The sequence below is a fragment of the Pseudomonas sp. FW300-N1A1 genome (genome assembly GCF_058789115.1).
The window spans coordinates 1-56,105 of the sequence record NZ_JBYTBK010000008.1 but is presented as its reverse complement, the minus strand read 5'-3'; the positions used below and the strand labels follow the sequence as shown (position 1 = coordinate 56,105).

At 60.7% G+C, this 56,105-nt stretch carries 50 protein-coding genes and 4 tRNA genes (1 of these 54 running past the window's edge); 27 read left to right on the top strand and 27 right to left on the bottom strand.

Annotated elements, in window-relative coordinates; genetic code table 11:
• From clpB to AC3WQN_RS08275, 5 genes are all read left to right on the top strand, one after another.
• Positions 1-2,328: the 3' portion of an ATP-dependent chaperone ClpB gene (gene clpB, locus AC3WQN_RS08295; RefSeq protein WP_103402094.1), read on the top strand. 237 nt of this gene lie to the left of the window's left edge; the window shows 2,328 of its 2,565 coding nt (coding positions 238-2,565); its start codon lies off the left edge, out of view; its stop codon occupies positions 2,326-2,328.
• Positions 2,329-2,769: 441 nt separating this feature from the next.
• Positions 2,770-2,845 (top strand) — tRNA-Asn (locus AC3WQN_RS08290).
• Between the two features lie 9 nt (positions 2,846-2,854).
• Positions 2,855-2,931: transfer RNA gene (locus AC3WQN_RS08285), tRNA-Pro, on the top strand.
• 5 nt (positions 2,932-2,936) lie between these two features.
• Positions 2,937-3,012, top strand: a tRNA-Lys gene (locus AC3WQN_RS08280).
• A 96-nt stretch (positions 3,013-3,108) separates the two neighbouring features.
• Positions 3,109-3,185 (top strand) — tRNA-Pro (locus tag AC3WQN_RS08275).
• 175 nt (positions 3,186-3,360) lie between these two features.
• Here AC3WQN_RS08275 and AC3WQN_RS08270 read toward each other — a convergent pair.
• The 3 genes from AC3WQN_RS08270 to AC3WQN_RS08260 all read right to left on the bottom strand — a co-directional run bounded on the left by AC3WQN_RS08270 (position 3,361) and on the right by AC3WQN_RS08260 (position 6,003).
• Positions 3,361-4,659 (bottom strand): NAD(P)/FAD-dependent oxidoreductase, encoded by a 1,299-nt coding sequence (locus tag AC3WQN_RS08270; RefSeq protein ID WP_095080796.1) that lies wholly within the window; start codon positions 4,657-4,659, stop codon positions 3,361-3,363.
• A gap of 326 nt (positions 4,660-4,985) precedes the next feature.
• The gene (locus AC3WQN_RS08265; RefSeq protein ID WP_103401023.1) at positions 4,986-5,159 is read right to left on the bottom strand and encodes a DUF3094 domain-containing protein; all 174 of its coding nucleotides are present in this window, start codon (positions 5,157-5,159) and stop codon (positions 4,986-4,988) included.
• Positions 5,160-5,376: 217 nt separating this feature from the next.
• On the bottom strand, positions 5,377-6,003 hold the full coding sequence (locus tag AC3WQN_RS08260) for a DUF1780 domain-containing protein (RefSeq protein ID WP_095080799.1): 627 nt from the start codon (positions 6,001-6,003) through the stop codon (positions 5,377-5,379).
• A gap of 199 nt (positions 6,004-6,202) precedes the next feature.
• On the opposite strand from AC3WQN_RS08260, the gene AC3WQN_RS08255 reads away from it, so the two are divergent.
• From AC3WQN_RS08255 to AC3WQN_RS08245, 3 genes are all read left to right on the top strand, one after another.
• Complete coding sequence (locus tag AC3WQN_RS08255; RefSeq protein WP_103401022.1) at positions 6,203-7,546, top strand: aromatic acid/H+ symport family MFS transporter; 1,344 nt, start codon at positions 6,203-6,205, stop codon at positions 7,544-7,546.
• 84 nt (positions 7,547-7,630) lie between these two features.
• The gene (locus tag AC3WQN_RS08250; protein ID WP_103401021.1) at positions 7,631-8,839 is read left to right on the top strand and encodes a benzoate/H(+) symporter BenE family transporter; all 1,209 of its coding nucleotides are present in this window, start codon (positions 7,631-7,633) and stop codon (positions 8,837-8,839) included.
• 111 nt (positions 8,840-8,950) lie between these two features.
• Positions 8,951-10,219 carry an OprD family porin gene (locus tag AC3WQN_RS08245; RefSeq protein WP_103401020.1) on the top strand — a complete coding sequence of 423 codons (1,269 nt, stop codon included), beginning with the start codon at positions 8,951-8,953 and terminating at the stop codon, positions 10,217-10,219.
• A gap of 8 nt (positions 10,220-10,227) precedes the next feature.
• Here AC3WQN_RS08245 and AC3WQN_RS08240 read toward each other — a convergent pair whose 3' ends face one another.
• Entirely contained in the window at positions 10,228-10,470 is a 243-nt protein-coding gene (locus AC3WQN_RS08240) for a DUF2790 domain-containing protein (protein WP_103401019.1), read from the bottom strand.
• A gap of 121 nt (positions 10,471-10,591) precedes the next feature.
• Between AC3WQN_RS08240 and AC3WQN_RS08235 the strand changes: the two genes are divergently transcribed.
• From AC3WQN_RS08235 to AC3WQN_RS08225, 3 genes are all read left to right on the top strand, one after another.
• Complete coding sequence (locus AC3WQN_RS08235) at positions 10,592-11,524, top strand: LysR family transcriptional regulator (RefSeq protein WP_103401018.1); 933 nt, start codon at positions 10,592-10,594, stop codon at positions 11,522-11,524.
• 116 nt (positions 11,525-11,640) lie between these two features.
• Positions 11,641-12,327, top strand: a complete 687-nt coding sequence (locus AC3WQN_RS08230) for an energy-coupling factor ABC transporter permease (protein WP_095145499.1) — start codon at positions 11,641-11,643, stop codon at positions 12,325-12,327.
• A 63-nt stretch (positions 12,328-12,390) separates the two neighbouring features.
• On the top strand, positions 12,391-12,606 hold the full coding sequence (locus AC3WQN_RS08225; RefSeq protein ID WP_103401017.1) for a hypothetical protein: 216 nt from the start codon (positions 12,391-12,393) through the stop codon (positions 12,604-12,606).
• A gap of 9 nt (positions 12,607-12,615) precedes the next feature.
• Here AC3WQN_RS08225 and yacG read toward each other — a convergent pair whose 3' ends face one another.
• The 4 genes from yacG to AC3WQN_RS08205 are packed head-to-tail and all read right to left on the bottom strand — an operon-like array spanning position 12,616 to position 15,525.
• Positions 12,616-12,816 carry a DNA gyrase inhibitor YacG gene (yacG, locus tag AC3WQN_RS08220; RefSeq protein ID WP_095080809.1) on the bottom strand — a complete coding sequence of 67 codons (201 nt, stop codon included), beginning with the start codon at positions 12,814-12,816 and terminating at the stop codon, positions 12,616-12,618.
• Complete coding sequence (gene coaE, locus AC3WQN_RS08215; protein WP_103401016.1) at positions 12,813-13,436, bottom strand: dephospho-CoA kinase; 624 nt, start codon at positions 13,434-13,436, stop codon at positions 12,813-12,815. Before coaE ends, yacG begins: the two co-directional genes overlap by 4 nt.
• Entirely contained in the window at positions 13,433-14,305 is an 873-nt protein-coding gene (locus tag AC3WQN_RS08210; RefSeq protein WP_103401015.1) for a prepilin peptidase, read from the bottom strand. The genes coaE and AC3WQN_RS08210 overlap by 4 nt, the downstream gene beginning before the upstream one ends.
• 2 nt (positions 14,306-14,307) lie before the next feature.
• Positions 14,308-15,525: a type II secretion system F family protein gene (locus AC3WQN_RS08205; protein ID WP_103401014.1), complete on the bottom strand. Its 1,218-nt coding sequence runs from the start codon at positions 15,523-15,525 to the stop codon at positions 14,308-14,310.
• Positions 15,526-15,854: 329 nt separating this feature from the next.
• Between AC3WQN_RS08205 and AC3WQN_RS08200 the strand changes: the two genes are divergently transcribed.
• On the top strand, positions 15,855-16,271 hold the full coding sequence (locus tag AC3WQN_RS08200; protein ID WP_103401013.1) for a pilin: 417 nt from the start codon (positions 15,855-15,857) through the stop codon (positions 16,269-16,271).
• A gap of 309 nt (positions 16,272-16,580) precedes the next feature.
• Positions 16,581-16,937: a BON domain-containing protein gene (locus AC3WQN_RS08195; RefSeq protein ID WP_095080816.1), complete on the top strand. Its 357-nt coding sequence runs from the start codon at positions 16,581-16,583 to the stop codon at positions 16,935-16,937.
• 156 nt (positions 16,938-17,093) lie between these two features.
• Here AC3WQN_RS08195 and AC3WQN_RS08190 read toward each other — a convergent pair whose 3' ends face one another.
• The 15 genes from AC3WQN_RS08190 to dksA all read right to left on the bottom strand — a co-directional run bounded on the left by AC3WQN_RS08190 (position 17,094) and on the right by dksA (position 37,822).
• A complete protein-coding gene (locus AC3WQN_RS08190) occupies positions 17,094-20,054 on the bottom strand; it encodes a DUF748 domain-containing protein (protein ID WP_103401012.1) in 2,961 nt (986 codons plus the stop codon).
• Between the two features lie 93 nt (positions 20,055-20,147).
• Positions 20,148-21,164 carry a class I SAM-dependent rRNA methyltransferase gene (locus AC3WQN_RS08185; RefSeq protein WP_103401011.1) on the bottom strand — a complete coding sequence of 339 codons (1,017 nt, stop codon included), beginning with the start codon at positions 21,162-21,164 and terminating at the stop codon, positions 20,148-20,150.
• Between the two features lie 237 nt (positions 21,165-21,401).
• The gene (locus AC3WQN_RS08180; protein WP_103401010.1) at positions 21,402-22,274 is read right to left on the bottom strand and encodes an oxygenase MpaB family protein; all 873 of its coding nucleotides are present in this window, start codon (positions 22,272-22,274) and stop codon (positions 21,402-21,404) included.
• Positions 22,275-22,324: 50 nt separating this feature from the next.
• Complete coding sequence (gene acs / locus AC3WQN_RS08175) at positions 22,325-24,262, bottom strand: acetate--CoA ligase (RefSeq protein ID WP_103401009.1); 1,938 nt, start codon at positions 24,260-24,262, stop codon at positions 22,325-22,327.
• Positions 24,263-24,634: 372 nt separating this feature from the next.
• Positions 24,635-26,299: a glucose-6-phosphate isomerase gene (pgi, locus tag AC3WQN_RS08170; protein WP_095080831.1), complete on the bottom strand. Its 1,665-nt coding sequence runs from the start codon at positions 26,297-26,299 to the stop codon at positions 24,635-24,637.
• Positions 26,300-26,539: 240 nt separating this feature from the next.
• Positions 26,540-26,920 (bottom strand): aspartate 1-decarboxylase, encoded by a 381-nt coding sequence (gene panD / locus AC3WQN_RS08165; RefSeq protein WP_095145510.1) that lies wholly within the window; start codon positions 26,918-26,920, stop codon positions 26,540-26,542.
• A gap of 137 nt (positions 26,921-27,057) precedes the next feature.
• Positions 27,058-27,918 (bottom strand): pantoate--beta-alanine ligase, encoded by an 861-nt coding sequence (gene panC / locus AC3WQN_RS08160; RefSeq protein WP_103401008.1) that lies wholly within the window; start codon positions 27,916-27,918, stop codon positions 27,058-27,060.
• Positions 27,915-28,715, bottom strand: coding sequence for a 3-methyl-2-oxobutanoate hydroxymethyltransferase (panB, locus tag AC3WQN_RS08155; RefSeq protein WP_095080837.1), 801 nt, complete (start codon positions 28,713-28,715; stop codon positions 27,915-27,917). Before panB ends, panC begins: the two co-directional genes overlap by 4 nt.
• A gap of 275 nt (positions 28,716-28,990) precedes the next feature.
• Entirely contained in the window at positions 28,991-29,476 is a 486-nt protein-coding gene (gene folK, locus AC3WQN_RS08150) for a 2-amino-4-hydroxy-6-hydroxymethyldihydropteridine diphosphokinase (RefSeq protein ID WP_103401007.1), read from the bottom strand.
• A 4-nt stretch (positions 29,477-29,480) separates the two neighbouring features.
• The gene (locus tag AC3WQN_RS08145; RefSeq protein WP_095145514.1) at positions 29,481-30,884 is read right to left on the bottom strand and encodes a polynucleotide adenylyltransferase PcnB; all 1,404 of its coding nucleotides are present in this window, start codon (positions 30,882-30,884) and stop codon (positions 29,481-29,483) included.
• Between the two features lie 746 nt (positions 30,885-31,630).
• Positions 31,631-33,067, bottom strand: coding sequence for a sigma-54-dependent transcriptional regulator (locus AC3WQN_RS08140; RefSeq protein ID WP_103401006.1), 1,437 nt, complete (start codon positions 33,065-33,067; stop codon positions 31,631-31,633).
• Positions 33,068-33,089: 22 nt separating this feature from the next.
• Positions 33,090-36,044 (bottom strand): sensor histidine kinase, encoded by a 2,955-nt coding sequence (locus AC3WQN_RS08135; protein WP_178081919.1) that lies wholly within the window; start codon positions 36,042-36,044, stop codon positions 33,090-33,092.
• A complete protein-coding gene (locus tag AC3WQN_RS08130) occupies positions 36,028-36,204 on the bottom strand; it encodes a hypothetical protein (protein WP_003176118.1) in 177 nt (58 codons plus the stop codon). Before AC3WQN_RS08130 ends, AC3WQN_RS08135 begins: the two co-directional genes overlap by 17 nt.
• Positions 36,205-36,281: 77 nt before the next feature.
• Positions 36,282-37,175 carry a tRNA glutamyl-Q(34) synthetase GluQRS gene (gene gluQRS, locus AC3WQN_RS08125; protein ID WP_103401004.1) on the bottom strand — a complete coding sequence of 298 codons (894 nt, stop codon included), beginning with the start codon at positions 37,173-37,175 and terminating at the stop codon, positions 36,282-36,284.
• Positions 37,176-37,378: 203 nt separating this feature from the next.
• A complete protein-coding gene (dksA, locus tag AC3WQN_RS08120; RefSeq protein ID WP_095111029.1) occupies positions 37,379-37,822 on the bottom strand; it encodes an RNA polymerase-binding protein DksA in 444 nt (147 codons plus the stop codon).
• Between the two features lie 333 nt (positions 37,823-38,155).
• Here dksA and AC3WQN_RS08115 point away from each other — a divergent pair, with 333 nt between their 5' ends.
• Both AC3WQN_RS08115 and sfsA read left to right on the top strand, forming a co-directional pair.
• Positions 38,156-39,328 (top strand): pyridoxal phosphate-dependent aminotransferase, encoded by a 1,173-nt coding sequence (locus AC3WQN_RS08115; RefSeq protein ID WP_103401003.1) that lies wholly within the window; start codon positions 38,156-38,158, stop codon positions 39,326-39,328.
• Positions 39,328-40,041, top strand: coding sequence for a DNA/RNA nuclease SfsA (gene sfsA / locus AC3WQN_RS08110; protein WP_103401002.1), 714 nt, complete (start codon positions 39,328-39,330; stop codon positions 40,039-40,041). Before AC3WQN_RS08115 ends, sfsA begins: the two co-directional genes overlap by 1 nt.
• Here sfsA and AC3WQN_RS08105 read toward each other — a convergent pair.
• Positions 40,038-40,355 (bottom strand): Rieske (2Fe-2S) protein, encoded by a 318-nt coding sequence (locus AC3WQN_RS08105; RefSeq protein ID WP_103401001.1) that lies wholly within the window; start codon positions 40,353-40,355, stop codon positions 40,038-40,040. The genes sfsA and AC3WQN_RS08105 overlap by 4 nt on opposite strands.
• Before the next feature lie 187 nt (positions 40,356-40,542).
• Here AC3WQN_RS08105 and AC3WQN_RS08100 point away from each other — a divergent pair, with 187 nt between their 5' ends.
• From AC3WQN_RS08100 to AC3WQN_RS08090, 3 genes are read left to right on the top strand one after another with little or no spacing between them, the layout of a single operon-like run.
• Positions 40,543-41,430 (top strand): heme/hemin ABC transporter substrate-binding protein, encoded by an 888-nt coding sequence (locus AC3WQN_RS08100; RefSeq protein ID WP_103401000.1) that lies wholly within the window; start codon positions 40,543-40,545, stop codon positions 41,428-41,430.
• A complete protein-coding gene (locus tag AC3WQN_RS08095; RefSeq protein WP_103400999.1) occupies positions 41,427-42,464 on the top strand; it encodes a FecCD family ABC transporter permease in 1,038 nt (345 codons plus the stop codon). Before AC3WQN_RS08100 ends, AC3WQN_RS08095 begins: the two co-directional genes overlap by 4 nt.
• Positions 42,464-43,231: a heme ABC transporter ATP-binding protein gene (locus tag AC3WQN_RS08090; RefSeq protein WP_095080861.1), complete on the top strand. Its 768-nt coding sequence runs from the start codon at positions 42,464-42,466 to the stop codon at positions 43,229-43,231. The genes AC3WQN_RS08095 and AC3WQN_RS08090 overlap by 1 nt, the downstream gene beginning before the upstream one ends.
• Before the next feature lie 279 nt (positions 43,232-43,510).
• On the opposite strand, the gene AC3WQN_RS08085 is transcribed toward AC3WQN_RS08090, so the two are convergent.
• From AC3WQN_RS08085 to AC3WQN_RS08075, 3 genes are all read right to left on the bottom strand, one after another.
• Positions 43,511-43,783, bottom strand: a complete 273-nt coding sequence (locus AC3WQN_RS08085; RefSeq protein WP_064392505.1) for a TfoX/Sxy family protein — start codon at positions 43,781-43,783, stop codon at positions 43,511-43,513.
• A gap of 223 nt (positions 43,784-44,006) precedes the next feature.
• Complete coding sequence (locus AC3WQN_RS08080; RefSeq protein ID WP_095080862.1) at positions 44,007-44,351, bottom strand: pentapeptide repeat-containing protein; 345 nt, start codon at positions 44,349-44,351, stop codon at positions 44,007-44,009.
• A gap of 90 nt (positions 44,352-44,441) precedes the next feature.
• Entirely contained in the window at positions 44,442-45,998 is a 1,557-nt protein-coding gene (locus AC3WQN_RS08075) for a bifunctional aminoglycoside phosphotransferase/ATP-binding protein (RefSeq protein ID WP_103400998.1), read from the bottom strand.
• A gap of 117 nt (positions 45,999-46,115) precedes the next feature.
• Here AC3WQN_RS08075 and mrcB point away from each other — a divergent pair, with 117 nt between their 5' ends.
• The 9 genes from mrcB to msrQ all read left to right on the top strand — a co-directional run bounded on the left by mrcB (position 46,116) and on the right by msrQ (position 56,002).
• A complete protein-coding gene (gene mrcB, locus AC3WQN_RS08070) occupies positions 46,116-48,437 on the top strand; it encodes a penicillin-binding protein 1B (protein ID WP_103400997.1) in 2,322 nt (773 codons plus the stop codon).
• Positions 48,438-48,453: 16 nt separating this feature from the next.
• A complete protein-coding gene (locus tag AC3WQN_RS08065) occupies positions 48,454-49,200 on the top strand; it encodes a tetratricopeptide repeat protein (protein ID WP_103400996.1) in 747 nt (248 codons plus the stop codon).
• Positions 49,200-49,535 carry a YqcC family protein gene (locus tag AC3WQN_RS08060; protein WP_095145527.1) on the top strand — a complete coding sequence of 112 codons (336 nt, stop codon included), beginning with the start codon at positions 49,200-49,202 and terminating at the stop codon, positions 49,533-49,535. The genes AC3WQN_RS08065 and AC3WQN_RS08060 overlap by 1 nt, the downstream gene beginning before the upstream one ends.
• 483 nt (positions 49,536-50,018) lie before the next feature.
• Entirely contained in the window at positions 50,019-51,743 is a 1,725-nt protein-coding gene (locus AC3WQN_RS08055) for an acetolactate synthase 3 large subunit (protein WP_103401024.1), read from the top strand.
• Between the two features lie 2 nt (positions 51,744-51,745).
• Entirely contained in the window at positions 51,746-52,237 is a 492-nt protein-coding gene (gene ilvN, locus AC3WQN_RS08050; protein ID WP_003205610.1) for an acetolactate synthase small subunit, read from the top strand.
• Between the two features lie 48 nt (positions 52,238-52,285).
• Entirely contained in the window at positions 52,286-53,302 is a 1,017-nt protein-coding gene (gene ilvC / locus AC3WQN_RS08045) for a ketol-acid reductoisomerase (RefSeq protein ID WP_007948647.1), read from the top strand.
• A 145-nt stretch (positions 53,303-53,447) separates the two neighbouring features.
• Positions 53,448-54,305 (top strand): CDP-diacylglycerol--serine O-phosphatidyltransferase, encoded by an 858-nt coding sequence (gene pssA / locus AC3WQN_RS08040; protein WP_095080871.1) that lies wholly within the window; start codon positions 53,448-53,450, stop codon positions 54,303-54,305.
• 63 nt (positions 54,306-54,368) lie between these two features.
• The gene (gene msrP, locus AC3WQN_RS08035; RefSeq protein ID WP_103400995.1) at positions 54,369-55,382 is read left to right on the top strand and encodes a protein-methionine-sulfoxide reductase catalytic subunit MsrP; all 1,014 of its coding nucleotides are present in this window, start codon (positions 54,369-54,371) and stop codon (positions 55,380-55,382) included.
• On the top strand, positions 55,382-56,002 hold the full coding sequence (gene msrQ, locus AC3WQN_RS08030) for a protein-methionine-sulfoxide reductase heme-binding subunit MsrQ (RefSeq protein ID WP_103400994.1): 621 nt from the start codon (positions 55,382-55,384) through the stop codon (positions 56,000-56,002). The genes msrP and msrQ overlap by 1 nt, the downstream gene beginning before the upstream one ends.
• Positions 56,003-56,105: the final 103 nt, after the last annotated feature.

Here is a 56,105-nt window from a genome sequence, read left to right as displayed (position 1 = left end):
GACGTGAACATGTCGCAGGACCTGGCGCGCCTGCTCAACCAGGCCGATCGCCTGGCCCAGCAGAAGGGTGATCAGTTCATCTCCAGTGAACTGGTGCTGCTCGCGGCCATGGATGAGAACAGCAAGCTCGGCAAGTTGCTGCTTGGCCAGGGTGTCAGCAAGAAAGCCCTGGAGAATGCGATCAATAACCTGCGCGGCGGCGAGGCGGTGAATGACCCTAACGCCGAGGAATCGCGCCAGGCACTGGACAAATACACGGTCGACCTGACCAAGCGCGCCGAAGACGGCAAGCTCGATCCGGTGATTGGCCGTGACGACGAGATTCGCCGGACCATTCAGGTCCTGCAGCGCCGTACCAAGAACAACCCGGTGCTGATCGGTGAGCCTGGCGTGGGTAAAACCGCGATTGCCGAAGGCCTGGCCCAGCGCATCATTAATGGTGAGGTGCCGGACGGCCTCAAAGGCAAGCGTCTGCTCTCGCTGGATATGGGCGCGCTGATTGCCGGTGCCAAGTACCGTGGCGAGTTCGAGGAGCGGCTCAAAGGCTTGCTCAATGAACTGTCGAAGCAGGAAGGGCAGATCATTCTGTTCATCGACGAGCTGCACACCATGGTCGGCGCCGGCAAGGGCGAAGGCTCGATGGACGCCGGCAACATGCTCAAGCCGGCCCTGGCCCGGGGTGAGCTGCATTGCGTGGGTGCGACCACGCTCAACGAGTACCGCCAATATATAGAGAAGGACGCGGCCCTCGAGCGGCGCTTCCAGAAAGTACTGGTGGATGAGCCGAGCGAAGAAGACACCATTGCGATCCTGCGTGGCCTGAAAGAGCGCTACGAGGTTCACCACAAGGTGGCGATCACCGACGGTGCGATCATCGCGGCGGCCAAGTTGAGCCATCGCTACATTACCGATCGCCAGTTGCCGGACAAAGCCATCGACCTGATCGATGAAGCGGCCAGCCGTATTCGGATGGAGATCGACTCCAAGCCGGAAGTGCTGGATCGCCTGGAGCGTCGGCTGATTCAGCTCAAGGTCGAATCCCAGGCCTTGAAGAAAGAAGACGACGAGGCGGCGATCAAGCGCCTGGAGAAATTGCAGGAAGAGATTGTTCGACTGGAGCGTGAGTATTCCGACCTGGAAGAAATCTGGACCTCGGAAAAAGCCGAAGTGCAGGGCTCCGCGCAGATCCAGCAAAAAATCGAACAGTCCCGCCAGGAACTGGAAGCGGCTCGTCGCAAGGGCGATTTGAACCGCATGGCCGAGTTGCAGTACGGGGTGATCCCGGATCTGGAGCGCAGCCTGCAAATGGTCGACCAGCATGGCAAGAGCGAAAACCAGTTGCTGCGCAGCAAGGTGACTGAAGAAGAGATCGCCGAGGTCGTGTCGAAATGGACCGGCATCCCGGTGTCGAAGATGCTCGAAGGCGAGCGCGACAAACTGCTGAAGATGGAAAGCCTGTTGCACCAGCGTGTGATTGGCCAGAACGAGGCGGTCGTGGCAGTGGCCAACGCCGTGCGGCGTTCCCGCGCCGGGTTGTCCGACCCGAATCGCCCAAGCGGCTCGTTCATGTTCCTGGGCCCTACCGGTGTGGGCAAGACCGAACTGTGCAAGGCCCTGGCCGAGTTCCTCTTCGATACCGAAGAGGCGATGGTACGGATCGACATGTCCGAGTTCATGGAGAAACACTCGGTGGCCCGCTTGATCGGCGCACCACCAGGCTATGTGGGCTATGAAGAGGGCGGTTACCTGACCGAGGCGGTGCGTCGCAAGCCTTACTCGGTGATCCTCCTGGACGAGGTCGAGAAGGCTCACCCGGACGTGTTCAACGTGTTGCTGCAAGTGCTGGAAGACGGTCGCCTGACGGACAGCCATGGGCGCACCGTGGACTTCCGCAATACGGTGATCGTCATGACTTCCAACCTGGGATCGGTACAGATCCAGGAACTGGTGGGTGATCGTGAAGCACAGCGTGCGGCGGTGATGGATGCGGTATCGACGCACTTCCGTCCGGAGTTCATCAACCGGATCGATGAAGTGGTGATCTTCGAGCCTCTGGCCCGTGATCAGATTGCCGGCATCACCGAGATCCAGTTGGGCCGCCTGCGCAGCCGTCTGGCCGAGCGCGAGCTGAGCCTGGCGCTGAGCAGTGAGGCGCTGGATAAGTTGATTGCGGTGGGTTACGACCCGGTTTATGGCGCTCGGCCGCTCAAACGAGCGATCCAGCGCTGGATCGAGAACCCATTGGCACAGCTGATCCTGTCCGGCAGTTTCCTGCCAGGCAGCAGCGTGACGGCCACTGTTGCGAACGACGAGATCGTTTTCAACTGACCGGTTGCCCAGCGTTAATGGAGGAGGCCCCGCAATGCGGGGCCTTTTTTATAGACGCGAGCACGCTCGCGATGGTCTCAAGAGCAACGCGTTGAGTCAGAAAGTACGCGTTATCGTTAACGCCCATCGCGAGCGCTCGAGCGTCGACCGGCTGCTCCTACAAGGGTTGACCTTCGTTTAGCGCACTTTTTTTTCTTAGGGTGTTGAACTGTAAGGAAAAGGCTTGTAAAGTGCGCCCCGCAGTAAGTCGCTCCAAGGGTTTCTTCTCCCCAAGAAGAAATCTGAAATAAGTTGCAAATCAGTGTCTTGAAAGCAATTTAGGGGGTTGACAGAGGTGTTTAAGGTTGTAGAATAGCGCGCCTCAGACACACGAACGCAGCGATGCGAACGGGTCGAAGAGAGTGCTTTAAAGCGTCAAATGTTGTAATTGAAATATGTAGTTCCGTGATAGCTCAGTCGGTAGAGCAAATGACTGTTAATCATTGGGTCCCAGGTTCGAGTCCTGGTCACGGAGCCAATTTCAAACCGGGGTATAGCGCAGTCCGGTAGCGCGCCTGCTTTGGGAGCAGGATGTCAGGAGTTCGAATCCCCTTACCCCGACCATTTTTGGGTCGTTAGCTCAGTTGGTAGAGCAGTTGGCTTTTAACCAATTGGTCGTAGGTTCGAATCCCACACGACCCACCATTTTTGAAACCAGTTAACGCTGGAATCGAATCTTAAGATCAGAGGCCAAAAGCACTGATCGAAGAAGGCGCCTTTTAAAAGGTGCCTTTTTTTTACCGGGGTATAGCGCAGTCCGGTAGCGCGCCTGCTTTGGGAGCAGGATGTCAGGAGTTCGAATCCCCTTACCCCGACCATATTAAAAATCCTCGTATCGAAAGATACGGGGATTTTTTTTGTCCATAGGAAACTCAAGAGCGCCGCAAAGCCAATGTGGGAGCGGGCTTGCTCGCGAAGGCAGTGTGTCAGTCGACATAAATGTTGAATTACACGGCCTCTTCGCGAGCAAGCCCGCTCCCACACGGGTTTGTTTTAGTGCAGCTTCAGCCGCGGCTCGGTCCCGCGTCCGATCTTGCTGCCCAGCATCAGCATTGCCGTGCGGAACGGTCCGTACAGCGCCATCTGGTGCATGCGGTACAGCGACACGTAGAACATCCGCGCCAGCCAGCCCTCGAGCATCACGCTGCCGGTAAGGTTGCCCATCAAGTTACCCACAGCCGAAAAACGCGACAACGAGATCAGCGAACCGTAATCGGTGTATTTGTAGCTCGGCAGGGGCTTGCCCTCGATCCGCAGTTTCAGCGATTTGGCCAGCAGCGAGGCTTGCTGGTGGGCGGCCTGGGCCCGTGGCGGCACATTGCGATCGGTGCCGGGTTGCGGACAGGCGGCACAGTCACCGAAGGCGAAAATATTCTCGTCACGGGTGGTTTGCAGGGTCGGCAACACCTGCAGTTGGTTGATGCGGTTGGTTTCCAGGCCATCGATGTCCTTGAGAAAGCCCGGTGCGCGTATGCCCGCCGCCCAGACTTTCAGGCTGGCATTGATTGTTTTGCCATCAGCTGTGATCAGGCTGTCAGTCGTCACTTCGCTGACCGCGGCATTGGTCATGACGTTCACCCCGAGTTTCTCCAGGGTCTTATGCACAGGCCCGCCGATGCGTTCCGGCAGGGCAGGCAGTACCCGTGGCCCGGCCTCGATCAGGGTGATGTGCATGTTTTCCGGCTTGATCCGGTCCAGGCCATAGGCCGCCAGTTCATGGGCTGCGTTGTGCAGTTCGGCGGCCAGTTCGACGCCGGTGGCACCTGCGCCGACGATGGCCACGCTGATTTGCTCGACCTGGTCTGTCTGCCCGGCGTGGGCGCGCAGGTAGTGGTTGAGCAACTGTTGGTGAAAACGTTCGGCCTGCTTGCGGGTGTCGAGGAACAGGCAGTGTTGCGCCGCGCCCAGGGTGCCGAAGTCGTTGGTGGTGCTGCCGACTGAAATCACCAGCGAGTCGTAGGCCACTTCACGGGCCGGAACCAGTTCCAGGCCGTGTTCGTCGTAGGTCGCGGCCAGCTGGATTTTTTTCTGTGCCCGATCGAGCCCGCTCATGCGCCCGAGTTGGAACTCGAAGTGGTTCCATTTGGCCTGGGCAACATAGTTGAGTTCGTCTTCGGAGGAGTTCAGGGAGCCGGCGGCCACTTCATGCAGCAGGGGTTTCCAGATGTGGGTCAGGTTCGCGTCGACCAGCATTACGCTGGCCGTGCCGCGTTTACCCAGAGTCTTACCCAGACGGGTAGCCAACTCCAGGCCGCCGGCGCCGCCGCCAACGATGACAATACGATGAGTCATGGGGATATCTCGCAAGGCTAAAAGAAATCGGTGCAATTACCCGAGCGAGCATGAGGGTCTGTTGACGTTTGATGACGACCGCGACGGATGCCCACGTGGTGCAGGGCAAGGCGCGAGGAACGTGATTTGGTTGTTCCAAATGAGTTCCGAGCAACGCTGCCCTGCGCCACGTGGGCGTCCGTCCCTTCGGGTTGCGCTCCAACGAGCGCGAGGCTGCGTTGCGGGATTTGCCAAGGGAACAACCATTGGCGGCATCCCGCGCCTTGCCTCGCACTCGTTGGAACGCAACGCGGTTCGTCATCAAACGTCAACAGACCCTCGGCAGCTCATAGCGTCAGGTAGCTGATAAAACGGCTCAACAGGCCCAGGCCAATGGTCACTGCCAGTACCACCACCAGGAGCATCCACGGCCGGAAAGGCCGGCGCTCGACTTGGTGCTGGGACAGTTGCAGGTACTCTTCGACATGCTGTTGGTCGTCGGGGTTCAGGCGGCTGGTCATATAAGGCCTCGTCAGGTAGACGTTGCTAAATGTATGGAAGCTACAGCGCGCAGCCAGGTTATACGCTGGTCGGCATTGAACGGAGCATAGCCGCTCGCGGGCAGGGGGCCGATGCACAGGGTGTCACCCAGGCGAATGTTGCCACTTTGTAACATCGCAGCGCTGATTGCGCCATGTCCGCTCCCTGAACGTGTCGGCAATCAGTCCTGCACAGGGCTCACAGACTGATCCCGACGTCGAAGACAATGCTGCGGCCCAGGTTGCCGCGCAGAAAGTCCGGGGCGTCGGGGTGGGCAAACAACACGCGGGCGAAGGTCGGACCGACCAGTGACAACGAGCGCCAGCCCTGGCGCAGGTATTCGGTAGGGGGCGGGAAGTGGCTGTTGAGGTCCAGTACTTCGCGCTTGAGGCTGGCGAAGGCGATGATGTCCAGCTCGCCCAAGTCCATGCCGCGTTCTTTGTAGTTGTGCGCTTTTTTGCGCAAGGTTGGCGCCAATCGCAACAAGAACTCGTTGGCCGGAATCCGCCTGGGCTTGGCTTCGCGGCGCACCAGTTGGCTCAGGGAGAAGGCGCTGCGCCGACGTTGCAGTTCGTCGCGCCACTCGTCATTGAGCCGTCGGCCTTCATCGAGCACGAAGAAGACTTCGAAATTGGCCTCGCGAAACAGCACGTCTGGCGGCTCGCCCGCCGGGCTGAACTCGTCGGCGCGGTAGGGGATGTTCAAGCCTTGTAGCAGGCGTTGGCAGACCCAACGCTCACGCTCCCATTTGCGGGCATTGGAAAGGAAGGCGTTGGCTTGCTCGGCCGCGATGGTCAGCAGGCGTAAGTAGTCTGAATCATCCATAGGCCAAGCTTAGCGCCCAAATGCAATCGCAAAGAAGACATTTGTCGTATCCGTTCGCGGGCGTCCAGGCCTGCACAAAACGGATAACGATCTGCGCTGAGCGGATATTGCCGCGCTCCTGACATCCCTACCCTCGGTTCTACGCACGTTTACCGCGTTACCGACGCTCTTAAAAAAACAACAACAAGAGACAGATGCCATGCGCAAGATCGACGTACATGAGGTTATCGACAACGCTCGTTTCAACCGCTTTCACTGGATGGTGCTGTTCTGGTGTGCCCTGATCATCATCTTCGACGGCTACGATCTGGTGATCTACGGCGTGGTGCTGCCGATGCTGATGAAAGAGTGGGGGCTCAGCCCTCTGCAGGCCGGTGCGCTGGGCAGTTATGCCCTGTTCGGGATGATGTTCGGGGCGCTGTTTTTCGGTCCGCTGTCGGACAAGATCGGCCGTAAGAAAGCCATCACCCTGTGCGTGATCCTGTTCAGCGGTTTTACCGTGCTCAACGGTTTTGCCCGCAACCCCACCGAGTTCGGTCTCTGCCGGTTCATTGCCGGGTTGGGCATTGGCGGGGTGATGCCCAATGTGGTGGCGCTGATGAACGAGTACGCGCCGAAAAAAATCCGCAGCACCCTGGTGGCGATCATGTTCAGCGGCTACTCGGTGGGCGGCATGCTCTCGGCCGGGCTGGGCATCGTGCTGATCCCCAGCTTTGGCTGGCAATCGGTATTTTACGTGGCACTGCTGCCGCTGCTGCTGTTGCCGCTGATCATGTATTTCCTGCCCGAGTCGGTGGGTTTCATGCTGCGTCAGGGACGCCATGCAGAAGCACGCAAGGTGCTGGAGCGAATCGACCCTGCTTACGTCGCGCAGACCGACGATCAACTGCACATGAGTGAAGTGAAGGGCACCGGCACACCGGTGTTGCAGCTGTTCCGCGAAGGGCGGGCACTGCGCACGCTGATGCTGTGGTTGGCATTTTTCTGCTGCCTGCTGATGGTCTACGCCCTGAGCTCCTGGCTGCCGAAACTGATGGCCAACGCCGGTTACAGCCTTGGCTCGAGCTTGTCGTTCCTGCTGGTGCTGAACTTCGGCGCCATCTTCGGTGCGGTGGGTGGGGGGGTACTGGGTGACAGGCTCAACCTGCCACGGGTGTTGGCGGTGTTTTTCGCCATGGCGGCGGTGTCGATCACCTTGCTCGGCTTCAACAGCCCGATGCCGGTGTTGTACCTGGTGATCGCCATTGCCGGTGCCACCACCATCGGTTCGCAAATTTTGCTGTATGCCTGCGCCGCGCAGTTCTACTCCATGACCATTCGCTCCACTGGCCTGGGCTGGGCCTCGGGCATTGGCCGTAACGGTGCCATCGTCGGCCCGCTGTTGGGCGGTGCCTTGCTGGGGATCAGCCTGCCGTTGCAACTGAATTTCATGGCGTTCGCGTTGCCTGGGGCCGTGGCGGCCATCGCCATGACGGTGTTCGCCATCAGCAGTCAGCGTAGCGCCAAAGGGCTTGCCCAGGCGATGACAGCGACCAGCGCCTGACCCGGGCTGTCCGTTGATGTTCCCCAAACAAGAGCGACCGGGCCAGTGCCACGGATTGCCTGATGAGTCTTGCGGCGAGGTGCCATGAACGCGTTATTCCACGACTTTTCCCTGTCTGCCGCGGTCGCCGGATTTATCGCCACGGTGATTTCCTATGCCGGTCCCCTGGTGATTATTTTTCAGGTGGCCGAGGCGGCACACCTCTCGCGGGAAGTGCTGTCGTCCTGGATCTGGGCGATTTCCATTGGCAGCGCGCTGCTGGGCATCGGCTTGAGCCTGCGTTACCGCGTGCCGGTGATCATCGCGTGGTCGGCACCGGGCTCGGCGTTGCTGGTGGCGTTGCTGCCGGGCATTTCCATGCCCGAAGCGGTGGGCGCCTACCTGGTCAGTAGCCTGATCATTTTTCTGGTCGGGGTGTCGGGTGCCTTTGACCGGATCATCGGCAAACTGCCTGCCGCGATTGCGGCGGCAATGCTGGCGGGGATTCTGTTCAGCTTCGGCACCGGGTTGTTTGTGTCCTTGCAGGGCAAGCCGTTATTGGTGCTGGCGATGTTTGCCACGTACCTGGTGTGCAAGCGTGTCATGCCGCGCTACGCGGTGTTGATGGTGCTGCTGGTCGGTTGCTCGATCGCCTTTGTGTCAGGGGAGTTGCAGCGTGATGCACTGGTGATCGGTCTGGCGACGCCGGTCTGGATCTCCCCCGAGTTCAGCCTCAGTGCAACGCTCAACATTGCCTTGCCGCTGGTGATGGTGGCCCTGACCGGGCAGTTCGTCCCGGGCATGGCGGTGCTGCGTGCCAGCGGCTACACCACGCCGGCCAGCCCGATCATCGCCGGCAGCGCGCTGGGGACCGCGTTGTTGGCACCGTTCGGCTGCCATGGGCTGAACCTGGCGGCCATTACCGCCGCGATCTGCACCGGGCGCGAGGCCCACGAAAATCCACACAAACGTTATGTGGCCGGGGTCGTGGGCGGGTTGTGTTACCTGGTGCTGGGGGTCTTCGGCGCGACCCTGGTATCGCTGTTCTCGGCCTTTCCCAAGGAACTGATCGCGGCCCTCGCCGGGCTCGCGCTGTTTGCCGCCATTGCCGGTGCCCTGGGCGGCGCGATGGCCGTGCCGAATGACCGCGAAGCAGCGCTGGTGACCTTTCTCACTACCGCCTCGGGCATGTCGTTGTTCGGCTTGTCCGCCGCGTTCTGGGGGCTGATTTTCGGCATGGTCACGCACCTGTTGTTGAGCGTGCGGCGTCCTGCTGCTGCCCAGGCGGCGGATTCCCGGGAGGTCGCGCGCTGACACCCGTCAGCGTTCGTTCGCTCGGCTTCAACCTGCTTCAGCGTCCCCGCAGCCAGTGCATTGCGGGTGGCGCCCTTCAACCTGTCGATCCATAACAATAAGAGAACAACGATGAAACAGAATCTCCCAACAACCGGTTCCGTGTTGTCCCTGGCGCTCGCCTCGGGTTTTTCCTCTGGTGCACAGGCTGCCGAGAGTGGCTTCATCGAAGACACCAGCGCCACCTTGCAGGCGCGCAATTATTACTTCAGCCGGGACTTCTCCGACATCGTCGGGGCTAACCCGCAATCGAAGGCCGAGGAATGGGCGCAGGGCTTCATCCTCAACGTCAAGTCCGGGTATACCCAGGGCACCGTCGGGTTTGGTATGGATGTCATCGGCCTGCTGGGCCTCAAGCTCGACAGCAGCCCGGACCGGGTCAATACCGGCTTGCTGCCGGTGCAGGATGACGGGCGTGCCGCCGATGACTACAGCCGCCTGGCCGGCGCGTTGAAAGTGCGTTACTCCAGGACCGAGTTGAAGGTTGGAGAGTTGCAGCCGAACTTGCCGATACTGGTCTTCAGCGATATTCGCTTGCTGCCGCCCAGCTACCAGGGCGCAAGTATCAGTTCCAGCGAGATCAATGGCCTGACCGTGCAGGGTGGCCACCTGCGGTCGACCAGCCTGCGTAACGAGGCCGGCGACGAGAAGATGCAGGCCATGCTCGGCCACGTACCACAGCGCCAGGTCAGCAGCGACGGCTTCAACTTTGCCGGTGCCGATTACGCCTTCAATGAAAAGCGCAGTTCGCTCAGTGCCTGGTACGGGCAACTGGAAGACATCTACAACCAGCGCTTCCTCGGCCTCAAACACAGTGAGCCGATGAGCGACTGGGTCCTGGGCGCGAACCTGGGCTATTTCGATTCGCGGGAAGACGGCCAGCAGTTGTTGGGCAACATCGATAACCAGGCGTTCTTTTCCCTGCTGTCGGCCAAGCGCGGCGGTCACACCTTTTATGTCGGCTACCAGGGCATGTTCGGCGACAGCGCCTTCCCCCGAGTGTTTGCCAATATCTCACCGCTGGGTAACGAGGTGCCGACCTATGAGTTCGCCTACACCGATGAGCGCTCCTGGCAGGCCCGATACGACTACGACTTTGCCGCCCTCGGCGTGCCGGGGTTGACCAGCACCGTGCGATACATCAGCGGCAACAACGTCGATACCGGCAAGGGGTATGAGGGCAAGGACCGCGAGCGGGACCTGGATGTCGGCTATGTGCTGCAGAGTGGTAGCCTAAAAGGCCTGGGGATACGTGTACGCAATGCCATGGCGCGTTCCAACTACCGCAGCGACATCGATGAAAACCGTCTGATCTTCAGTTACACCTGGACACTGCGCTGAGCCGGTGACTACAGGCCACTGGTGCAGTTGCCCATGACCTGATACGTCACGCGGTGAATCTGGCCTTGATGATCGACATAGACCATGGTGGCTGGTTCAACGTTGCAGGCCGTAGCGGTGGGCGTGATCGACACCACCCTGGCGATGTCCAGCGGCTGCGCCGGAGGGTAGGGCGTGGCGGCGGACTCAGTGCCGGCGGCCATGGCAGAGGTGGCGATAATCGTCAGCAACAGGCTGATCAGGGTTTTCATCGTTGGGTACTCCGTGTTGATTCCGATGCCTGAAGTCTAAGCTTCGCCCGTCATCGAAAAAGGGCTGGATGCCTGATGCAGCCTTACATGAAACGTAACAGTCACGGCCCCCTGGAGGCTTATGGATTTGCTCAATAACTTGCGGGTGTTTGTTCGTGTCGTGGATTGCGGCAGCTTTACCGCCGCCGCCGATGCGCTCGACCTTTCTACCGCGCAAGTGTCCCGTCTGGTCGCGGACCTGGAACAGCATGTGCAGGCGCGCTTGCTGCAACGCACCACCCGGCGGTTGAGCCTGACGGAGGCCGGCGAGCGCTTCTTGCTGCGCAGCCGGCAAATACTCGAAGAGATGGAGGAGGCCACGGCAGAGGCCCGTGGCGCTCACCTGAAACCCAGTGGCCGACTGCGGGTGCACAGCATGAATGGCCTGGGCGTGTTGATCACGCCGTTGATCGCTCGATACTGTGAGCTGTATCCGGACGTGGTGTTCGAACTGACCCTGTCACAACGCAATCCCGACCCCCTGGAGGAAGGCTTTGACGTGGTGATCTCGATTGCCCTTGAGCTGGCCGATTCGCAATCGGTCGCCCAGCCCCTCGGGCAGATCTACAGCGTGCCCTGTGCCGCCCCGGCGTACCTGCAACGCCAGGGTGTGCCGCAGCATCCACTGGCGCTGAACGATCACTGTTGCCTGCGCATGCTCGATCCCCTGTACAGCGATCAATGGCTGTTTCATGACGCGTCCGGCGAGCATGCCGTCAGCCCGGCCAGGACGTTCCAGTGCAACGTGGCCGAGTCGATGGTCAAGGCCTCCGAGTCGGGCATGGGCATCAGCCTGATTCCGTTTTATGCGGCGACGCGGCCGTTGAGCGACGGCACCTTGTTACGCCTGCTCCCGACCTATCGTCCCCGTGAACGCAATGTGTACGCGCTGTACCCGTCGCGGCGCTTTCTCGATGCCAAGGTCCGCACCTGGGTCGACTTCCTCAAGGTCGAGTTACCGAAGGTGTTCGCCGAGCACGACGCGGTGATCAATGACCCGCGGCACTGGGCCTGAGGTCGAAGGCAGCGCAAAGGGCGGTGTAGACTGACGGCCTGTTCCCGTTCCAAGGAGTCTGACGTGAAGGTCTGCACAGTGGGGTTGCCAGGTGCTGGGCGCGAGAGTGTCCAGCCATGATCGGTGCCGAGTTGCTGTCTCCTGAAAGCCTCACGGTGGGCTGGTTGATCTACGTGCCCGTGCTGGTCTGGGCCGCGTTGCGGGCGCCCTGGGTCGAACTGTTCAGTGACAGTCGCCGCCAGCATTTGCTGTTCGGCACGGTGTTTGCGCTGTTCATGCTGTGGCTGGTGCGACGGGACTTCGAGACGGGCGTGTCCTATCACTTTATTGGCATGACCGCCGTGACCCTGCTACTCGATTGGCCGCTGGCGATAGTCGGTGGCCTGGTCGCCCAGTTGGGGCTGGTGTTGCTGGGACGGCAGGATCTCGCGGCGCTCGGGGTCAATGGTGCCTTGCTGATTCTACTGCCGGTGCTGGTCACCGAAGGCTGCGCGATCCTGGTGGAGCGTGCCCAGCCGCGTAACCCCTTTGTGTACATCTTTTGCTCGGGTTTTTTTGCCGCCGCGCTCTCGGCCTTACTCTGCTTGTTGGCGGCCCTGGGGCTGTTGTGGTTCGACGGGCGCTTTGCGATGCCGGAGTGGCTGGAGGATTTTGTCGGCTACCTGTGGCTGATCATCTTCCCCGAGGCCTTTATCAACGGCATGGTCGTCAGCGCACTGGTGGTGTTCTGCCCCGAATGGCTGGAGACGTTCAACCGTACGCGTTACTTGTCGGCGCCATGGAAGGACGACGACAAGCCTTGATCCTTATCAAGGGATTGGCGCGCAGGCGAACTTATGCTCCGGAAAGTTCTCAGGAGTATCGGTATGAGTGTTTACGAGTGGGCGAGGCAAGAGCTGCGCAACAGTCTGGTATCGGCGCAGGAAGCCGGCTTTGAACCGGGTTTGAGCCTGCGCGCCTTGCTCAGCGCGGTGGTGCAGCAGAGCAAGACGGTACGCAATGCCGAGGATCTGGCCGATGAGCTGCAGTTTCTCGCCGAGAACCTCGATGACGGTGAGGACTACAGCTTCATGCGGCCCTGATCCTCGGTATCAGTGGCGGGGTTCGAAGTCTTCGCTGAACAGATCGTCCTCGGCATCCGGGCTCACCGGGATCTTGTGCTCCTCCGAGGCCCAGGCACCCAGGTCGATCAGTTTGCAGCGGTCCGAACAAAATGGCCGGAAGGTGCTGGATGGGCTCCATTCAACCGGGGCACCGCAGGTTGGACAAACAACGACAGGGGGTTGGCTCATGACTGGCCTCCACGCAAAGTAAGGTAAAAGTTGTGCAGGCGTTCGACTTCGCTGTGCAGCCAGGCGAGGTCGCGGTCGTTGACCACCACATCGTCGGCACGGCTGAGACGATCCTGACGGCTGGACTGGGCCTTGAGGATTGCCTGGACCTGTTGTTCGCTGGTCTGGTCGCGCTGCAGGGTGCGTTCGATCTGCAACTGCTCCGGGGCATCGATCACCAGCACGCGCTGGGTCATGGCCGATTGCCCGGACTCAATCAGCAAGGGTGAGACCAGAATCGCGTAAGGCGATTGGGCGCGGGCCAGGTGAGCAGCGATTTCCTGGGCAATCAGCGGGTGCAGCAGCTTCTCGAGCCAGCGGCGCTCATCCGGGATTTCGAAGATCAATTGACGCAGGGCGGCGCGATCCAGCTGGCCGTCGGCTTGCAGCACGCCAGCACCGAAGTGCTCGGCAATCTGCGCCAGCGCCGGGCGACCGGGTTCTACCACCCAGCGGGCGGCATGGTCGGCATCGACCGTGTGTATGCCCAGCTCGATGAAGTGCCGGGCCGCGGCGCTTTTGCCGCTGCCGATGCCACCGGTCAGGCCGAGAATCCAGGGTTTTTCCACAGGGGTATTCATTTCAAACCGACAGACTGCCAATAGAAGTTAGTTATTTGACCACCCCAGAGCAAGGCAATCCAGCCGGCAATGACCAGATAAGGACCGAAGGGGATCGGCGTCGAGGTCTCGACCTGTTTCAAGCGCAACCAGATCACCCCCGCGACCGCGCCCACCAGCGACGACAGCAGGATCGTCAGGGGCAGGATCTGCCAGCCACCCCAGGCGCCGAGCAGCGCCAGCAGCTTGAAGTCACCGTAGCCGATGCCTTCCTTGCCGGTGATCAGCTTGAACAGCCAATACACCGACCACAACGCCAGATAGCCCGCGACCGCGCCCCACAGGGCATCGTGCAGCGGCACGAACAGCCCGAACGCGTTGACGATCAACCCCAGCCACAACAAGGGCAACACCAGCACGTCCGGCAGCAACTGATGGTCGGCGTCGATCAGGCACAGCGCCAGCAACCCCCAGCTCAAGACCAGCACCATGACCGCCTGCCAGCCGAAGTCGAAGTGCCAGGCGATAAATCCCGACAGCACGCCACAGGCCAGTTCGGTCAAGGGATAACGGGCACTGATCGGGGCCTTGCAGCTTGAGCAGCGGCCGCGCAGGAGCAGATAGCTGAGCAGCGGAATGTTTTCCCAGGCGCGCAGTGGATGCTGGCAATGCGGGCAGTGCGAGTGCGGTAGCATCAGGTTGTAGGCGGGGCCCGGTGTTTCGCTGGGCAATTCCAGCACTTGCCGAGCCTGTTCCCGCCATTCGCGCTCGAGCATTTGCGGCAGGCGCCAGACCAGTACATTGAGAAAACTGCCGATCACCAGCCCGAGCAAGCAGGCGGTGGCGGTAAAGGCTACGGGGTAATCGGCGAATAAGTCACTCAAGGGCATGTTCAGATCGCTGAGCCAAGTTGGAAGATGGGCAGGTACATGGCAACCACCAGCCCGCCGACGATAACGCCGAGCACCACCATGATGAGGGGTTCCATCAGGCTGGTCAGATTATCGACCAGCGAGTCGACTTCCGCTTCATAGTAGCTCGCGACGTTGTCGAGCATCTCCTCCAATGCACCCGATTCCTCGCCAATGGCCGTCATCTGCACCGCCATGCCGGGAAACACGCCGCTGGTACGCATCGAGAAGTTCAACTGCATGCCGCTGGCGACATCCTGCCTGATGCGCAGTACCGCTCGTTTGAACACGCTGTTGCCGGTCGCGCCGGCCACGGCGTTCAGTGCCTCCACCAGCGGCACACCGGCGGCGAAGGTGGTCGACAGGGTACGGGCATAACGGGCCACCGAGGACTTGCGCATGAGCGTGCCGACCAGGGGCAGCCTCAGCCATTGGCCGTCCAGCCAGTCGCGAAAACCGGGTGAGCGTCGATGGGCATGGCGCAGCCCCAGTGCGCCGGCAATCAACCCTGTCAGCAGCAGCCACCACCAGCGCTGCAGGAGTTCGGACAGGCCGATCACCATCAGGGTGAACCCCGGAAGTTGCGCGCCGAAGCCGGCAAACACCGACTGGAATTGCGGTACCACGTTGATCAGCAGGATGGCACTGACGATCATTGCGACCAGGACCACGGCCAGCGGATAGGTCATGGCGTTCCTGATCCTGGCCTTGAGGCTCTCGCTCTTTTCCTTGTAGGTCGCGACCCGTTCCAACAGCGTGTCGAGGGCGCCGGCCTGTTCACCGGCGTCGACCAGGTTGCAATAGAGTTCGTCGAAACAGTCCGGCTGTTTGCGCAGTGCGTTGGCGAAGCTGCTGCCGGCCGCGACGTCCTTTTTAAGTTCGCCCACCAGGGTGCGCATACCCGGGTGGTCGAAACCTTCGCCAATGATGTCGAACGACTGCAACACAGGCACCCCGGCCTTGATCATGGTCGCCATCTGCCGGGTGAAGACGGCAATATCCTGCGCCTTGGGCCGCTGTGTGACGCTGAACAGCGAGATGGACTTCTTGCGTACCTTCCCCGGGACAATCCCCTGTTTACGCAACCGGGCCTTGATCAGGGCCGGGCTATGGCCGCTCAACTCGCCGGTGACGGCATGGCCTTTGCTGTCACGGCCTTCCCAGGTGTACACGCTGATCTTTGCTGCTTTGACCGCCATGGCTCAATCCTTGGTGACCGGGTTGATTGCTTCAAGGCGGGTGCCGCCTCCGGCTGTGCAGGCCTTGGGTTCGTAGATCCTGAAACGACGGATGCGTTCCCGTGGCGGTTATCCTTGAGAGGCCATAGATCCGCAAGCCTAGCCAAAGGACGGCAAGGCGTGGGCGCTCTTGAGGTGACAAATAGTGTCAGTTAGTGCGGTTTTTCAGAGCCGTTTAGCGGCAGCGGTCGACCGGACCCCATCAAACACAGGGCGTAGGGGTTGGCATGTGCTGTGCTTCGACCGGTCCAGATCATGAGATTTCAGCTCATGCAGGGGGGGCTAGATGTATGAAGCAACAAAACGGTTTTACCCTTATCGAATTGCTGATCGTGGTAGCGATCATTGGCATCCTGGCGACCGTCGCCTTGCCGATGTACTCCAAGTATCAGGCGCGTACCAAGGTCACTGCCGGACTGGCCGAGATTTCGGCATTGAAGGTGCCCTTTGAGGACGTGATCAACCAGGGCGATGACCCGACACTGGAGCGGCTCGGCGGACGGGCCAGCACCAGTAACTGCACCATCACCGCTTCAGGAACCGCATCCACTGGTGCCGGCAGTATCGGCTGCACGATTGTCAGTGCGCCGGGGGCGGTGCTGAGTAAAACCATCACCCTGTCGCGTACGCAGGACGGTGGCTGGACTTGCGTGACCACGGTGGCGTCGGACTATTCACCCAAAGGCTGTACCGCCAGCGATACCTGAGTGCCTGAGCGTTTTTCGGGATGCCTTGCTTGAAATGGCGAGGCATTTTTGTTGGGGCGATGGGAGGGCGGCGGAGCATGAGACTTCGAGTGGTTCATGACTTTTGGCCTGCGATAAACCCGGCAACTTGCATGTCGAGAATACCCGGATCATGCAAATTGCATGATCGCGGGGTATGGGATTTTTTATAACTCATTGATTTATAAGGCGGTAATTGTTGGTCGGGCGTTGGCACAACCTTCGCACTATCCTTGTTAACCCTGCTGGGAATGCACACAGCAGACTTTCTGGTTAACAGGAGTTACTCGTATGAAGAAGTTCGCTATCGCTGCTGCAACGGCTACCGCTCTGACCCTGACCATGGCCAACGCTGCTTTTGCGCAGACCACTCAAACCACCCAGTCACCCATGACGCTGGCGGCCGGAGAGATGGATAAAGCTGCCGAAGCTACTTCCGATACCTGGATCACGACCAAAGTCAAAAGCGATCTGATCACCGAGAAAGGCATTCCGGGCACCGACATCAAAGTCGAAACCAACAAGGGGGTCGTGTCATTGTCCTCGACTGTCGCACTCACCGCCGCCCAGAAAACCACCGCGGTGAACATCACCAAGAGCATCAAGGGCGTCATGGCCGTATCGGCTGATGGCCTGAAAACCCAGTAACAGGCAAGGCTTCTCGCCTGGACCGGGAGAAGACGCGACAAGCGGGCCGAGCCATACGCTTGTCGCAACTCTTAGCCCACAGGCTGTGCTCATGACAGGCCCCGGCATGCATGTCGGGGCCTGTTTTTTGAGGGAGGGGGGAATGAGCCGGTGCGCTTACTCGGCGTCCAGGTGCATCGGTGTGATGACCCGGCCATCGCTCTGGGCCTGACCCAGGTTGGCATCAATGAAGTACACCCGGTCATCGGCCAGTTGGCCTTTGTCCACCAGGTAGTCCTTGATGCTGCTGGCGCGGTCCTGGCCCAGTTGACGCAAGAGCACGTCGCTGGAAGCCCAGAAATTGATCACCCCTTCACGCATTTTCGCCGCACGTTCTTCCTTGCCCAGTTCCTTCCATTCGGCCGGTGGCTGGGTTTTCAGACGGATGCGGTAAATGCCTTCCAGCAGTGGTGTTTTTTCACTCTCGGGGACTTCCAGCAATGAAGCCTGGGCGGGCACTTTGTCGCCGCGACGCTGGAGTATCTTGTAGTAGGTGTACTGGTACTCGCGCTCCAGTCGTTGCTCGGCAATCAATGGGCCGTCGCTGCTTTGTGCGGCGGTGCCTTCGATTTCCAGGCGCAGGGCCGGGCGTTCCTTGAGTGCGCTGGCCAGTTTGACCAGTGCGCCTTCGGCGTCTTTGCTCAGCTCGCTGGAACCCGGTGCGAACGAAACGGTGCCCAGGTCCTCGGAACCGCCACCGGCAACCAGCCCGCCAATGAGTTTGAAAGGGGCGGCAGCAGCCTTCACGATCAGGTTGCGCAGGGTTTGCCAGACAATCGGCATCACGCTGAATTGTGGATTGTTCAGGTCGCCGGTGACCGGAAGCTCGATGGAGATCTTGCCATCGACATCCTTGAGCAGGGCGACGGCCAGTTTCAGCGGCAAGCTCACGGCGTCCGGGCTGTCGACTTTCTCACCCAGTTCCAGCTGTTCGACCACCACTTTGTTCTCTGCCTTGAGCTGGCCCTTGGTGATCAGGTAGTGCAGGTCGAGATTGAGCCGGCCCTTGCGGATCCGGTAGCCGGCGAACTTGCCGGAGTAGGGCGTCAGGGTGGTCAGCTCGACCCGTTTGAAACTGGTGGCGATATCCAGTGCCGCCATCGGGTCGAACGGGTTGACGCTACCCTTGATGGTCACCGGGGCGTAGCGGTCCACCTTGCCTTTGACGTCAACGCTGGCAGGTTTGGCCTTGCGGCTGTCGATGGTGCCGATCTGGCCGTTGAGTTGCTGGATGGCAGTGGCGAAGTTGGGCGTCAGGCTGAAGTCGGCGAAGTTGGCCGAGCCGTCGTTGATCGCAATGCCGCCGATGTGGATGCCCAGCGGCTTGTCCTTGCTCGCGACCGGTTTCGCCGCGCCGGTCTTGGCGCCGCTGTCGGCGGGTTGCGGGATCAGCAGGTCATCGATGTTGGTGGTGCGGTCTTCGTTGATCATGAAGCGCGCATAGGGTTGCTGCAGGTTGATCCGGTCGATCGACAGGCTGTCGCCATGCTGGTAGTTCAGCCCGTCGACCATGACTTTCTGCCATTTGAGAAAGTCGCGGGACTTCAAGGTGTCGAGGGTGTGCAACTGATCGACCTGGGCCTTGCCGGTGACGTTGAACGCCAGGGGCTCAGTGCTCTTCAGGTTAACGGCCAGGTCACTGCCGAGCATCCCGGAACGCAGTTCCAGGAGAATGAACGGGTTGATGTAGGACTGGGCGACCCGCAGGTCGATGTCCTGGGTCTTGACCTTGAGCTGGGCGCTGACGGGCGCCAGGTTGACCTCGCCTTCAGCCATCAGCTTGCCTTGCTTGCCCAGGCCGGTGTCGAGCTTGAGGGTAAATGGCGAACCATTGAGGCTATCGAAGTTTTTCAGGTCCAGGTTCAGCGGGCCCAGCTCCAGCGCGACCGCAGGTGTTGCCTGGCGATCGGCCAGATGCACCTGATAGTTGCGCAGCTCGACGTCCTTGAGCAGCACCTGCCAGGGTTTGCTCGGCGCGGTAGGTTCCGGTGTTGCTGCGGGTGCTGGTGCGTCGACGGAAACCGGAGCGCTGCTGGCCTGGGCTTTTACCGCAGGCTTGGCCGGTTGACTGGCAAAGAGTTTCTGCCAGTCGAGTTGGCCATCGGCTTCGCGGGCGGCCCAGGTTTCGAGTTTCTGGCTGCGGATCTTGCCAACGACCACTTGCTGTTTGGCCAGGTCGACGGTGGTTTCACTGACGTCCAGGCGCTCCAGGCGCACCAGCGGTCGACCATCCGGTGTCTTCATGGCGAAGGGCGCGACATTGACCGAGGCGTTGCTCAGCAGCAACTCGGTTTCCTTGGCCAGGTTGAGCGTGTAGTCGGTGCTCAGGCTTAGGACGCCATCTTCCAGGACCAGCGGCAGCGCATCACGGACATAGGGCCAGAAGGACTTCATCTTGCCGTCGGTGATTTTCAGGCTGCCTTGCGAGGCGATGGGCACCAGGCTGAAGTTACCGGTCCACTCCACCTTGCCCCCCGCCGGGCCGATGGCAACCAGGTTCATGTCGGCGTTGTCGTCGGGCAGGGTGCTGAGGTGCTTGAGTTCGAAATCAAGCTTGTCGTAGATGAACTCGATCGGCTCGCTGGGGCGCAGATCCTGGAAGTGCACATAGCCGCGGTTCAGGTCGATGCGGTCGACACGCAGCGGGAAAGGCTGGGCATCCGGGTCGGCGGGGGTCGGTTCACTGGCCGGCAACTTGAACAGCCGGGTGAGGTTCAGGCTGCCGTCCTTGCTGAACAGGAGTGCGGTCTTCGGCTTGTCCAGTTGCACGTCAGCCAAGTGCACGGCGCGGGTCCAGAGGCTGTCGAGCTGCAGGTCGGCATACAGGCGCTCAAACCCGACTTGCTCGTTGCCGGGTTCACCGATGTTCAGGCCCCACACGGTCAGCTCAAGGCTGAAGGGGTTGAGTTCGATCCGCTGGATGCTCGCGGGCACCGTTGCGTAGTGGGCCAGTTGCTGATTGGCGATCCGCAGGGCGATGCCCGGCAAAATCAGAAAACCCAGCAAGCTGTAGAGGGCCAGAGCAGTCAACAAGGCGCCGATGGCGCGAATCAATCCTTTGGGCATGTGTGGCTTCATCTGTCTGAATCGGAAGTGCCTTGGAGTATGGCATGCGACTCTGGTTCCAAAGCAATGACCTTGATCAGGAATGTTCAGATTTTGCCGGGGATTTCACAGCTGCAAAATCAAGGTCTTGAGCGGTGGTTGCTGGTCCATCGATGGAAAGTCGCTGCCCGGTGTCAGCACCTTCCAGTCGCGAACGGTGCGCCCGGCTTTTTCCGCGCAGCGCAGCACCTGCTCGCGCCAATCGTCCAGGCTGACTTTTGCCAGGTTGTTGCAGCAGATCAGCACACCGTCTTCGGCCGTGGCCAACAAGGCCGGCTTGAGCAGGCTCTGATAGTCGCGCAACAGGTCGACCGTGCCGAATGCGCTTTTGGCCCATGCCGGCGGGTCGAGCAGCACCAGGTCATATTGGCGTTGCTCCAGACGCGGGTAGCTGGGCAGTTTTTGCCCGCGCCGCTGGCTGATGGGCAGGCCAGCGAGCTGGCGGATGGCTGGAAAATAGTCGGACTGTACGAACTGCATGGTGGGCAGCTGCGGATTCAATAGGCCGTTCTCACGCCCGACCGCCAGATTACCCTCGGCGAAATCCAGGTTGCACACTTCACGCGCACCGCCTGCCGCGGCGCTCAGGCCAACGCCGCAGGTGTAGGCAAACAGGTTCAGTACGCTTTTGTCGGCACTGTGTTCCTTGACCCAGCCACGGGCGTTGCGCAGGTCGAGAAACAACAGAGGATCCTGTCCGGCATGGCGACCGCGAACCCGGTAGTTCAGACCCCATTCGTGGCCGATCTGGTCGGCAAGGGCGGCTTCGTCGGCACGGTAAACCGTGTCTTCACGGTCGATCCGCGAGTTGCCCCGGGAACGGTCGTTATAGACCAGCAGCAAGTCGAGGCCCAGGTGTTGATTGATGGCGTCGTGCAGTTGCAACAGCGTTTCGCGCTCCAGCGACTGGTGAAAACTTTGCACCAGCAGTTGCGGGCCATAGCGGTCGATGGTCAGGCCGCCGGCGCCTTCCTGGCTGCCATGGAACAGGCGGTAGCAGTCCGTGCCTTGCGCGTGCAGTTCGGCGAGCAAGTCTTGGCGATGATCGAGGGCGGCGCACAGCGCCTGATTCAAGGAAGACATGCGAAGCGCCTTGCTGGGGAATTTGGCGCGAGAGTTTAACAGGATTGTGCTCGATGGTTTCCCTGTGGCGAGGGAGCTTGCTCCCGCTGGAGTGCGAAGCACTCCAAAATCTATCAACCGAGCCTTTCAGGTAGAACCCAGTCGAAGGCTTTACGGCCGCTGCGCGCCCGAGCGGGAGCAAGCTCCCTCGCCACAGGTAAGCGCTCGGCGACGGGCTGCAGTCCCGGTTCAGCAGATTCAGCTCGGCAAACCCATACGCCGTTTGGCGCGCTGCACCGAGCCATTGCGCACGGCCCAGCGCAGCATCGGCGCGCTGCGGTTGACGCTGGCGCGTATCAGCTTGCGCTGGATGGGGCTCTGACTGACACCCAGCATGGCACTGGCCCAGTCGGGTAGCAGGTCGATCCCGGCCTGCATCATCAGCCCGCCAAAGGGCTTGGCCAGACGGCTGGGAGAGGGGGCATTCAGCAGCAGGCGCAACACTTCGCGGCTGCGCTCATCACACAGTAACTGCGGGCGGATTCGTTCAAGGTAGTCGGCGACTTCGCGGCGCGAGCGCGGTACATCGCGGGCGCCCAGACGCTCGGCGATCAAGGCGATTTCAGCGTAGTAGCGGTCCTGGTCAGCGGCTGAAAGCTGTGGGTTGCGATAACGCAAATGGGCGGCGAGGAAGTTGCTGACCTCGGCCACATGCACCCAGGTCAGCAGGTCGGGATCGCTGGCGGCGTAGGGTCGGCCATCGGGCGCGGTGCCGGTCACTTGCAGGTGAATGGTACGGACTTTCTCGATCAGCCAGTCGGCGTCCTGTCGCGAACCGAAGGTGGTGCCGGAGATGAATTGCCCGGTGCGGCGCAGGCGCCCGAGCATGTCCTCGCGAAAGTTCGAGTGATCCCAGACGCCGGCCAGGGCCAGTGGGTGCAGGGCCTGCAGCATCAAGGCACTGATCCCGCCGATGAGCATGCTGCTGAAGTCGCCGTGTACCTGCCAGCTGACCGAGTCGGGACCGAAGAGGCCGGGGTCGCCCTTGGGGTTCTCCAGGTCGAGTTTGCCCAGGGAAAGACCGCTCAGGCTCATGATCTGGGTTTCGATGCGGGTGCGAATGAATTCCATGGCGACTCAGTGATAGAAAGAAGGCGCGACCATTTCTGGCCGCGCGTGGATTACGGGTTCAGGCGCTTGTCGATCAATCCCTCGACCACACTTGGATCGGCCAGGGTCGAGGTGTCGCCGAGGCTGTCGAGTTCATTGCAGGCGATCTTGCGCAGGATACGTCGCATGATCTTGCCCGAGCGGGTTTTCGGCAAGGCTGGCGCCCACTGAATCAGGTCCGGTTTGGCGAAACTGCCGATTTCCTTGCTGACGTAGGCCAGCAGTTCTCCTTTCAGGGCCTCGTCCGGTTCGGTGCCGTTCATGGGGGTGACGAAGGCATAGATGCCCTGGCCTTTGACATCGTGGGGGTAACCGACCACCGCGGCTTCGGCGATGCTGTCGTGCAGCACCAGCGCGCTTTCGACCTCGGCCGTGCCGATGCGGTGGCCGGAGACATTGATCACGTCATCGATGCGTCCGGTGATCCAGTAATCGCCATCTTCGTCGCGGCGGGCACCGTCGCCGGTGAAATAGTAGCCGGGGTAAGGTTTGAAGTAGGTATCGACCATCCGTTGCGGGTCACCATAGACGCTGCGTATCTGAGCCGGCCAGCTGGATTTCAACGCCAGCACGCCGCTGCCGGGGCCGCTGATTTCCTTGCCTTGCTCGTCGAGCAGCACCGGTTGTACGCCGAACATCGGCCGGGTTGCGCAGCCGGGTTTGATCCGCTGTGTGCTGACCAAGGGGCTGAGCATGATGCCGCCGGTTTCGGTCTGCCACCAGGTATCGACGATCGGACAACGCTGCTCGCCCACCGCATTGAAGTACCACTCCCAGGCTTCAGGGTTGATCGGCTCACCGACGGTGCCGAGCAGTCTGAGACTGGCGCGGGAAGTTCCTTTCAACGGCTCGGGGCCTTCACGCATCAATGCGCGCAGGGCGGTCGGGGCGGTGTAGAAGATGTTCACTTTGTGCTTGTCGATGACTTGCCAGAAGCGTGAGGTACTCGGATAGCTCGGCACGCCTTCGAAGATCAACGTGGTGGCACCGTTGGCCAGCGGGCCGTAGACGATGTAGCTGTGCCCCGTGACCCAGCCAACGTCGGCGGTGCACCAGAACACTTCACCGTCGCGGTAGTCGAGTACGTACTTGAAGGTCATCGCCGCTTGTAGCAGGTAACCACCGGTGGTGTGCAGCACCCCCTTGGGTTTGCCGGTGCTGCCGGAGGTGTAGAGGATGAACAGCGGGTCTTCGGCGTCCATCGGCTCGGGCGGGCAATGATCGCTGACATCGCGCAGCGCCTGGTGATACCAGAGGTCGCGCCCCTCGACCCAGTTGACCTCACGCTGGGTGCGTTCAACCACGATGACGGTGCTGACCGCCGGGCAATTGAGCAGGGCGTTGTCGACGTTCTGTTTGAGCGGTACATATTTACCGCCACGCACCCCTTCGTCAGCGGTAATCACAGTGCGGCAGTCGGCATCGAGGATCCGGTCGCGCAGGGAGTCGGGAGAGAACCCGCCAAAGACCACCGAATGCACCGCGCCGATGCGCGCGCAGGCGAGCATGGCGTAGGCGGCCTCCGGGATCATCGGCATGTAGATGCACACCCGGTCGCCTTTTTTCACGCCACGGCTTTTCAGCACGTTGGCCAGGCGGCAAACGGAGTGATGCAGTTTCTGGTAGGTGATATGCACCGATTCGGCCGGATCGTCACCTTCCCAGATGATCGCGGTCTGTTCGCTGCGTTTGGCCAGGTGACGGTCAATGCAGTTGTAGCTGACGTTAAGCTGGCCGCCGGCGAACCACTGGGTCTTGCCGGTCCTGATGTCTGATTGCTGAACGGTTTGCCAGGGTGTGGACCAGTCGAGGAAGCGCCTGGCCTGTTCGGCCCAGAAGGTGTCGGGTTGCTCGATGGATTGGCGGTACAGGCGCTGATAGTCGTCCTGACTCAGCTGTGCAGCCCGGCGGACGGCATCGGCGATGGGGAAGGTGCTGATATCGAACATGACGGCTCCTTATTCTTGTTTTGCGACAAGCAATAAAGATGCGCCGAGTGACTATCGGGTTCAAGTTGTACATGGATCCAGTGTGGGAGCAACTGTCTTGATCGCATGGTTTGCTCTGGCAACGCAGAGGAGCGCCGAACACCTACCCCGTGGCGAGCGAGCTTGCTCGCGCTGGGCTGTGCAGCAGCCCAAAAAACGGTCAGCGAAGTTTGTCTGAAGGTCTGCAATAGCCTTGTTGGGGGCGCTTTGCACCCCAGCGCGAGCAAGCTCGCTCGCCACGGGGCAGCGTTCATGTTTGATTGCGCGGCATGCGATGTGGGAGCGAGCGGACGGAACGCCGCCCGGCTCTCTCCCACAGGGTTCGGCGCTGGATCAGCCGCGGTGACGACCACGGAAGTAGTTGATCAGGCCCTGGGTGGACGCATCATCGGCAGGCGCTTCGTCGCTGCCCACCAGACGGTTGTAGACGCCTTTACCCAGCTCCTTGCCCAATTCCACGCCCCACTGGTCAAAGGCGTTGATGCCCCAGACCACGCTTTGCACAAACACCTTGTGTTCATACAGGGCCACCAGCGCACCCAGGCGACGCGGGCTGATGCGCTCGACCACCAGGGTGTTGCTCGGACGGTTGCCCGGGATCACCTTGTGCGCGGCCAGCTTCTGCACGTCGGCGTCGCTCATGCCCTTGTCACGCAGTTCTGCTTCGGCCTCGCTGCGGGTTTTGCCCAGCATCAGGGCCTGGCTTTGCGACAGGCAGTTGGCATACAGCCACTGGTGGTGGTCGGACACCGGGTTGAAGCTGACGATGGGCACAATGAAGTCAGCCGGGATCAGTTGGGTGCCCTGGTGCAGCAACTGGTGATAGGCGTGCTGACCGTTGCAGCCCACGCCACCCCAGATCACCGGACCTGTATCGGTGGAGACCGGTGTACCGTCCTGGCGCACGCTCTTGCCGTTGGATTCCATGTCCAGTTGCTGCAAGTGCTTGGTGATGTTGCGCAGGTAGTGGTCGTACGGCAGGATCGCGTGGCTTTGCGCGCCCCAGAAATTGCCGTACCACACACCCAGCAAGGCCATCAGCACTGGCATGTTCTGTTCGAACGGAGCCGTCTGGAAGTGCTGGTCCATGGTGTAGGCGCCGGACAGCAGTTCCTTGAAGTTGGACATGCCGATGGCCAGGGCAATCGGCAGGCCGATGGCCGACCACAGCGAGTAACGCCCGCCGACCCAGTCCCACATCGGGAAGATGTTCTCTTCGCGGATACCGAAGGCCACGGCGGCGGCGTTGTTGCTCGATACGGCGATGAAGTGGCGATACAGCTCGGCTTCCGAGCCGCCCTGAGCCAGGTACCAGGCACGTGCGGCCTGGGCGTTTTTCAGGGTTTCGAGGGTATTGAAAGACTTCGAGGAAACAATGAACAGCGTGGTCTCGGCCCGCAGCTTCATGGTCAGCTCGTGGAACTCACTGCCGTCGATGTTCGCCAGGTAGTGGCAGCGCACGCCTTTCTGGGCGTAGGACAGCAGCGCTTCGGAGACCAGTTCGGGGCCGAGGAACGAGCCACCGATGCCGATGTTCACCACGTCGGTGATCGGCTTCTCGGTGTAGCCACGCCACAGGCCGTCATGAATGCGGCCGACCAGGTCGGTGATCTGGTTCAGCACCTTGTGCACGTCCGGCATCACGTTGACGCCATTGACCGACAACTTGTCGCCCACTGGGCGGCGCAGGGCGGTGTGCAGGGCCGGACGGCCTTCGGAGGCGTTGACGATCTCGCCGCTGAACAATGCCTTGATCGCGTCCTGCAGGCCGACTTCGTTCGCCAGGCCCACCAGCAGGTTGCGCGTTTCGGCGGTGATCAGGTTTTTCGAATAATCCAGAAACAATCCACAGCTGCTGAGGGTGAATTGCGTGAAGCGCTGCGGATCGGCATTGAACGCTTCGCGCATGCTGAAATCCTGCATGGCCTGGCGGTGATCATTCAGCGCCTGCCAGGCTGGCAGAGCGGTAACGTCTTGAGGAGTGCGGTAATACGCCATCGCTGCGGGTTTCCTTTTACTTGAACTGCCTTTAGGACACTGAAAAACCCGGAATGTGCTGTCCGAAGGCAGGCATTGTCCGGTCAAACTGCGAATAAACGATTAAATAGTGCAGGGCGCTAACAGTAAACCTTGGCGCAAGATCTGTCTTGGCGTTGTCCGACCCGCGACCGGTACCATTTTGTACCGGCGTATCGGAGTGTCGGACGGATTTTCTGTGTGCAGAGTACGGGGGAGGGCTCAGGCGACCTGGACCGGGATGGCGTTGCTGGTGTGGCTCAGTTCATTGCCTGGCGCCATGTAGAGCATGCGTGGCTTGAAATCCAGCAGCTCGGCTTCGCTGTAATGCGCGTAGGCGCAGATGATCACCCGGTCGCCGACCTTGGCCTTGTGCGCCGCGGCACCGTTGACCGAGATCATGCGCGAGCCTTCTTCGCCACGAATGGCGTAGGTGGTGAAGCGCTCGCCGTTGTCGACGTTGTAGATCTGGATCTGTTCGTATTCACGGATCCCGGACAAGTCCAGCCACTCGCCGTCGATGGCGCAAGAGCCTTCGTAGTCGAGCACAGCGTGGGTAACTTCGGCGCGATGGAGCTTGGCCTTGAGCATGATGGCGTGCATGAGTGATTCCTTGGGCTGATCCGAACGGCGGGCAGTTTGCCCGAAGCCTTTGCGGCCGGCAATACAGCGGGTGCGTTGTGCCAGGAGGGCGCGCGGCCCCCTTGGCACGGGTACATCCCACCGTCGTCTTGCCGTGTTCAGGCAGGTAAGTCGAGGTTCAAGTGCAGGTTGTCGATCAGTCGGGTGGTGCCCAGGAAGGCGGCCACCAGAATGACCAGGTCGCGATCCTGCGCCGTGGCCGGACGCAGGGTCAGCCCATGGCGGATTTCCAGGTAGTCAGGGCGCAAGCCGGCGGCCTGCAACTGCTCGACTTTCCCGGCCAGCAGTGCCGGGTAATCCCGTTCACCCTGTTTGATGGCCTCGGCGATGTCACTCAGCGTGCGATACACCACGGGCGCGATGGCACGTTGCTCTTGGCTGAGGAAGCCATTGCGCGAAGACAGCGCCAAGCCATCGGCGGCCCGTACAGTCGGTTCGCCAATGATCTGGATCGGCATGTTCAGGTCATGAACCAGGGCACGAATCACCGCCAACTGCTGGTAGTCTTTCTGACCGAAGACCGCCAGGTCCGGCTGGACCATGTTGAACAGTTTGCTGACCACGGTCGCCACGCCTTCGAAATGCCCGGGCCGGCTGGCACCGCACAGGCCTTCAGCCAGCTGTGGAACGCTGACGCGGGTCTGGCCGGCCATGCCGTCCGGGTACATTTCTTCGACGCTTGGCGCGAACAGCAGGTGGCAGCCAGCCTGGAGCAATTGCTCCTGGTCGGCGGCCAGGGTCCGCGGGTACTTGTCGAGGTCTTCGCCAGCGCCGAACTGCAGCGGGTTGACGAAAATGCTCGCCACCACGAAATCCACCCGCTGGGCGGCCTTGGTCACCAGCGCAACGTGACCGCTGTGCAGGTTGCCCATGGTCGGCACGAAGCCGATACGTTTGCCTTCGCTGCGGGCGCGGGCTACGGCGGCACGCAGTTCGCGTACGGTCTTGACGGTGTTCATGCCGAGAATCCGTGTTCAGCGCCCGGGAAGGTCGCGGCTTTGACTTCGCTGACGTAGGCGCTCAGGGCCGCCTGGATGCTGTCCTGGCCTGCCATGAAGTTTTTCACGAACTTGGGCGCGCGACCGGTGAGCGACAAGCCCAGCATGTCGTGCAGGACCAGGACCTGGCCGTCGGTGGCGTTGCCGGCACCGATGCCGATCACGGGGATCTTCACGGCCTGGGTGATTTCCGCGGCCAGTTCGCTCGGTACGCATTCGAGCAGCAGCATCGCCGCGCCGGCCTGTTCCAGCGCGATGGCGTCGGCACGCATCTGCCGTGCCTGGTTTTCATTGCGGCCCTGGACTTTATAGCCCCCCAGAATGTTCACCGACTGTGGGGTCAGCCCCATGTGGGCACAGACTGGAATGCCGCGTTCGGCCAGCAGGCGAATCGAGTCGGCCAGCCACAGCGCGCCTTCGACTTTGACCATGTGCGCGCCGGCCTGCATCAACAGGGCGCTGTTGACCATGGCTTGCTCATTGGTGGCATAGGCCATGAACGGCAGGTCCGCAAGGATCAAGGCATCGGTGTTACCGCGCTTGACTGCTGCGACGTGGTACGCCATTTCGGCGGTGGTCACAGGCAGGGTGCTGTCATGTCCCTGCAATACCATGCCGAGGGAGTCGCCCACCAGTAACACTTCAACGCCGGCTTCATTGCAGGCGTGAGCGAAGGTAGCGTCATAGCAGGTCAGCATGCTGATCTTTTCACCTTTCTGCTTGAGGCTCTGCAGGGTGGTGAGGGTAATAGCTGGCATGTAAAGGATCCTCATTCAGGCGCTTGGAAAACTACTGCGAGTAACGCGCGTGATTCTTCATTTACTCAGGCGCACGGTCTTTTGTCGTGCTTGAAAAGCCTGGATGGCGCCCTTTAGTGCCGTGTTGGCGGCAGCGGGACGCCTATAGTCGTGAGGAGAACTCGGGAAGTCAATTGGATGTGTTACCGCAAGGTTACTGCCTGGGTGTTACCGGCGTTACTGATGCGATTCAGCAGAAACCGTCGCAGTACCCTCGGCCTGTGGGCGCGATGCCCCTACAGGCTGGGGGTGCGCTCTAGCCCGACGAACGGGCAGGCCGCAAGCAGGTCGCGTAACAGACGGCCATCTGCCAGTTGCAGATCGGCGGGCGCCAGTTCGGCCAGCGGGTAGAGGACAAAGGCCCGTTCCTGCAGGTGGTAATGGGGCACCTTGAGGCGTGGTTCGTCGATCAGGCGATCGCCGAACAGCAGAATATCCAGGTCCAGCGTGCGCGGCCCCCAGCGTTCGAGGCGCTCGCGGCCCTGATCGTTTTCGATGGCTTGCAGCGCGTCGAGCAGTTCAAGCGGCGCCAGCAGGCTGTCCAGCGCCGCTACCGCGTTGGTATAGCGCGGTTGGCCAGGCAGCAAGGAGTCACTCTGATAGAAGGTCGAGACCCCGGCCAGCGTTGTCCGGGGCAATTGCGCCAGCGCTTCAACAGCGCTGCGCAACTGTTCAGCGGGGGCCGCGAGGTTGCTGCCCATGCCTATGTAGATGCGTTCCATCGACTTACTCGCCTGACGAGTTCGTGCTACCTGCGGCACGTTTGCGCTTGGCGCCACCGCTGCGGCGACGTTTGCGCGGTGCACCGCTGGCGCCCTCGTCCTTGCCACTGAGGTCGCGAATCATGTCACGACGCTCACTCTCGTTGGCGTCTTGATAGTCCGTCCACCACTCGCCCAGGCCATCGGTCGGCTCGCCGGCGCTTTCGCGCAGCAGCAGGAAGTCGTAGCCGGCGCGGAAGCGCGGATTGTCCAGCAGCAGATCGGCGCGTTTGCCGCTGCGACGTGGCAAGCGTTCCTGCATGTCCCAGATCTCGCGGATTGGCAGGGTGAAGCGCTTGGGAATCGCGATTCGCTGGCACTGCTCGCTGATCAGTTCGTGGGCGGCTTCCTGCATCGCCGGAATCGGCGGCATGCCGCGGTCCTGCAGGCGCAGTACGCGGGCTGGCAGGGCCGGCCACAGGAGGGCAGCGAACAGGAAGGCAGGGGTCACCGGCTTGTTCTGCTTGATCCGCAGGTCGGTGTTGATCAGCGCTTCACTGATCAGGGTGTGGGTATAGGTCGGATTGTGTTCCAGTGCTTCGGCGCTGGCCGGGAACAAGGGATCGAACAATTGCAGGTCGACCAGCATCTCGAAGGTATCGGCCGCATGCCCCGAGAGGAACAGCTTCAATACTTCTTCGAACAGGCGCGCCGACGGGATCTCGCGCAGCATCGGTGCCAGGCCGCGAATCGGCAGGGCGCTGTGCTTCTCGATGCCGAAGTCGAGCTTGGCGGCGAAGCGCACGGCTCGCAGCATGCGCACCGGGTCTTCCTGGTAGCGCTGGGTCGGGTCGCCGATCAGGCGGATCAGGCGGTTGCGGATGTCGTGTACGCCGTTGGCGTAATCGAGAATGCGCTCGCTGACCGGGTCGTAATACAGGGCATTGATGGTGAAGTCGCGGCGTTGCGCGTCTTCTTCCAGGGTGCCGTATACGTTGTCACGCAGAATGCGCCCGCTTTCGTTACGCGAGGACTGGTTGCTGTCTTCCTCTTCGTCGTTTTGCGGGTGATTGGCGCGGAAGGTCGCGACCTCGATGATTTCGCGGCCAAAGTGGATGTGTACCAGTTTGAAGCGGCGGCCAATGATCCGTGCGTTGCGAAACTCGGCGCGGACCTGTTCCGGCGTGGCGCTGGTGGCGACGTCGAAATCCTTGGGGGTGATGTTGAGCAGCATGTCGCGCACGCAGCCGCCGACCAGATAAGCCTGGTACCCGGCGTTCTGCAAGCGTTCGACGATGTTCACCGCATAACGGCTGAACTGGGCCTTCTGCAGCGAATGTTGGCCGCTGTTGAGGACTTCAGGCGTGCTACGAATGTGTTGCGTACGACGCAAGGGAGAACGGAATGACTGGAACAGCTTCTTCAGCATGGGATGCACTGTTTGAAGGAATGTTCGGCCATAACGAAGAATGACCGCATGATGGGCGGGGATTCTAGCATTTAGTCGAGGGATGGTGTAGGACACAGCAAATATGAGCTGCAGGCCATGGCTACAAAGGTAAAGCGCAGGGGGAGGGGGCTGAATCGCGGAAGCTACAAAAGCTACAGAAACCACAAGGGGAGCCGAAGCTCCCCAAGAAGTAGTTGCGTGCTCTATTTTTATTATTGGTTTCGGGCTTCTTGTTTTTGTGTCGCGCCCTTGTCATGAGGTTTTCCCTTCATGACCCTCCCAATCGGGAGCCAAGAGCAAACGGATTGCTTTGATCGCTGTGTTGCAATGATCGATCCGATCCAACCAGTTCAGGCTCTGCCTTAGGGCAGTTTTTGTTGTTCTCGGCCTGGTTGTGGGGCAAGCCCCAAATACAACGCCTCTCCAAAAGAATCAGTTAGCTACGCCTCTCGCCGTCTTGTTTTTATTGTGCGTGAGTCGATTCGTCTTATTTTTATTGTCTTTTGCATTGCTTGTTATTGTTCTTGTACCAGACATATAGCAGGAGCCGTGCCAACTTTTGTGATCCCCAGCAAAACAAGGGGTTAGGTGGGTTTTGCGCTTTGTTTCAGGCGAAAAAAAACCGGGGCTTCGTTACCGTAAGCCCCGGCTTCTGTTACGAAAAAAGCTGCGGTAACAGTTTTTTCACATGTTCAGGTGTTACTTGCACATTCGACAGGTGACATTCAGCTCTCGCTGGCTACACCGGTCTTGCGCCGTGGGATACCCAGGCGCTGGCGACGTTCCCACAGGCATTTACGGCTGACCCCGAGTTTGCGAGCCAGCTCGGTTTCGGTCATGTGGTCCTGGTGTTCGAGCACGAAGTGCTGGAAGTAGTCTTCCAGCGACAGGTCTTCGGTGGGTTCGTGACTGGTGTTGGTGGCACTGCCCTGTTGCGGTGCCAATCCGATGAATTCGTCTTCTTCCAGGTCACCGAGTTCAATGTCGATGCCCAGCAGCTCGGCAGAAATCTCCGGGCTTTCGCACAGAATCACCGCACGCTCGACAGCGTTCTCCAGTTCGCGCACGTTACCTGGCCAACTGTAGTGACGAATCGCCTGCTCGGCGTCGGGGGCGAACTTCAGGTCGCTGCGATTGACCCGTGCGCTTTGGCGCGCGAGGAAGGCATTGGCGATTTCGTTGACGTCGGCGCCGCGCTCACGCAAGGCCGGCAGTTTCAGGGCGATTACGTGGAGACGGTAATACAGGTCCTCACGGAACTGGCCGATCTTGGCCAGGCTCTTGAGGTCGCGGTGTGTCGCCGCGATCAGGCGGACGTCGACCTTCTGCGATTGAACCGAACCGACGCGGCGGATCTCGCCTTCCTGCAGTACGCGCAGCAAGCGAGCCTGGGCTTCCAGTGGCAATTCGCCGATCTCGTCGAGGAACAGGGTGCCACCGTCCGCGGCTTCCACCAGGCCTGCGCGCCCGGCGCTGGCACCGGTAAAGGCGCCTTTCTCGTGGCCGAACAGTTCGGACTCGATCAGGCTTTCCGGAATGGCCGCGCAGTTCACCGAAATCATCGGAGCCTTGGCGCGCTTGGACAAGTTGTGCAGGGCGCGGGCGACCAGCTCCTTGCCGGTACCGGATTCACCCTGGATCAGCACATTGGAGTCCGTCGGCGCCACTTTGCGGATTTTGCTGTACAGGTCCTGCATGGGCGGGCAGGAACCAATGATGCCGATTTCGCCATTGCTGGTGTCGACCCCGGGCTTGTCGCTGCCATTGACTGCTTTGCCAGCCGGGCGTTCACCAGGCGTGCTCTGGGCGGTTTGTCGGTCGCGCAGAATGCGTGCGACGGCCTGGAGCATTTCGTCGTGGTCAAAAGGCTTGGCGATGTAGTCCACCGCGCCCATCTTCATCGAGTCGACCGCCGAGCGCAGGCTGGCGTAGCTAGTCATGATCAGCACCGGAGTGCCCTGGCCGAGCTTGATCAGCTCGGTGCCCGGAGCGCCCGGCAGGCGCAGGTCACTGACAATCAGGTCGAACGTGGGAATGCTGAAGCGTTCTTGTGCTTCCTGCACTGAACCGGCTTCGCTGACCTGGTACTGGTTACGTTCCAGCAGGCGGCGCAAGGCGGAGCGGATAATGGTTTCGTCTTCGACGATCAAAATGTGCGGCATTGATTCGATTCTCTCGACGGTCTCAGTTCACAGCGGACGTCGCTTCGACATGACGCGGTAGAGTCACCCGGATACGGGTGCCGCGTTGGCTTTGTGTGTCAGCCGGGCTGTCGATGGTGATTTGTCCATAATGCTCTTCAACGATGGAATAGACCAGTGCAAGGCCCAGACCGGTGCCTTCGCCAGGATCCTTGGTGGTGAAGAAGGGTTCGAACAATCGGTCCATGATGCTCGAGGGTATACCGCTGCCTTCGTCTTCGACGATCAGATCGATCGTGTGTTCGCTGGCTTCGCTCTTGACCCGTACCGCACTGCCGGCCGGCGAGGCGTCACGGGCGTTGGACAGCAGGTTGATCAGGACCTGGGCGAGCCGTTGCGGGTCGCCGTCGACCCAGTGTTCAGGGTCGCACAGGTTAAAGAACTGGACTTCGAAGTTGCGCCGGTTCAAGGCCAGCAGGCCAATGGCGTCCTGGGCCACTTCGGCCAGGCAGACCGGTTCGTCATTGTGCTGGTGGCTGCCGGCGTGGGCGAAGCTCATCAAGGATTGCACGATGCGTGACACGCGCTTGGTCTGTTCGATGATTTGCCCGCTGATCTCCGTGATTTCGCCGTCTTCTTCACGTTCTTCGCGCAGATTCTGCGCCAGGCAGGCGATACCGGTGATCGGGTTGCCGATCTCGTGGGCCACGCCGGCGGCCAGGCGACCGATGCTCGCCAGGCGTTCGGAATGCACCAGTTTGTCTTCGAGCATCTGGGTTTCGGTCAAATCCTCGACCAGCAATACCAGGCCGCTGTTGCCCGGCGCGAGGGGTTCATCGATCGCCGCTTTGTGCAGGTTCAGCCAGCGTGTCTGGCCATCGAGGGCCAGATGCTGTTTGTGCAAGTGTTCGTCCGGCACGTTGATGAAGCCTTGCAGCAGTTCTTTCCAGGGCTCGCTTAGGGTGCTCAGGCGTGAACCGACCACGCGCTGCGCGGCAATCCCGGTCAGCTCCTCCATGGCTTTGTTCCACATGAGGATTTCCTGGTCCTTGGCCAACGAACACACACCCATCGGCAATTCTTGCAAGGTCTGGCGGTGATAACGGCGCAGGGCATCGAGTTCGGCGGCAAGGCCGGTAAGCCGCGAGTGGTAATCCTCGAGGCGGCTTTCGATGAAGTGAATGTCCTCGGTGACGTAGTTTTCGCCGCCGGCCTTGTACGGCAGGAAGGTTTCCACCATGTCCTGGGCAACACTGGGGCCCATCAGGCCGGACAGGTTGGCTTCGATCCGGTCGCGCAAGCGGCGCAGTGCGTAGGGGCGACGCTCATCGAACGGCAGGTACAGGTCGCGCAAGGCTTGCTCGACTTCTTTTTGCGCGGCCTTGGCGCCCAAGGGCTTGGCCAGTTGGGTGGCGAACTCCTGGGGTGAGGCGGCGTGCAGTTCGCGGCGCTGCGGACGGCGCACGTTGTCTACCGCGCAGGCTTCCGCAGCACTGGCTTCTTCGGTGCTGGCGTTGGTGAACAGCGAGACCAGCGTGAATATCAGTACGTTGGCGGCCAGCGAGGCAATCGCCGCCATGTGCCAGCTGGTGTCGTCGAGCACATAGATCATGTTCAGCAGCGGTATGTAGAACCCCTGCAGATTGCCCACCAGCGGCAACAGCATGGTCACCAGCCAGACCAGGACCCCCGCCATCAATCCGGCGATAAAGCCGCGACGGTTGGCGGTCGGCCAGTAAAGAACGGACAGCACGCCCGGCAGGAACTGCAGGGTGGCGACGAACGCGACGATGCCCAGGTTGGCCAGGTCTTGCTCGGCGCCCAGCATCAGGTAGAAACCATAACCGGCCATGATGATCGCGACGATCAGCGCCCGGCGGGTCCACTTCAGCCAGCGGTAGATGTTGCCTTCGGCAGGCGGCTGGTACAGCGGCAGCACCAGGTGGTTCAGGGCCATCCCGGACAGCGCCAGGGTGGTGACGATGATCAGGCCGCTGGCGGCCGACAACCCGCCGACATAGGCCAGCAGGGCCAGCGCCTTGTTGTTGGCGGCGATGCCGATGCCGAGGGTGAAGTATTCCGGGTTGGTGGTGGCGCCCAGCTTCAGGCCGGCCCAGAGAATCAGCGGCACGGCCAGGCTCATCAGCAACAGGAACAGCGGCAGCCCCCAGCTCGCACTGACCAGCGAGCGCGGGTTGAGGTTTTCGGTGAAGGTCATGTGGTACATGTGCGGCATCACGATGGCCGAGGCGAAGAACACCAGCAGCAGGGTGCGCCATGGACCTTCTTGCAGCGGGGTGTGCAGGGCGGCGAGGGCGGTCTGGTTTTGCAGCAGCCACAGCTCCAGCTGTTGCGGGCCGTCGAACACGCCGTACAAGGCATACAGGCCGACGCCGCCAATGGCGATCAGCTTGATGACCGACTCAAAGGCAATCGCGAACACCAGGCCTTCGTGTTTCTCCCGGGTCGCGATGTGTCGCGAGCCGAAGAAAATCGTGAACAGGGTGATCAGGGCGCAAAAACTCAAGGCGACCCGGTGCTGTACGGGCTCGCGGGTGAGGATGCCGATGGAGTCGGCGACTGCCTGGATCTGCAGGGCAAGCAGGGGCAGCACGGCAATCAGCATGAAGATCGTGGTCAGTGCGCCAGCCCAGGTGCTGCGAAAGCGAAACGCAAACAGGTCGGCCAGCGACGACAGCTGATAGGTGCGGGTGATTTTCAGGATCGGGTACAGCAGCACCGGTGCCAGCAGAAACGCCCCGGAAACCCCGAGGTAGCTGGAGAGAAAACCGTAGCCATACTGGTAGGCCAGGCCGACCGTGCCGTAGAACGCCCAGGCGCTGGCATAGACACCCAGTGACAGGGTGTAGGTCAGCGGGTGGCGAATGATCGCTCGCGGGATCATTCCGCGTTCACTGACCCAGGCAACGCCGAACAGCACCGCGAGGTACGCGGCGCTGATCAGGATCATCTGGGTCAGGCTAAAGCTCATCGGCATCTTTTTGGCTCTGCAGGATGAAGGTCACGACGATCAGGATCAGCCACAGCAAGTACGGCCGATACCAGGCGCCAGTAGCGTCGATCCACCAGTCCATGATGGCGGGGGAGAACAGATAGATCCCCACTACCAGGAGCAGGACCAAGCGATAGATGTACATCCCGGCCTCTCTTTATTGTGTGCGTGCCCGAAAACGTGCGGCGATGGTAACGGATGGGCGCCAACCTGCAAGCTTAGTCAGCGTAATTGCGCTTCGGGCAGTGTCAGTGTGCGGGGAATCAGCAGCGCATCCCAGTGCCCGATCCCCCACTTGAGCACCTCGGCGGGCGTTGCGCTATCGAGTGCCGGGTCCGGCTGTTGTCCCAATGCGCGCAGGGCGCGCAACAACAGCGGGGTCGCCTGGTCTTCGGTCAGTGGCGGCGAACGGTAGGATTTGCCGAGTTTGTTACCGTCCGGCTGGGTAATCAATGGCAGGTGCAGGTAACGCGGTTGCGCCAGCCCCAGCAGTTCCTGCAGGTACAGCTGGCGCGGGGTGGAGTCGAGCAGGTCGGCACCGCGCACGATGTCGGTGACGCCTTGCCAGGCATCGTCCAGTACCACCGCCAGTTGATAGGCGTAGAGCCCATCGCGGCGGCGAATCACGAAATCACCGACGTCGCGGCCCAGGTGCTGGCGGTACTCGCCTTGCACCCGGTCGGTGAAGTGATACTCAAGCTCTGGAACCCGCAGGCGGATCGCCGCGTCTTCGCGGGCGTGGCCGGCGTTGCGGCACAGCCCCGGGTAAATCCCGTGGTAGGGCGCCAGTTGTTTGCGCGAGCAGGTACAGGCATAGGCCAGACCATGGTTGAACAGTTGGTTCACGACCTGCAGGTAGGCGTCGTGGCGTTCGCTCTGGCGGACCATCTCGCCGTCCCATTCGAAGCCGTAGCTTTCCAGGGCCTTGAGGATCGCGGCCTGGGCGCCGGGTTCTTCCCGGGGTGGGTCGAGGTCCTCCATCCGCAGCAGCCAGCGGCCGCCGACGGCGCGTGCGTCGAGGTAGGACGCCAGTGCCGCGACCAGCGAGCCGAAATGCAGGTGCCCGCTGGGGGTGGGGGCGAAGCGCCCGATGTAGGGGGAGGTGGTGGCAGTCATGAGGGCGATGTTACTTGTATGGGCTAACACGGACCACCTGTGGGAGCGGGCTTGCTCGCGAAGGGGTCATCAGCTTCAACACTTATGCTGACTGATACACCGCTTTCGCGAGCAAGCCCGCTCCCACAGGGTTTGTGGCGTGGCAAATGCCGGAAACAAAAAACGGAGCGTTCGCACGCTCCGTTCTTGAGTCAAATCGACGCTTATTTGCCGACTTGTTTTTCCTTGATTTCTGCAAGGGTCTTGCAATCGACGCACATGTCGGCGGTAGGACGGGCTTCAAGACGGCGAATGCCGATCTCGACACCGCACGACTCGCACCAACCGTACTCTTCGTCTTCGATCAGTTGCAGGGTCTTGTCGATCTTCTTGATCAACTTGCGCTCACGGTCGCGGGCGCGCAGTTCGAGGCTGAATTCTTCTTCCTGGCTGGCACGGTCGGCCGGGTCGGGGAAGTTGGCCGCTTCGTCTTTCATGTGATCAACAGTGCGGTCGACCTCCTGCATCAAGTCCTGTTTCCACTTGTTCAGGATCTTGGTGAAGTGATCGCGCATGGGCTTGCCCATGTATTCCTCACCCTTTACTTCTTTGTAGGGTTCGAAGCCGCTGATCGACTGGTTTGGCTGCTGCTTTGCTTGGGTGGGCATGAAATGGACCGCCTCTACTCTTGTAATCCATTGCGCAGGATTGCTCCATCACCGACACCTGCCGGCCCTGCGGCTGCAAGCGGGCGAACTTACCAGATCAAATCAGACCGCGCTACTCCCTGATGCCGAGGCCACGGTCCGTAAGGCTTGCAAATGGTTGCAAAGCCTTGTCTGGCGGCTCTGGAGACCTGATCAATTATTGATTTTAGTCAATCCTGACACTTGTGCAGGTACTCACTTGCCAGTGAGCCCGGGCTTTGTGACTGTATTAGGTTCTCGCTTGTTCCCGCGCTTGGGTAGAATCAGGTTTTTACCCCCGTTGAAGGAAGGCTAATGGCCCAGCCCTACAGTGCGCGCAGCCGCGCTATCGAACCTTTCCACGTCATGGCATTGCTGGCGCGCGCCAATGAGTTGCAAGCGGCCGGCCATGACGTCATTCACCTGGAAATCGGCGAACCGGACTTCACCACGGCCGAGCCGATCATCAAGGCCGGCCAGGCGGCACTGACGGCGGGGAAAACCCGTTACACCGCGGCGCGGGGCATTCCCGAGCTGCGCGAGGCCATTTCCGGCTTCTATCAGCAGCGTTACGGCCTGGACATCGACCCGCAGCGCATCATGATCACCCCGGGAGGCTCTGGCGCGTTGCTGCTGGCCAGCGCCTTGCTGGTGGATCCGGGCAAGCACTGGTTGCTGGCCGACCCGGGTTATCCATGTAATCGTCATTTTCTACGCCTGGTAGAAGGCGCCGCGCAGCTTGTTCCCGTAGGGCCGGACGTGCGTTATCAACTGACCCCGGACCTGGTTGAGCGTTACTGGGACCACGACAGTGTCGGGGCCCTGGTGGCCTCGCCCGCCAACCCGACCGGCACGATTCTGACCCGCGACGAACTGGCCGGGTTGTCCACTGCGATCAAGGGGCGCAACGGTCATCTGGTGGTGGACGAGATCTATCACGGCCTGACGTACGGCACCGATGCCGCCAGCGTGCTGGAAGTCGATGACAGTGCCTTTGTGCTCAACAGTTTCTCCAAGTATTTCGGCATGACCGGCTGGCGCCTCGGTTGGCTGGTGGCCCCGCAAGCCGCCGTCGGCGAACTGGAAAAGCTTGCGCAAAACCTCTACATCAGCGCGCCGAGCATGGCCCAGTACGCGGCCCTGGCCTGTTTCGAGCCTGCGACCTTGAGCATTCTCGAAGAGCGGCGTGCGGAGTTCGGGCGTCGGCGCGATTTCCTGCTGCCGGCCTTGCGCGAGCTGGGCTTCGGTATCGCGGTGGAACCGGAAGGCGCGTTCTATCTGTATGCCGATATCAGCGCCTTTGGCGGTGATGCGTTTGCCTTCTGTCGGCACTTTCTGGAAACCGAGCACGTCGCGTTCACGCCGGGCCTGGATTTCGGCCGGCACCAGGCCGGTCATCACGTTCGTTTCGCCTACACCCAAAGCCTACCGCGTCTGCAGGAAGCGGTGGAGCGGATTGCCCGTGGCCTGCGGAGCTGGCAAGGCTGATGCGCTTCGATCCTCCCCTGGAAAAAGGCCGGCTGATTCGACGTTACAAGCGTTTTCTCGCCGATATCGAAACCGTTGGCGGCGAGATGATCACGATTCACTGTCCGAACACCGGGTCGATGTTCAACTGCATGGTCGAGGGCGGGCAGGTCTGGTTCAGTCGCTCCAACGATCCGAAACGTAAATTGCCTGGCACCTGGGAAATCAGCGAAACCCCGCAAGGGCGGCTGGCCTGTGTCAATACGGCGCGGGCCAATGCCTTGGTCGAGGAGGCGCTGAAGGCGGGGGTGATCACCGAACTCGACGGCTTTACCGCCCTCAAGCGTGAAGTGCCCTACGGTCAGGAAAACAGTCGCATCGATTTTCGGCTCGACTACCCGCAAGGGCAGGCCTTCGTCGAAGTCAAAAGCGTGACCCTGGGCTTCGACGGTTCAGCGGTCGCGGCGTTTCCGGATGCCGTGACCCTGCGAGGAGCCAAGCACTTGCGCGAATTGGCGTGCCTGGCGCGGGACGGCATTCGCGCGGTGCAACTGTATTGCGTGAATCTGACGGGGATCGACGCGGTTCGTCCGGCCGAGGAAATCGACCCGGGGTATGCGGCCGCCCTGCGTGAGGCGAAGGCGGCCGGCGTCGAGGTGTTGGCGTATGGCGTGAGCCTGAGCGCTGAAGAAGTCCGCATCGAACGCCGGCTGGAGGTGCTGCTCGGCGCTTAAGACTGCACCCAGATGCCCTGAGTGTCTTCCCGGCATGCCAGGGCGCTGAGTGACTGGCCGGCGCAAGGACCGGCCACGCATTCGCCGCTTTCGATCAGGAACAGCGCGCCATGTGTGGCGCACTGGATCAGGCTGGCACTCGGGTCGAGAAACTGGTCGGGGTGCCATTCCAGTGCGACCCCGCGATGGGGGCAGCGGTTCTCGTAGACATAGACCCGGCCTTCGCGGCGCACGGCAAACAGCCGTTGGCCATCAATCTCGAACCCGCGGCTGCTGGCATCGACCAGTTCGGCGCTGGTGCAAAGAAACTTCATGACTGTCCTCTTGTGCCACAGGCTTGGGCCTGAAGGCGGTTATGCGGTGGGCGGGTACTGGTTAGCAAATGTGTCAGTGCTTGACGTGCAAATGTTAACAATTATCAAATGCCGGCTCTGCCCGTGGTGAGCGCGTTGCTGAGTATGCTTCGATTCTGCGGGAAAACTGTGCAAAGGAAACCCTGTTATGCGCCTGAGTACCCGCGCCATTGCGCTCTGTGTCGGACTTTTGGTCAACCATGGGGCCGTAGCGGCCGAGTTGCCGCAACGCTGGGTCAGTGCCGGGGGCGCGTTGTCGGAATGGGTGAGCGCACTGGGCAGTGAGTCCAGGCTGGTCGGCGTCGACACCACCAGCCAGCACCCTGAATCGCTCAAGGCCTTGCCGAGTGTTGGCTATCAGCGCCAGTTGTCGGCCGAGGGCATTCTGAGCCTGCGTCCGCAGATTTTGATCGGCACCGAAGAAATGGGCCCGCCGCCCGTGTTGTCGCAGATTCGCAGTGCCGGGGTGCAGGTGGAGTTGTTTTCGGCACAACCGGACCTGGCCACCCTTGAACGCAACTTGCAGCACCTGGGCCGGTTGCTCGGCAACGAAGCCCAGGCCACGACGGTGTTCCAGGATTATCAACAGCAAATCGAGCAGCAGCGGGCCTGGGTCGCGGCGGCACAGGTCAAACAGAAGGCACCGGGGGTGCTATTACTGCTGGGGCATGCGGGTGGCAAGCCGTTGATCGCCGGTAAAGACACAGCGGCCGATTGGCTGTTGCAACAGGCGGGCGGGCGTAACCTGTCCACCCATACGGGCTACAAGCCGTTTTCCGTCGAGTCACTGGCCGGTCTGACCCCGGATGTCCTGGTGTTCTCCGATCGCGCACTGACTGGCGACGCCGCCCGTTCGGCGTTGTTCAAGGAAAACCCGATACTGGCCTCGACGCCGGCGGCCAAGGCCGGGCGCGTCCTGGAGCTGGATCCGACCCTGTTGGTCGGTGGCCTGGGACCGCGCTTGCCGCAAAGCCTGGCCACGCTGTCGGCCGGGTTCTATCCCGCTGAGACTTCCGCGGCAACTGCGGCCCAATGAGCACTCTGGTCAAGCCGCGTTCGCTGTTCATTGGCCTGAGCCTGCTGTGTGTATTCGCCATTTGGCTGTCATTGGCGCTGGGGCCGGTCAGCTTGCCGTTGCTCGATACCTTGCGCGCGGCGATGCGCCTGATCGGCTTGCCGGTGGCGGCTGAAGGCCTGGAGCAGGCCGAACTTATTCTTGGGCAGATTCGCCTGCCGCGTACCTTGCTGGGTCTCGCGGTGGGCGGTGTACTGGCCTTGTCCGGCGTGGCGATGCAGGGGCTGTTCCGCAATCCACTGGCGGATCCCGGGCTGGTGGGCGTCTCCAGTGGTGCTGCCCTGGGTGCGGCGATCGCGATTGTTGGCGGCTCGCTGTCTGGCGGTCTGCCCGAGGTGATCGGTCCTTACGTGTTGTCAGTGTCTGCGTTTCTTGGCGGGCTCGGGGTGACGGCACTGGTGTATCGCCTCGGCCGGCGTAACGGGCAGACCAATGTGGCGACCATGTTGCTGGCGGGTATCGCGCTGACCGCACTGGCCGGCTCGGCGGTGGGCTTGTTCACCTATCTGGCGGACGATGCGACCTTGCGCACGCTGACGTTCTGGAACCTGGGCAGTCTCAATGGCGCCAGCTATGCGCGGTTGTGGCCGTTGCTACTGGTGAGCGTGGCGGTGGCGCTCTGGTTGCCACGCCGGGCGGCGGCGTTGAATGCGCTGTTGCTCGGCGAGTCCGAGGCCGGCCATCTGGGGATCAATGTCGAGCGGCTCAAGCGCGAACTGGTGTTTTGTACCGCGCTGGGTGTGGGCGCTGCGGTGGCGGCGGCGGGAATGATCGGCTTTGTCGGGTTGGTGGTGCCGCATCTGGTGCGCTTGCTGGCCGGTCCCGATCACCGTGTGCTGCTACCGGCTTCGGTGTTGGCCGGCGCGAGCCTGTTGCTGTTTGCCGACCTGGTGGCACGCTTGGCACTGGCTCCGGCCGAGTTGCCGATCGGTATCGTGACCGCGTTCATCGGCGCACCGTTCTTTCTCTATTTGCTGCTGCGAGGTCGCGCCTGATGCTGCGAGTGGAGAATCTGCAGATCCGCCGTGGCCGGAAAATCGTGCTCACGGACATCGATCTTGAGCTCCGGCCGGGTGAAGTGCTGGGTGTGCTGGGGCCGAACGGTGCGGGCAAAAGTACGCTGCTCGGCGCCTTGTGCGGTGAGCTGCGCCCCGATCAGGGGCGGGTCTGGCTTGATCAGCGCGAACTGAGTGATTGGCAGGGGGCGCTGCGGGCCCAGCGCCTGGCCGTACTGCCCCAGGCCTCGACCCTGGATTTTGCCTTTCGCGTCGAGGAAGTGGTCGGCATGGGCCGCTTGCCTCATCAAACAGGCCGGATACGCGATGCGCAGATCATTGCCGCCGCGCTGCAGGCTGCCGATGTCGGGCATCTGACCGGGCGCAGCTACACAGCGCTGTCCGGTGGCGAGCGTCAGCGGGTGCACCTGGCGCGGGTACTGGCGCAGCTCTGGCCGGGCGAGGCGGGGCAGACCCTGCTGCTCGACGAACCGACCTCCATGCTCGACCCGTTGCATCAGCACACCACCTTGCAGTCGATACGCGAGTTTGCCGATCACGGCGCGGCGGTGTTGGTGATACTGCATGATCTGAATCTGGCCGCACGCTACTGCGACCGCATTCTGCTGCTCGAAAATGGCCGTCCCCATGCGCTGGATACGCCGCAGCAGGTCTTGCGTCCTGAACCGCTCAAGGCCGTGTTCGGGCTGGATGTGTTGGTGCAGCCGCACCCGGAGCGTGGGCATCCGCTGATTATTGCCCGCTGAAAGAAAGGGCGCCGGATGGTCGTGGGGGGATCACTGTTGGGTAGGCAAAAAAAGACCCGGCAAGAGCCGGGTCAAATAACCGTGATTAGCCTGATGAGGAGATAATCTGAGAGTCCGAACCAAGGGCCTTTCAGAAGATCAGCTGGTCTCGCGACCAGATGCGATAATCATAACGATTCTCATTTCTAAGTCAACCAGTGTTTTTCGATTATTTTTGCCTTTTGCCAAACGCTTGTCTGGATTGACCCTCAGATGCGGATTGCCGGGCCAATACGTTGCTCAATTCTTGTGCCGTGACGATATGGCATCCAGTTGTTTGTTGAGGGCGTCCTTGCGTTCGGCGGGGATGTCATTCCAATGCACGTCCATCAGTGCTCCCTCAATGGCATACAGCAACACCTTCGACGCGCGAAAACCGCGGGTGCGCACCGCCCGGTAAGCGTCCACCGCCCCCAGGCGGCGCAAATCCGAGGCGCTGTGAATGCCTACGGCATGCAGCCATTGGGCTGACGTCTTGCCAAGGTTTTTCAGATGCTGCAGTTCATCATTCATCAAGCCTCCTTGCGACGGCCGAGAGTGCGTGGGGCGAGCTTCAAAAGAGTGTAGCGGTCAGTAGGAAAAGCGTGGTTCTTTGGTCGGTTTGAACGCAAAAGCTTCTAAGGCGATGTGCCAGATGGCTCTGCAGGAGGCTTTAGAAAGCCTGGGTTGAGTCGTAAAACGGTCGCGCAGATCCGGCGCGGGTTGGGGCACCGGACGTAGGCGGACATCCCGCGCGTTAACGGGTGCGGTAGCGCAGGCGAGTGCCGAAATTCATCGACATCAGAATTTCGTCGGCCGAGAGTTCAGGCGGGAAGTAAGTGCCGGAGATTTGCGCGTGGGCCAGGCTCGCGCCTTCCAGGGAGGCATGGCGAAAGTCGATGCCGCGCAGGTCGGCGGAACGGAAGTAGGCATCACTGAAGTCGACACCTTCGGCGTTCAGTTCGCGCAGGTCGAGGCCGCGAAAGTCGCCGCCCACCATGTCGATGGGGCCGGTTTTTGGCCTTTCGCGATTAAAGCCTGTGATGTCGTCTTTATGCAGCAGGGCGTACAGCGGGGTGTCGAGAAGTCTTGGCTGGCTCATGGGGCGTCACCTGTTGGTTTTATGACGCCAGTATAGTGCCACTATCTTGCAAGCGCGAAGCCGGTCAGGGCTTCGCGCTTGAAATAGTGCTTACAGGCCCGGCAGGCGCTGGCGGACTTGCGCCACTACCGTGTCGAGGGTGCCGCTTTCATTGGTCTGTACCCGTTTGCTGCAGAGGATTTCTGCGGGTGTCAGGGCCTCACGATTGGCTTGCTGCGCGGCGATGACCGCCAGGTTGGCGTCGGACGGATCGTTCTTGTCTGCCTGACGTTGGGCCAGCCAGCTCTCGATCACCGCTTGAGGGGCGTTGCAATCGAGGATCAGGAACGGGGCGCCGGTGGCCTCGGCAATCTTCGCCGCGCCGTCGCGTTGTTCACGCTTGAGGTACGTTGCGTCGAGCACGACCGGGAAGCCGGCACGCAGGATCACACCGGCAATCTCGTGCAGGCGGGCGTAGGTCGCCGCACTGGCATCGCTGCTGTAGATACCGGCTTGCGGATCGTTAGGCACATGCTGTTCGCCGAACAGGCGCTTGCGCTCGACATCGGAACGCAGGCGGATAGCGCCCAGGGCTTCGACCAGGCGCATGGCGACGCGGCTTTTGCCGACGGCGGAAACACCATGGGTGATGGCCAGGAAGCGTGACGGGATGGTGCTGTAGCTTTCCGCCAGGTTGGCGTAGTTGCGGTATTGGCGCAGGGTAGTGGCGCGCTGCACCGGAGTGGCGTCGGCGGGCATGCTAAACAGGCTGACCTTGGCGCGAACCAGTGCACGGTAGGCCTTGTAGAAGTTCAGCAGTTCAAGACCCTGGTAGTCGCCGGTCAGTTCCAGGTACTGGCTCATGAAGCGGCGGGCCAGGCTTTTCAGGCCGCGGTCTTCCAGGTCCATCGCGAGAAACCCGGTGTCGGCGTAAACATCGGTGAAGCGGAAGGGTTCGTTGAATTCGATGCAATCGAAAATCACCACGTTGCCATCGATCACGGTGGCATTGCCCAGATGGATGTCACCGTGGCATTCGCGGATGAAACCTTCGGCCTTGCGCTGGGCAAACAGCGGCTTGAGGCGTTCGAAGCTGCTCTCGGCCCAGGCTTGCAAGGCTTCGAGTTGCAGCAAATCGGCCTTGTCGCTGAGGAATGGGCGGATCTGTTCGAAGTTCTGGCGCACGGGGGCCATGACGCTGTCCGGGGTGCCGGCTTCATGGTCGGCCGGAACGCGCGGCGCATTGAGGTGGAAGCGGGCAATCTGGCTGGCCATCTGGTCGATGTGCGCAGTGGTCAGTTCGCCGTTGGCCTGCAGGGTGCTGAGCAGTTGGCTCTGCGGGAATTGGCGCATCTTCAGGGCGTAATCGAGCACCGGGCCGGTGCCGCCCAGTTGTGGTGCCTCGATGCTCCCGGTGATCGGCAGCACTTCCAGGTACAGGTCGCTGGTCAAGCGCTGGTTCAGGCGCAACTCTTCGCCGCAGAAGTGCTCGCGTGCATCCAGTGCGGTGAAGTCGAGAAAGCCGAAATTGACCGGTTTCTTCACTTTATAGGCATAGGGGCCGGTGAGCAGCACCCAGGAGATGTGCGTCTCAATGACCTGGAATCCATCCACAGGATGCGGATAAAGGGCCGGGTTTTGCAGGGCAGCGATCAGGGATTGGCTCACGGGCGATCCTTCAGAGTCTGGGGAAATTCAAGGCCGCCATTATGGCCGCAAGTGGGGCCAACGCAAACCTCGCGGGGCTCATGTTGATCAGGAACAAAGTGCGTATAATCCGCCGCCATGACTCGTACCCGATCCCCCCGTACTGCTAAAAAACGTCCCTCCAATGGCCCGCGCCCTTGGCTGGCCTGGGCTTTGAAGCTCAGCCTGGTCGGTCTCGTGGTGCTTGCAGGGTTCGCCGTTTATCTCGATGCCGTGGTTCAGGAGAAGTTCTCCGGCAAGCGCTGGACCATTCCGGCCAAGGTTTACGCGCGCCCGCTCGAGCTGTTCGTCGGACAGAAGCTCAGCAAGGAAGATTTCCTCATTGAGCTCGATGCCCTTGGCTATCGTCGCGAAAGCGTGGCCAATGGTCCCGGTGCAGCAGCGGTCAGCGGCAACACTGTCGATTTGAATACCCGTGGCTTCCAGTTCTATGAAGGCCTGGAGCAGGCCCAGCCGGTGCGCGTGCGCTTCTCGGGTGACTATGTCGCCGAGCTGTCGGCGACCAACGGCGCCAAACTGTCGGTGGTGCGTCTCGAGCCACTGTTGATCGGTGGTCTTTATCCGAAAAATCTCGAAGACCGCATCCTGATCAAGATCGATCAGGTGCCACCGTACCTGCTCGAGACCCTGGTGGCGGTAGAGGATCGCGACTTCTATAGCCACTTCGGAGTGTCGCCCAAGTCGATCATGCGGGCGGTCTGGGTCAACACCTCGGCCGGGCAGATGCGTCAGGGTGGCAGTACCTTGACCCAGCAGTTGGTCAAGAACTTCTACCTGACCAACGAGCGCAGCCTGAGCCGCAAGCTGACCGAAGCCATGATGGCGCTGCTGCTCGAGTTGCACTACGACAAGCCCGAAATTCTTGAGGCTTACCTCAATGAAGTGTTCGTCGGTCAGGATGGCCAGCGTGCGGTGCACGGTTTCGGTCTGGCCAGCCAGTTCTTCTTCAGCCAGCCGCTGGCCGAGCTGAAGCTGCATCAGGTGGCGTTGCTGGTGGGCATGGTCAAGGGGCCGTCCTACTACAATCCGCGTCGTTATCCGGAGCGCGCGCTTGAGCGCCGTAACCTGGTGCTCGATCTGCTGGAACAGCAGGGCGTGGCCACGGCCGAGCAGGTCGCGGCGGCGAAGAAAATGCCGCTGGGCGTGACCAAGCGCGGCAGCCTGGCGGACAGCTCGTTCCCCGGTTTCCTCGATCTGGTCAAGCGCCAGTTGCGCGAAGACTATCGCGACGAAGACTTGACCGAAGAAGGGCTGCGGATTTTCACCAGTTTCGATCCGATCCTGCAGATGAAAGCCGAAGCCTCGGTCAGCGATACCTTCAAGCGCCTTGCCGGTCGCAAGGGCTCGGATGAAGTCGAGGCCGCGATGGTGGTGACCAACCCGGAAACCGGTGAAGTCCAGGCCATGATCGGCAGCCGCCAGGCCGGATTCGCCGGTTTCAACCGGGCGCTGGACGCGGTGCGGCCGATTGGCTCGCTGATCAAGCCGGCGGTCTACCTGACCGCGCTGGAGAAGCCGAGTCAGTACACCTTGACCAGTTGGCTGTCCGACGAGGCCTTTTCGGTGAAGGGCGCCGATGGTCAGGTCTGGAAACCGCAGAACTATGATCGTCGCTCCCACGGTACGGTATTCCTGTACCAGGGCCTGGCGCATTCCTACAACCTGTCGACAGCGCGCCTGGGGCTTGAAGTTGGCGTGCCGAACGTCCTGAAGACCCTCGGACGCCTGGGTGTGACCCGTGAGTTCCCGGCGTTCCCGTCGATGCTGCTGGGGGCCGGCGGCCTGAGTCCGATCGAAGTGGCCACCATGTATCAGACGCTGGCCAACGGCGGTTTCAATACCCCGATGCGCGGGATTCGCAGCGTGCTGACCGCCGAAGGCGAACCGCTCAAGCGTTATCCGTTCCAGATTCAGCAGCGCTTCGATCCGGCGTCCATCTACCTGATCCAGAGCGCCATGCAGCGAGTGATGCGCGAAGGTACCGGTAGCTCGGTCTACAACGTGCTGCCCAAGACATTGACCCTGGCGGGCAAGACCGGTACCAGTAACGACTCGCGAGACAGTTGGTTCGCAGGTTTCAGCCAGGATCTGCTGGCGGTGGTCTGGCTGGGCCGTGATGACAACGGCAAGACGCCGTTCACCGGTGCCACTGGTGCGCTGCAGGTCTGGACCAGTTTCATGCGCAAGGCCGACCCGCTACCGCTGGATATGCCACAGCCAGACAACATCGTTCAGGCCTGGGTCGACTCGCGTACCGGGCAGGGCTCGGACTCCAGCTGCCCTGGCGCCGTCCAGATGCCGTATATTCGTGGCAGTGAACCACCTCCCGGCGCCACCTGTGGTGGCGTAGACCCCGCGGTTGATTCGGTGATGGATTGGGTCAAGGGATGGATGAATTAAGCAAAGAGGGATTCAAGTGAACAAGTGGTTTATTCCAGCGGTGACGGTGACCGCTCTGGCTTTGCTCAGCGGTTGCTCCTCGGTGCAGCGTGGCTCGATTCCGGTGGTCGATTCGGGGACTACCGTTTCCAACAGCGAGCGTATCTCGGCCAATGGCGGCTTCCGTAAAAGCACCGTGACGCGTCCGGCGCAAGCGCAGACCCAGGCCATTCCCCAGGGCGATACCGGCGTGGTGGTGATGGTGCCGGGTGGCGGCGCAACGACATCGACGCCGATCAGTACTCAGCCGATCACGCCTGGCCCGGCCAGTTCGGGTCCGATTACCCCGGGCCCGGTCGACAGTGGGCCGATCAACCAGGGCAGCTACAGCATGCCGTCCTCGCCAAGCGGGATTCCTTCGGCGAACAGCGGCGTCGGAGGCTTGTCTGCCGATGAACAGCTGGACGGCCCGGTGCTGGCCTTGTTGACCACTGCCCAGCAGCAACAGGCCAGCGGTGACCTCAATGGTGCCTCTTCCAGCCTTGAGCGTGCCCAGCGGGTTGCCCCGCGCGAGCCGCAGGTGCTCTATCGCCTGGCGCAGGTGCGTATGGCCCAGGGCGATGCCGCGCAAGCCGAGCAGTTCGCCCGTCGTGGCCTGACCCTTGCCAATGGTCGTCCTGACCTGCAAGCCAGCCTGTGGGCGCTGATCGCTGAGGCTCGCGAGAAGCAGGGTGATGCCGCCGGTGCTGCTCAGGCTCGCCAGAAAGCCAAGGTTGCGCTCTGATGGATGTCCGTTTTTCGAAAATCGCCGACCAATTGTTGCTGATCGAGCGTGAGCTGCGGCTTCAAGGTTGGTGGGACGATGTCCCGCCTAGCGCCGCCGCGCTATCCAGCGTCGAGCCTTTCTCGGTCGATACCCTGGAATTTGAGCAGTGGCTGCAATGGATCTTCCTGCCACGCATGAAGGCGATCCTGGAGCAGGATCTGCCATTGCCCAATGCCTCGGGTATTCAGGAGATGGCCGAGATGGTCTTCGGCGCTCGCAGTCTCCAGGGCAAGGACCGGCAGTTGCAGGTCCTGCTCAAGGAATTCGACCAGCTCATCAGCGCCTCTCGCTGACGCGAACACTGCCAGCGCCCGCTGGCAGTTCCTTCATATTCCTCAAGAAAATCCACTCTGCGAGGGTGCGCCTGTGCGTTCGCATGCCATTTCCTTGCCAAAAATGCGCAATTGAAGTTATCCGACCCGGGGTTTAGAGGTTTTTTCTTGCGTTCTCATGCGCTTAGTTCGAATTAAGCACATTGACGGCTTGACTTGCAGAGGGCGAAACAGAAGAATCCAAAGTCCGCTGTAGAGGGACTGCCAGAAGCAGACCCACTCGGCAGATCATGAGGCGCACACCCGCGCCGACCTGTTACACCCGCAACGCGTTACCTCGCGCTGGGTGGGAAAGCCCCGCAACACTTGGGACGATCCCAATACTTGCTCAGTCAGTGCTGACGTAGTCGGCGACCACCGTCGCTCATGCTCTGCTGGGAAGTAAACCTATTAAGACCCGTCCCCTTATGTGGGCGGTATTCTGGCGTTTTAGAGGTGAACAACGTGGAGCTTTTATCTGGCGGTGAGATGCTCGTCCGCTTTTTGCGTGACGAAGGCGTCAAATATATCTACGGGTACCCGGGTGGTGCTCTCCTTCATGTATACGATGCCCTGTTCAAAGAACCGGAAGTGACTCACATCCTGGTTCGTCACGAACAGGCTGCGACCCATATGGCTGACGGCTATGCCCGTGCCACCGGTAAAGCCGGTGTGGTACTGGTTACCTCCGGCCCGGGCGCAACCAACGCCATCACCGGTATTGCCACGGCCTACATGGACTCCATTCCGATGGTGATCATTTCCGGCCAGGTGCCTAGCACCATGGTAGGCACCGATGCGTTCCAGGAAACCGACATGATCGGTATCTCCCGGCCGATCGTGAAGCACAGCTTCATGATCAAGCACGCGTCGGAAATCCCGGAAGTCATGAAGAAAGCGTTCTACCTGGCGCAATCCGGTCGTCCTGGTCCTGTCGTTGTCGATATCCCGAAAGACATGACCAACCCGGCCGAGAAGTTCGAATACGTCTTCCCGAAAAAAGCCAAGCTGCGCTCCTACAGCCCGGCTGTTCGCGGTCACTCCGGGCAAATCCGCAAGGCGGCAGAAATGCTCCTAGCGGCCAAGCGCCCTGTGTTGTACGCAGGTGGCGGCGTGATTCTCGGTGGCGGCTCCGCGCCGTTGACCGAGCTTGCGCAAATGCTCAATCTGCCCGTGACCAACACCCTGATGGGCCTGGGTGCCTATCCTGGCACCGACCGTCAGTTCATCGGCATGCTTGGCATGCACGGTAGCTACACCGCCAACCTGGCCATGCACCACGCCGACGTGATCCTGGCGGTCGGTGCGCGTTTCGATGACCGCGTGATCAACGGCCCGGCCAAGTTCTGCCCGAATGCCAAGATCATTCACATCGACATCGACCCGGCTTCGATTTCCAAGACCATCAAGGCCGACGTGCCGATCGTGGGTCCGGTTGAAAGTGTCCTGACTGAAATGGTCGCGATCCTCAAGGAAATCGGCGAGACCCCGAACAAGGAGTCCGTTGCCAGCTGGTGGAAACAAGTCGATGAATGGCGCGGCGACCGCGGCCTGTTCCCTTATGACAAGGGCGACGGCAGCAAGATCAAGCCGCAGACCGTGATCGAAACCCTGTGCGAAGTGACCAAGGGCGATGCCTTTGTGACCTCCGACGTGGGCCAGCACCAGATGTTCGCCGCGCAGTACTACAAGTTCAACAAGCCTAACCGCTGGATCAACTCCGGTGGCCTGGGCACCATGGGCTTCGGTTTCCCGGCGGCCATGGGCATCCAGTTGAGCTTCCCGGATGCAGACGTTGCCTGCGTAACGGGCGAAGGCAGTATCCAGATGAACATTCAGGAACTGTCGACCTGCCTGCAGTATGGTTTGCCGGTGAAGATCGTCATCCTGAACAACGGTGTTCTGGGCATGGTTCGCCAGTGGCAGGACATGAGTTACGGCAGCCGTCATTCGCACTCGTACATGGAGTCGCTGCCTGACTTCGTCAAGCTGGCCGAGGCTTATGGGCATGTTGGAGTGCGCATCACCGATTCGAAGGATTTGAAGTCGAAGATGGAGGAAGCGTTCGCCATGAAGGATCGCCTGGTGGTACTCGACATTTCGGTCGATACCAGCGAGCACGTCTACCCGATGCAGATCAAAGACGGCTCCATGCGCGATATGTGGCTGAGCAAGACGGAGCGTACTTAATCATGCGGCACATTATTTCCTTGCTTCTGGAAAACGAACCCGGCGCTTTGTCTCGCGTAGTCGGCCTGTTCTCGCAGCGCAACTACAACATCGAAAGCCTGACCGTGGCACCCACCGAAGACCCGACCTTGTCGCGCCTGACGCTGACCACTGTGGGCCATGATGAAATCATCGAGCAGATCACCAAGAACCTGAACAAGCTGATCGAAGTGGTCAAGCTGGTCGACCTGTCGGAAAGCGCGCACATCGAGCGCGAGCTGATGCTGGTCAAGGTCAAGGCCACCGGTGCCCAGCGCGCCGAGATCAAACGCACTACGGATATTTATCGTGGGCAGATCGTCGATGTCAGCGCCAGCGTGTATACCGTTCAACTGACCGGTACCAGCGACAAGCTCGACAGCTTCATCCAGTCCATTGGCACCGCCTCGATCCTGGAAACCGTCCGTAGCGGCGTAACCGGTATTGCCCGCGGCGACAAAGTACTTAGCATCTAAACCAAATTAGCGAATGGCCTGAACGGCCTGGATATATAGGGGAATTTCATGAAAGTTTATTACGAAAAAGACTGCGACCTGTCCATCATCCAGGGCAAGAAAGTTGCCATCATCGGTTACGGCTCCCAAGGTCACGCTCAAGCGTGCAACCTGAAAGATTCCGGCGTTGACGTTACCGTTGGCCTGCGTAAAGGTTCGGCTACCGTTGCCAAGGCTGAAGCTCACGGCCTGAAAGTGACTGACGTGGCTTCCGCTGTTGCAGCTGCCGACCTGGTCATGATCCTGACCCCGGACGAGTTCCAGTCTGCCCTGTACAAGAACGAAATCGAGCCGAACATCAAGAAAGGCGCCACCCTGGCCTTCTCCCACGGCTTCGCGATCCACTACAACCAGGTTGTTCCGCGCGCTGACCTCGACGTGATCATGATCGCGCCGAAGGCCCCGGGCCACACCGTGCGTTCCGAGTTCGTCAAAGGCGGCGGTATTCCTGACCTGATCGCGATCTACCAGGATGCTTCGGGCAACGCCAAGAACGTTGCACTGTCCTACGCTGCTGGCGTTGGCGGTGGTCGTACCGGCATCATCGAAACCACCTTCAAGGACGAGACCGAAACCGACCTGTTCGGCGAACAAGCCGTTCTGTGCGGCGGTACCGTTGAGCTGGTCAAAGCCGGTTTTGAAACCCTGGTTGAAGCTGGCTACGCGCCAGAAATGGCCTACTTCGAATGCTTGCACGAACTGAAGCTGATCGTTGACCTCATGTACGAAGGCGGTATCGCCAACATGAACTACTCGATCTCCAACAACGCCGAGTACGGCGAGTACGTGACCGGCCCTGAAGTGATCAACGCCGAATCCCGTCAGGCCATGCGCAACGCCCTGAAACGCATTCAGGACGGCGAGTACGCCAAGATGTTCATCAGCGAAGGTGCTACCGGCTATCCTTCGATGACCGCCAAGCGTCGTAACAACGCTGCACATGGCATCGAGATCATCGGCGAGCAACTGCGTTCGATGATGCCGTGGATCGGCGCCAACAAAATCGTCGACAAAGCTAAAAACTGAGTCGCGAATGAGTACGAAAAACGCGGCTTAGGCCGCGTTTTTTCGTTTGGATGGCTGGTTCTGGTATAAAGCTGCATCGTTTGCGCTACGAACCGTTGCCGCAGACACCTGTCGAAACTATCCACACCGTTGCAAGGTAATGTCCATGAGCGAACGTCCCGAAGAGCCAAACAAGGCCTCTGACGCCGATAGCCTGCTACCGATCGATGAGCATGTCGAAGAAGGGCATGATGCTGAAGGCCGTAAAGTCCGGCATCGTGGCATCTATCTGCTGCCCAATCTGTTCACCACTGCGAACCTGTTCGCGGGTTTCTATTCCATCATCAACTCCATGAGCGCCCAGAGTGCCTTGAGTGCCGGTGATGCTGCCGGCGCAAGCAAGTACTTTGCTTTCGCGGCAATCGCCATCTTCGTCGCCATGGTGCTGGACGGCCTCGATGGCCGGGTTGCACGCATGACCAATACGCAAAGCGCGTTTGGTGCCGAGTACGACTCACTGTCGGACATGGTGGCCTTTGGTGTCGCGCCGGCCCTGCTGGCATTCGGCTGGGCGCTGGGCGACATGGGCAAGGTCGGCTGGATGGTTGCCTTCATCTATGTCGCGGGTGCGGCGTTGCGTCTGGCGCGCTTCAATACCCAGGTCGGTACGGCGGACAAGCGTTACTTCATTGGCCTGGCCAGCCCGGCGGCTGCCGGTGTGGTTGCCGGGATCGTCTGGGCCTTCAGTGACTACGGCATCCAGGGCTCCAAGATGTCGTTCCTGGTGGCGCTGATGGTGGCGGCGGCTGGCATGCTGATGGTCAGCAACATCAAGTACAACAGCTTCAAGGAGCTGGACTTGAAAGGGCGCGTACCTTTCGTGGCGATTCTGGCGGTGGTGCTGGTGTTTGCAGTGGTCTTCAGTGATCCGCCACGCATTTTGCTGCTGGTATTCCTCGTTTACGCCGCGTCCGGTCCGGTGCAGTACCTGTTGCACCTTCGTCGTCACAAAAACGTCGAGTGATGTAATTTCCCCCATACTCCGCAGTCTATTGGTGCATCTGTCCTCCAATGCTGCGGAGTTGCCATGTTATTCAAGTTCCCCAAGCCGTCCGACTGCCATGAGTCGGACGTCACGCCCGAATCCCTCTACCTCTCTCGTCGTAACGTTCTCGGTGCCGCTGTTGCCGGTTTGGCCGTGAGCAGTCTGCCGCGTTGGGCCAGTGCCGGTGATGTCGCGCGTTATGCGAATGTTGAGCCTGGCAAGGCGCCTCTCTGGTTTGCCGAGAAGCTTCCTTCTACCCAATGGGGCGCGGTCAACGTCAAGGACGAGGCGATCACACCATTCAAGGATGCAACCCACTACAACAACTTCTATGAGTTCGGCACCGACAAAGGTGACCCGGCCGCCAACGCTGGCGCTCTGAAAACCGAGCCATGGAGTGTGGTGGTGGACGGGGAAGTGGGTAAGCCCGGTCGATATGCGCTGGAAGACTTCATGAAACCGTATCAGTTGGAGGAGCGCATCTATCGTCTGCGCTGCGTAGAAGCCTGGTCGATGGTGATTCCCTGGATTGGTTTTCCCATCTCGGCATTGCTCAATCAGGTCGAGCCGACCTCCAAGGCCAAATACATCCGCTTTGAAACCTTGCAGGATCCCAAGAGTATGCCGGGGCAGCGCTCTGGGTTCGCCCTGATCGACTGGCCTTATGTCGAAGGGCTGCGCCTGGATGAAGCGATGAATCCATTGGCGATTCTGGCGGTCGGGATGTATGGGCGTGAACTGCCTAATCAGAATGGCGCGCCATTGCGTTTGGTGGTGCCGTGGAAGTATGGGTTCAAGAGCGTCAAATCCATCGTGCGTATCAGTCTGGTCAGCGAGCAGCCGAAAACCACTTGGCAGAGTATTGCGGCCGATGAATATGGTTTTTACGCAAACGTGAATCCGACAGTTGATCATCCGCGCTGGACCCAGGCCCGGGAGAGACGTTTGCCGAGCGGGCTGTTCAAGCCCAACGTGCGTGACACGCAGATGTTCAACGGCTACTCGGATGAGGTCGCTTCTTTATATGCAGGGCTCGATCTGAGGAAGAACTACTGATGCGATATCCGTTCTGGCGTATGGGTGTCTTCATAGCGGCTGCAGTGTGGCCGCTGCTCTGGTTGTACCAAGCCTGGGGGGATGTGTTGGGGCCTGATCCTGGCAAGGTGCTGGTTGATCGGTTGGGTCTGGGCACGCTTGTACTGTTGCTGATTACGTTAAGCATGACGCCTTTGCAGAAAATCACCGGTTGGGCGGGGTGGATTGCTGTCCGGCGGCAGTTAGGGTTGTGGTGTTTCGCTTATGTGGTTCTGCATCTGAGCGGTTATACGGCGTTTATCCTTGGCTTTGATTGGTCGCAGTTGGGTGTTGAGCTGCAAAAGCGCCCGTACATTATTGTCGGCACGTTGGGGTTTCTCTGTCTGTTGGCGTTGGCGGTGACATCCAATCGCTATAGCCAGCGACGTTTGGGGGTTCGCTGGAAGAAACTGCATCGGCTGGTCTATGTGATTCTCGGGCTTGGATTGCTGCATATGCTGTGGATCGTTCGCGCTGATCTGAAGGAGTGGGCTGTTTATGCATCTATAGGTGGTTTGCTGTTAATGCTTCGCTTGCCACCTGTAGTCCGTCGAATCCCTCGTCTTAAAGCTCGAAAAACACCTTCTGCAACAAAAGCGTAATTAACCCTTGACGGCAGATTCTGGAAGTCTATAATTCGCCCCACTTCCGGCGCAGTCGAAACGGAAAACTCCTTGGTAAACAAAGAGTTACGCAGTTTTCGGC

Coding starts and splice junctions, on each gene's coding strand:
- AC3WQN_RS08270 (WP_095080796.1), bottom strand. CDS start 4,659: ATGACTCATCGTATTGTCATCGTTGGCGGCGGCGCCGGCGGCCTGGAG.
- AC3WQN_RS08265 (WP_103401023.1), bottom strand. CDS start 5,159: ATGACCAGCCGCCTGAACCCCGACGACCAACAGCATGTCGAAGAGTAC.
- AC3WQN_RS08260 (WP_095080799.1), bottom strand. CDS start 6,003: ATGGATGATTCAGACTACTTACGCCTGCTGACCATCGCGGCCGAGCAA.
- AC3WQN_RS08255 (WP_103401022.1), top strand. CDS start 6,203: ATGCGCAAGATCGACGTACATGAGGTTATCGACAACGCTCGTTTCAAC.
- AC3WQN_RS08250 (WP_103401021.1), top strand. CDS start 7,631: ATGAACGCGTTATTCCACGACTTTTCCCTGTCTGCCGCGGTCGCCGGA.
- AC3WQN_RS08245 (WP_103401020.1), top strand. CDS start 8,951: ATGAAACAGAATCTCCCAACAACCGGTTCCGTGTTGTCCCTGGCGCTC.
- AC3WQN_RS08240 (WP_103401019.1), bottom strand. CDS start 10,470: ATGAAAACCCTGATCAGCCTGTTGCTGACGATTATCGCCACCTCTGCC.
- AC3WQN_RS08235 (WP_103401018.1), top strand. CDS start 10,592: ATGGATTTGCTCAATAACTTGCGGGTGTTTGTTCGTGTCGTGGATTGC.
- AC3WQN_RS08230 (WP_095145499.1), top strand. CDS start 11,641: ATGATCGGTGCCGAGTTGCTGTCTCCTGAAAGCCTCACGGTGGGCTGG.
- AC3WQN_RS08225 (WP_103401017.1), top strand. CDS start 12,391: ATGAGTGTTTACGAGTGGGCGAGGCAAGAGCTGCGCAACAGTCTGGTA.
- yacG (WP_095080809.1), bottom strand. CDS start 12,816: ATGAGCCAACCCCCTGTCGTTGTTTGTCCAACCTGCGGTGCCCCGGTT.
- coaE (WP_103401016.1), bottom strand. CDS start 13,436: ATGAATACCCCTGTGGAAAAACCCTGGATTCTCGGCCTGACCGGTGGC.
- AC3WQN_RS08210 (WP_103401015.1), bottom strand. CDS start 14,305: ATGCCCTTGAGTGACTTATTCGCCGATTACCCCGTAGCCTTTACCGCC.
- AC3WQN_RS08205 (WP_103401014.1), bottom strand. CDS start 15,525: ATGGCGGTCAAAGCAGCAAAGATCAGCGTGTACACCTGGGAAGGCCGT.
- AC3WQN_RS08200 (WP_103401013.1), top strand. CDS start 15,855: ATGAAGCAACAAAACGGTTTTACCCTTATCGAATTGCTGATCGTGGTA.
- AC3WQN_RS08195 (WP_095080816.1), top strand. CDS start 16,581: ATGAAGAAGTTCGCTATCGCTGCTGCAACGGCTACCGCTCTGACCCTG.
- AC3WQN_RS08190 (WP_103401012.1), bottom strand. CDS start 20,054: ATGAAGCCACACATGCCCAAAGGATTGATTCGCGCCATCGGCGCCTTG.
- AC3WQN_RS08185 (WP_103401011.1), bottom strand. CDS start 21,164: ATGTCTTCCTTGAATCAGGCGCTGTGCGCCGCCCTCGATCATCGCCAA.
- AC3WQN_RS08180 (WP_103401010.1), bottom strand. CDS start 22,274: ATGGAATTCATTCGCACCCGCATCGAAACCCAGATCATGAGCCTGAGC.
- acs (WP_103401009.1), bottom strand. CDS start 24,262: ATGTTCGATATCAGCACCTTCCCCATCGCCGATGCCGTCCGCCGGGCT.
- pgi (WP_095080831.1), bottom strand. CDS start 26,299: ATGGCGTATTACCGCACTCCTCAAGACGTTACCGCTCTGCCAGCCTGG.
- panD (WP_095145510.1), bottom strand. CDS start 26,920: ATGCACGCCATCATGCTCAAGGCCAAGCTCCATCGCGCCGAAGTTACC.
- panC (WP_103401008.1), bottom strand. CDS start 27,918: ATGAACACCGTCAAGACCGTACGCGAACTGCGTGCCGCCGTAGCCCGC.
- panB (WP_095080837.1), bottom strand. CDS start 28,715: ATGCCAGCTATTACCCTCACCACCCTGCAGAGCCTCAAGCAGAAAGGT.
- folK (WP_103401007.1), bottom strand. CDS start 29,476: ATGGAACGCATCTACATAGGCATGGGCAGCAACCTCGCGGCCCCCGCT.
- AC3WQN_RS08145 (WP_095145514.1), bottom strand. CDS start 30,884: ATGCTGAAGAAGCTGTTCCAGTCATTCCGTTCTCCCTTGCGTCGTACG.
- AC3WQN_RS08140 (WP_103401006.1), bottom strand. CDS start 33,067: ATGCCGCACATTTTGATCGTCGAAGACGAAACCATTATCCGCTCCGCC.
- AC3WQN_RS08135 (WP_178081919.1), bottom strand. CDS start 36,044: ATGCCGATGAGCTTTAGCCTGACCCAGATGATCCTGATCAGCGCCGCG.
- AC3WQN_RS08130 (WP_003176118.1), bottom strand. CDS start 36,204: ATGTACATCTATCGCTTGGTCCTGCTCCTGGTAGTGGGGATCTATCTG.
- gluQRS (WP_103401004.1), bottom strand. CDS start 37,175: ATGACTGCCACCACCTCCCCCTACATCGGGCGCTTCGCCCCCACCCCC.
- dksA (WP_095111029.1), bottom strand. CDS start 37,822: ATGCCCACCCAAGCAAAGCAGCAGCCAAACCAGTCGATCAGCGGCTTC.
- AC3WQN_RS08115 (WP_103401003.1), top strand. CDS start 38,156: ATGGCCCAGCCCTACAGTGCGCGCAGCCGCGCTATCGAACCTTTCCAC.
- sfsA (WP_103401002.1), top strand. CDS start 39,328: ATGCGCTTCGATCCTCCCCTGGAAAAAGGCCGGCTGATTCGACGTTAC.
- AC3WQN_RS08105 (WP_103401001.1), bottom strand. CDS start 40,355: ATGAAGTTTCTTTGCACCAGCGCCGAACTGGTCGATGCCAGCAGCCGC.
- AC3WQN_RS08100 (WP_103401000.1), top strand. CDS start 40,543: ATGCGCCTGAGTACCCGCGCCATTGCGCTCTGTGTCGGACTTTTGGTC.
- AC3WQN_RS08095 (WP_103400999.1), top strand. CDS start 41,427: ATGAGCACTCTGGTCAAGCCGCGTTCGCTGTTCATTGGCCTGAGCCTG.
- AC3WQN_RS08090 (WP_095080861.1), top strand. CDS start 42,464: ATGCTGCGAGTGGAGAATCTGCAGATCCGCCGTGGCCGGAAAATCGTG.
- AC3WQN_RS08085 (WP_064392505.1), bottom strand. CDS start 43,783: ATGAATGATGAACTGCAGCATCTGAAAAACCTTGGCAAGACGTCAGCC.
- AC3WQN_RS08080 (WP_095080862.1), bottom strand. CDS start 44,351: ATGAGCCAGCCAAGACTTCTCGACACCCCGCTGTACGCCCTGCTGCAT.
- mrcB (WP_103400997.1), top strand. CDS start 46,116: ATGACTCGTACCCGATCCCCCCGTACTGCTAAAAAACGTCCCTCCAAT.
- AC3WQN_RS08060 (WP_095145527.1), top strand. CDS start 49,200: ATGGATGTCCGTTTTTCGAAAATCGCCGACCAATTGTTGCTGATCGAG.
- ilvN (WP_003205610.1), top strand. CDS start 51,746: ATGCGGCACATTATTTCCTTGCTTCTGGAAAACGAACCCGGCGCTTTG.
- ilvC (WP_007948647.1), top strand. CDS start 52,286: ATGAAAGTTTATTACGAAAAAGACTGCGACCTGTCCATCATCCAGGGC.
- pssA (WP_095080871.1), top strand. CDS start 53,448: ATGAGCGAACGTCCCGAAGAGCCAAACAAGGCCTCTGACGCCGATAGC.
- msrP (WP_103400995.1), top strand. CDS start 54,369: ATGTTATTCAAGTTCCCCAAGCCGTCCGACTGCCATGAGTCGGACGTC.
- msrQ (WP_103400994.1), top strand. CDS start 55,382: ATGCGATATCCGTTCTGGCGTATGGGTGTCTTCATAGCGGCTGCAGTG.